General features: G+C 46.2%; 49 protein-coding genes (1 of these 49 running past the window's edge). 12 read left to right on the forward strand and 37 right to left on the reverse strand.

Translation table 11 applies throughout. From position 1 onward, the window contains the following. From RHEIN_RS08530 to rppH, 13 genes are all read right to left on the reverse strand, one after another. Positions 1–390 carry the 5' portion of an SPOR domain-containing protein gene (locus RHEIN_RS08530; protein WP_008898577.1) on the reverse strand. Its footprint begins 336 nt before the window's first position, so the window shows 390 of its 726 coding nt (coding positions 1–390); it begins with the start codon at positions 388–390; the stop codon falls past the left edge of the window. A 49-nt stretch (positions 391–439) separates the two neighbouring features. Further along, positions 440–3,772: a hypothetical protein gene (locus tag RHEIN_RS08535; RefSeq protein ID WP_008898578.1), complete on the reverse strand. Its 3,333-nt coding sequence runs from the start codon at positions 3,770–3,772 to the stop codon at positions 440–442. Positions 3,773–3,783: 11 nt separating this feature from the next. Continuing rightward, positions 3,784–4,620 carry a fimbrial biogenesis chaperone gene (locus tag RHEIN_RS08540; RefSeq protein WP_008898579.1) on the reverse strand — a complete coding sequence of 279 codons (837 nt, stop codon included), beginning with the start codon at positions 4,618–4,620 and terminating at the stop codon, positions 3,784–3,786. Between the two features lie 18 nt (positions 4,621–4,638). Further along, entirely contained in the window at positions 4,639–5,109 is a 471-nt protein-coding gene (locus RHEIN_RS08545) for a DUF4402 domain-containing protein (protein WP_008898580.1), read from the reverse strand. Between the two features lie 59 nt (positions 5,110–5,168). Then, the gene (locus RHEIN_RS08550) at positions 5,169–5,792 is read right to left on the reverse strand and encodes a hypothetical protein (RefSeq protein ID WP_008898581.1); all 624 of its coding nucleotides are present in this window, start codon (positions 5,790–5,792) and stop codon (positions 5,169–5,171) included. 442 nt (positions 5,793–6,234) lie between these two features. Continuing rightward, the gene (locus tag RHEIN_RS20370; RefSeq protein WP_008898582.1) at positions 6,235–7,647 is read right to left on the reverse strand and encodes a FlgO family outer membrane protein; all 1,413 of its coding nucleotides are present in this window, start codon (positions 7,645–7,647) and stop codon (positions 6,235–6,237) included. A gap of 25 nt (positions 7,648–7,672) precedes the next feature. Further along, the gene (locus tag RHEIN_RS08560) at positions 7,673–8,107 is read right to left on the reverse strand and encodes a hypothetical protein (RefSeq protein ID WP_008898583.1); all 435 of its coding nucleotides are present in this window, start codon (positions 8,105–8,107) and stop codon (positions 7,673–7,675) included. A gap of 1 nt (position 8,108) precedes the next feature. Further along, positions 8,109–8,849: a FlgO family outer membrane protein gene (locus RHEIN_RS20375; RefSeq protein WP_008898584.1), complete on the reverse strand. Its 741-nt coding sequence runs from the start codon at positions 8,847–8,849 to the stop codon at positions 8,109–8,111. Between the two features lie 3 nt (positions 8,850–8,852). After that, positions 8,853–9,449, reverse strand: coding sequence for a FlgO family outer membrane protein (locus RHEIN_RS08570; RefSeq protein WP_008898585.1), 597 nt, complete (start codon positions 9,447–9,449; stop codon positions 8,853–8,855). Between the two features lie 183 nt (positions 9,450–9,632). Further along, on the reverse strand, positions 9,633–10,466 hold the full coding sequence (locus RHEIN_RS08575; protein ID WP_008898586.1) for a thymidylate synthase: 834 nt from the start codon (positions 10,464–10,466) through the stop codon (positions 9,633–9,635). Then, entirely contained in the window at positions 10,463–11,311 is an 849-nt protein-coding gene (gene lgt, locus RHEIN_RS08580; protein ID WP_008898587.1) for a prolipoprotein diacylglyceryl transferase, read from the reverse strand. Before lgt ends, RHEIN_RS08575 begins: the two co-directional genes overlap by 4 nt. Before the next feature lie 96 nt (positions 11,312–11,407). Beyond that, the gene (ptsP, locus tag RHEIN_RS08585; RefSeq protein WP_008898588.1) at positions 11,408–13,675 is read right to left on the reverse strand and encodes a phosphoenolpyruvate--protein phosphotransferase; all 2,268 of its coding nucleotides are present in this window, start codon (positions 13,673–13,675) and stop codon (positions 11,408–11,410) included. A 2-nt stretch (positions 13,676–13,677) separates the two neighbouring features. Continuing rightward, positions 13,678–14,196 carry an RNA pyrophosphohydrolase gene (gene rppH / locus RHEIN_RS08590; RefSeq protein WP_008898589.1) on the reverse strand — a complete coding sequence of 173 codons (519 nt, stop codon included), beginning with the start codon at positions 14,194–14,196 and terminating at the stop codon, positions 13,678–13,680. 381 nt (positions 14,197–14,577) lie between these two features. Here rppH and mutH point away from each other — a divergent pair, with 381 nt between their 5' ends. After that, on the forward strand, positions 14,578–15,249 hold the full coding sequence (gene mutH / locus RHEIN_RS08595) for a DNA mismatch repair endonuclease MutH (RefSeq protein ID WP_008898590.1): 672 nt from the start codon (positions 14,578–14,580) through the stop codon (positions 15,247–15,249). A 130-nt stretch (positions 15,250–15,379) separates the two neighbouring features. On the opposite strand, the gene RHEIN_RS08600 is transcribed toward mutH, so the two are convergent. The 9 genes from RHEIN_RS08600 to RHEIN_RS08640 form a co-directional block, all read right to left on the reverse strand. Further along, on the reverse strand, positions 15,380–16,222 hold the full coding sequence (locus tag RHEIN_RS08600) for a substrate-binding periplasmic protein (protein WP_008898591.1): 843 nt from the start codon (positions 16,220–16,222) through the stop codon (positions 15,380–15,382). Positions 16,223–16,486: 264 nt separating this feature from the next. Further along, positions 16,487–17,863 (reverse strand): ATP-dependent RNA helicase DbpA, encoded by a 1,377-nt coding sequence (gene dbpA / locus RHEIN_RS08605; RefSeq protein ID WP_008898592.1) that lies wholly within the window; start codon positions 17,861–17,863, stop codon positions 16,487–16,489. Between the two features lie 250 nt (positions 17,864–18,113). Further along, positions 18,114–18,917 (reverse strand): acyl-CoA thioesterase, encoded by an 804-nt coding sequence (locus tag RHEIN_RS08610; RefSeq protein WP_008898593.1) that lies wholly within the window; start codon positions 18,915–18,917, stop codon positions 18,114–18,116. 65 nt (positions 18,918–18,982) lie between these two features. Then, positions 18,983–20,062, reverse strand: a complete 1,080-nt coding sequence (locus RHEIN_RS08615; protein WP_008898594.1) for a fatty acid desaturase family protein — start codon at positions 20,060–20,062, stop codon at positions 18,983–18,985. Between the two features lie 9 nt (positions 20,063–20,071). Beyond that, entirely contained in the window at positions 20,072–21,190 is a 1,119-nt protein-coding gene (locus tag RHEIN_RS08620; protein ID WP_158005475.1) for a flavin reductase family protein, read from the reverse strand. Between the two features lie 278 nt (positions 21,191–21,468). Further along, positions 21,469–22,053 carry a hypothetical protein gene (locus RHEIN_RS08625; protein WP_008898596.1) on the reverse strand — a complete coding sequence of 195 codons (585 nt, stop codon included), beginning with the start codon at positions 22,051–22,053 and terminating at the stop codon, positions 21,469–21,471. Positions 22,054–22,188: 135 nt separating this feature from the next. Then, positions 22,189–22,647 carry a GNAT family N-acetyltransferase gene (locus tag RHEIN_RS08630; RefSeq protein ID WP_008898597.1) on the reverse strand — a complete coding sequence of 153 codons (459 nt, stop codon included), beginning with the start codon at positions 22,645–22,647 and terminating at the stop codon, positions 22,189–22,191. Between the two features lie 66 nt (positions 22,648–22,713). Beyond that, on the reverse strand, positions 22,714–23,211 hold the full coding sequence (gene tpx, locus RHEIN_RS08635; RefSeq protein WP_008898598.1) for a thiol peroxidase: 498 nt from the start codon (positions 23,209–23,211) through the stop codon (positions 22,714–22,716). 23 nt (positions 23,212–23,234) lie between these two features. After that, positions 23,235–23,873, reverse strand: coding sequence for a methylamine utilization protein (locus RHEIN_RS08640; protein ID WP_008898599.1), 639 nt, complete (start codon positions 23,871–23,873; stop codon positions 23,235–23,237). 171 nt (positions 23,874–24,044) lie between these two features. Here RHEIN_RS08640 and RHEIN_RS08645 point away from each other — a divergent pair, with 171 nt between their 5' ends. Next, positions 24,045–25,292 carry a hypothetical protein gene (locus RHEIN_RS08645; protein WP_008898600.1) on the forward strand — a complete coding sequence of 416 codons (1,248 nt, stop codon included), beginning with the start codon at positions 24,045–24,047 and terminating at the stop codon, positions 25,290–25,292. 24 nt (positions 25,293–25,316) lie between these two features. Here RHEIN_RS08645 and RHEIN_RS08650 read toward each other — a convergent pair whose 3' ends face one another. Together RHEIN_RS08650 and RHEIN_RS08655 are read right to left on the reverse strand one after the other, a co-directional pair. Further along, complete coding sequence (locus tag RHEIN_RS08650) at positions 25,317–25,940, reverse strand: LysE family translocator (RefSeq protein WP_008898601.1); 624 nt, start codon at positions 25,938–25,940, stop codon at positions 25,317–25,319. Positions 25,941–26,013: 73 nt separating this feature from the next. Next, positions 26,014–26,847: a DNA ligase gene (locus RHEIN_RS08655; protein ID WP_008898602.1), complete on the reverse strand. Its 834-nt coding sequence runs from the start codon at positions 26,845–26,847 to the stop codon at positions 26,014–26,016. 258 nt (positions 26,848–27,105) lie between these two features. Between RHEIN_RS08655 and RHEIN_RS08660 the strand changes: the two genes are divergently transcribed. Continuing rightward, positions 27,106–28,377 (forward strand): DUF3422 family protein, encoded by a 1,272-nt coding sequence (locus RHEIN_RS08660; protein ID WP_008898603.1) that lies wholly within the window; start codon positions 27,106–27,108, stop codon positions 28,375–28,377. A 70-nt stretch (positions 28,378–28,447) separates the two neighbouring features. Then, entirely contained in the window at positions 28,448–29,485 is a 1,038-nt protein-coding gene (torT, locus tag RHEIN_RS08665) for a TMAO reductase system periplasmic protein TorT (protein ID WP_008898604.1), read from the forward strand. Between the two features lie 11 nt (positions 29,486–29,496). On the opposite strand, the gene upp is transcribed toward torT, so the two are convergent. Next, positions 29,497–30,150, reverse strand: coding sequence for a uracil phosphoribosyltransferase (upp, locus tag RHEIN_RS08670; protein ID WP_008898605.1), 654 nt, complete (start codon positions 30,148–30,150; stop codon positions 29,497–29,499). Between the two features lie 140 nt (positions 30,151–30,290). Between upp and RHEIN_RS08675 the strand changes: the two genes are divergently transcribed. From RHEIN_RS08675 to RHEIN_RS08690, 4 genes are all read left to right on the forward strand, one after another. After that, complete coding sequence (locus RHEIN_RS08675; protein WP_008898606.1) at positions 30,291–31,136, forward strand: zinc-dependent peptidase; 846 nt, start codon at positions 30,291–30,293, stop codon at positions 31,134–31,136. A gap of 80 nt (positions 31,137–31,216) precedes the next feature. Beyond that, positions 31,217–31,699: an FKBP-type peptidyl-prolyl cis-trans isomerase gene (locus RHEIN_RS08680; RefSeq protein ID WP_008898607.1), complete on the forward strand. Its 483-nt coding sequence runs from the start codon at positions 31,217–31,219 to the stop codon at positions 31,697–31,699. Positions 31,700–31,841: 142 nt separating this feature from the next. Then, entirely contained in the window at positions 31,842–32,684 is an 843-nt protein-coding gene (locus RHEIN_RS08685) for a hypothetical protein (RefSeq protein WP_008898608.1), read from the forward strand. Positions 32,685–32,800: 116 nt separating this feature from the next. Continuing rightward, a complete protein-coding gene (locus tag RHEIN_RS08690) occupies positions 32,801–35,866 on the forward strand; it encodes a transglycosylase domain-containing protein (protein ID WP_237704350.1) in 3,066 nt (1,021 codons plus the stop codon). 37 nt (positions 35,867–35,903) lie between these two features. Here the strand turns inward: RHEIN_RS08690 and RHEIN_RS08695 are convergent, their stop codons facing one another. The 4 genes from RHEIN_RS08695 to RHEIN_RS08710 form a co-directional block, all read right to left on the reverse strand. Beyond that, positions 35,904–38,324 (reverse strand): putative bifunctional diguanylate cyclase/phosphodiesterase, encoded by a 2,421-nt coding sequence (locus RHEIN_RS08695; protein WP_008898610.1) that lies wholly within the window; start codon positions 38,322–38,324, stop codon positions 35,904–35,906. 5 nt (positions 38,325–38,329) lie between these two features. Beyond that, entirely contained in the window at positions 38,330–39,529 is a 1,200-nt protein-coding gene (locus RHEIN_RS08700; RefSeq protein ID WP_008898611.1) for a hypothetical protein, read from the reverse strand. Next, positions 39,489–39,902, reverse strand: coding sequence for a substrate-binding domain-containing protein (locus tag RHEIN_RS08705; protein WP_008898612.1), 414 nt, complete (start codon positions 39,900–39,902; stop codon positions 39,489–39,491). The genes RHEIN_RS08700 and RHEIN_RS08705 overlap by 41 nt, the downstream gene beginning before the upstream one ends. A gap of 403 nt (positions 39,903–40,305) precedes the next feature. Beyond that, positions 40,306–41,070: a substrate-binding periplasmic protein gene (locus RHEIN_RS08710; protein WP_008898613.1), complete on the reverse strand. Its 765-nt coding sequence runs from the start codon at positions 41,068–41,070 to the stop codon at positions 40,306–40,308. 326 nt (positions 41,071–41,396) lie between these two features. On the opposite strand from RHEIN_RS08710, the gene RHEIN_RS08715 reads away from it, so the two are divergent. The 4 genes from RHEIN_RS08715 (at position 41,397) to RHEIN_RS08730 (ending at position 47,447) form a co-directional block, all read left to right on the forward strand. Beyond that, positions 41,397–43,487 carry a TonB-dependent receptor family protein gene (locus RHEIN_RS08715; protein WP_008898614.1) on the forward strand — a complete coding sequence of 697 codons (2,091 nt, stop codon included), beginning with the start codon at positions 41,397–41,399 and terminating at the stop codon, positions 43,485–43,487. 289 nt (positions 43,488–43,776) lie between these two features. Continuing rightward, complete coding sequence (locus RHEIN_RS08720; RefSeq protein ID WP_008898615.1) at positions 43,777–44,496, forward strand: nucleoside-binding outer membrane protein; 720 nt, start codon at positions 43,777–43,779, stop codon at positions 44,494–44,496. Between the two features lie 12 nt (positions 44,497–44,508). Further along, positions 44,509–46,161: a methyl-accepting chemotaxis protein gene (locus tag RHEIN_RS08725; RefSeq protein ID WP_008898616.1), complete on the forward strand. Its 1,653-nt coding sequence runs from the start codon at positions 44,509–44,511 to the stop codon at positions 46,159–46,161. A 128-nt stretch (positions 46,162–46,289) separates the two neighbouring features. Next, positions 46,290–47,447, forward strand: coding sequence for a GGDEF domain-containing protein (locus RHEIN_RS08730; protein ID WP_008898617.1), 1,158 nt, complete (start codon positions 46,290–46,292; stop codon positions 47,445–47,447). A 63-nt stretch (positions 47,448–47,510) separates the two neighbouring features. On the opposite strand, the gene RHEIN_RS08735 is transcribed toward RHEIN_RS08730, so the two are convergent. From RHEIN_RS08735 to RHEIN_RS08770, 8 genes are all read right to left on the reverse strand, one after another. After that, on the reverse strand, positions 47,511–48,632 hold the full coding sequence (locus RHEIN_RS08735) for an OmpA family protein (RefSeq protein WP_008898618.1): 1,122 nt from the start codon (positions 48,630–48,632) through the stop codon (positions 47,511–47,513). Positions 48,633–48,663: 31 nt separating this feature from the next. Continuing rightward, on the reverse strand, positions 48,664–51,681 hold the full coding sequence (locus RHEIN_RS08740; RefSeq protein WP_008898619.1) for an Ig-like domain-containing protein: 3,018 nt from the start codon (positions 51,679–51,681) through the stop codon (positions 48,664–48,666). A gap of 319 nt (positions 51,682–52,000) precedes the next feature. Continuing rightward, a complete protein-coding gene (locus RHEIN_RS20380) occupies positions 52,001–53,197 on the reverse strand; it encodes an OmpA family protein (protein ID WP_008898620.1) in 1,197 nt (398 codons plus the stop codon). A 162-nt stretch (positions 53,198–53,359) separates the two neighbouring features. Next, a complete protein-coding gene (locus tag RHEIN_RS08750) occupies positions 53,360–53,815 on the reverse strand; it encodes a GNAT family N-acetyltransferase (RefSeq protein ID WP_008898621.1) in 456 nt (151 codons plus the stop codon). A gap of 96 nt (positions 53,816–53,911) precedes the next feature. Then, positions 53,912–54,163, reverse strand: coding sequence for a GlsB/YeaQ/YmgE family stress response membrane protein (locus tag RHEIN_RS08755; RefSeq protein ID WP_008898622.1), 252 nt, complete (start codon positions 54,161–54,163; stop codon positions 53,912–53,914). Positions 54,164–54,182: 19 nt separating this feature from the next. After that, complete coding sequence (locus tag RHEIN_RS08760) at positions 54,183–54,398, reverse strand: DUF3185 family protein (RefSeq protein WP_008898623.1); 216 nt, start codon at positions 54,396–54,398, stop codon at positions 54,183–54,185. Positions 54,399–54,604: 206 nt separating this feature from the next. Continuing rightward, positions 54,605–56,074 (reverse strand): carbon starvation CstA family protein, encoded by a 1,470-nt coding sequence (locus tag RHEIN_RS08765; protein ID WP_008898624.1) that lies wholly within the window; start codon positions 56,072–56,074, stop codon positions 54,605–54,607. Positions 56,075–56,207: 133 nt separating this feature from the next. After that, complete coding sequence (locus RHEIN_RS08770; protein ID WP_008898625.1) at positions 56,208–57,566, reverse strand: M24 family metallopeptidase; 1,359 nt, start codon at positions 57,564–57,566, stop codon at positions 56,208–56,210. Positions 57,567–57,671: the final 105 nt, after the last annotated feature.

The raw sequence follows: 57,671 nt of genomic DNA on the forward strand, positions 1-57,671 counted from the left end.
TGTCAGAATTTCGTCATTGATTTGTTTTTCTGCTGGCTGAACTGCCCGTGTTTGAACCGGCACTGGCGTAGCAAGTTTTTTCTCTTCGAAGTGAACTGGGGTCATCACCTGAGTTTGAACATTATGCCCATTGTCAGCTGTTGCCAGCTGAGCCGTTGGTTCATTTTCTGTAATAGTTTCCAGAGTTGCCAGCAGGCCCTTTAACTCACCTTCAATAGCCACAAGCCGCTGAACACCGGGCTTTAGTTTTCTCCATTCAGCCAGTTCAGCTTCCATTTCTTTATTATGTGAGGTTGCAACTGGCTCTGGTTGGCTGGCACAGCCAGCGATCAGAGAACTCAACAATACCGCTATACTGCAAAGCAAAGACTTATTCATTGTAATTACCATAAAAACTTCTCCCTCTTGTTTGCGTGGTCTGCCGAAATAAGCCCTGATGCTACAGCTTGGTTTCAAACTGATTTACAGCACATGCCAGCCTTCGGCCTTTAATTCGGTTACATACTTCTTCTGCCAGATGCTGTTCTTTGAAAAAGCCTGCCCGAAGCACGTATTTGCCGGACTCTTCATCCTGCAGGTAGAATGGTCTTAACTTAGCAACATTCATACCACTTCGAACCAACAAGCCCCAGTAGGCTTTTAGTACAGTTAATGAGCCAAAGCTGCCCATATCAGCGGAATACCCACCCGCAGCTTCTTTTTGCTGCAACATGATGTCAGTACCGTTGATCACATCGCCCCCTCTGACGGCCAGGTAAACCGGATCGGACAAACGCAAATTACGACGTTTAGTAAAACTCTTGTCGATCATAACTTTGTATTGACCTGGCACTACATCAACAAACAAATAATAACCGTCATATTCTGATTGGGCTGTATCAACCACTTTGCCATTGCTATCAATCAATTGAATAACTGCATAGGCAGCGGGTTCCATATCCCCGTCCACAGAGCCTGAATACAGAGTACCTTCCAACTCACCTGTCGAGGTCACAGCAAAATCGATATGCTCGATATAGCCTTTACGTCCGGTCAGAGCCACACCAGGGATCAATGTTTTCATCGTTGGATCTTCAAAGCTGCCTCTGTCGACCACAATGTCTGTTTTTTGATTGGCAGCCAAACCTGTGAGTACCGCAATACCTTTTTCATTGGTGACCACATCTCTGCTCCCTCCCTGTAACGACATTATTTTTGCATTTTTAATAGGAGTTTCACCTTCGTCCATCACACCATTGAGGTTCTTATCTTCATAAACACGTGCGCTGACAGCACCAGCCTGAGCGACGTTGCTGCTGGAAGAGAAATAACCTGACTCCTGACCATAACCAAAACCGAAACGAGCGTTCAGACCTCCTGACCAACCATTTAAATTGTTGTAACTGGTGGTGGCTGATAAATAAACATTATCCAGACGCCAGTTCAATCCGAGGCTGGCTGAGGTTTGATCTGTCAGGGTATAACGGAAAATACTAAAGTTTGAGGTCAGATCCGGTGAAAATGGATAACTTAGACTGACACCATAAGACGTGAACTCCGAATCAGGTTTCAGGTTGTAGTTCGCAAAAAAACGGGTGAAGACTGAGTTAAAATTCTTCCTGTATTGAAAACCACCGGAGGTTACGTTGGGCAGATCAACCTCCCCTGTTAACTCTTGTTCCTGCTGCTGCTCTAAACGTTCCAGCAACTGTTGGGCGTAAGCCGCCTGATCAAAAAAGTCAGAGATAACAGGCGAAGGCTGCAGGCTAGTCACTTCTGTTTGTTTCCTCCATTCCAGCGTATTGCCAAAAGACCCTATTTTGGTATTTACGCCCAGAGAATTACGGAGAATTTCAGTAGTACCTGAAAAATCCTTATCACGCCGCCACTCATTCTGATAACTCAGTGGCATATCTGAACGACCAAATAACCGACCAGCCATACTGGCAACCAGAGAATCAGAGGCCTGATTCTGGTTTTCTATTCTGTCCCCTATTGGGTCGTTGTTCTGATAACCCAAACTCACGGCATTGCCAAGGACCTGAGTCCGCAAGCTATGAGAGCTGGTTCGCAGAGAATCTTTTACTTCGCCCAAGCTGCTGCTTAACAAAGCAGAACCAAAGATATTCAGGTTTAAACCCAGATCGTAACTCAACAGCTCCTCACCCACCTCTGGTTTGAATGAGCCCACAGCAGTGCTTAAGCTTAACCAGTCAAACAAACCATAACCGGATACCACATTTGCCTGGATCCCTTGATCAGCCTCATCAGCACCCAAATTATCTTCTTCCAGCGCAAACACCGATTTGTTTGCTTCCACCACTGAAAATTGATAGTTAAACTGCCCCTGCCCAACGCTGTTACTGTCGACATTAAAGACTTCTGTTTTAGTTTCAACCTGGCCCTGAGGTCCATAAAATACTAATTCGAAGTTGTTCTCACCGAAGTCCAGATTAATCTCATTAAATTCGTAGCGACCATTATTGATGCCAAACTGTTGGCCAATTAAGATACCGTTCCGGTACACTTCTACATCCCAGCCATCTGGTACATCTCCAGTCAAATCAACCTGACGTCCGTCGACAGAACTGACCAGAGGTGTATTACTAAATCTCAGACCTCGCCCCAAATTCCGGCTGGCGCCCCTGATACTTCCGACAGGCAAGATATCTCCAAACTCGAATTCAGTGGCTTTAAGTGGTCCTAACAAATTGTTTTTATCGGATTCACGAGAGAAGGTCAGGCGTGCACTACTGAGCAGATCATCATTGTTACCTGATAAATAGTACCGGCTGGTTAAATAAGCTAAGTCATGTGACCCTACGACTGAGTGGGTACTGGTCGTTTTAGACCCTCTGTGACTGGCGGAGATCTGTGCGTCAAATAACGGCTGTGAAAAGGCTTTATAGCCTGTTTCACGATAGGGCATCACAGAGGTGTTGTTATAGGAGAGATTTGTAACTTCCCTGCCACGTCTGGCTAATCTGAGTTCAACCGGAAGTTGTCTGCTGGTGGTTAACGTCAGTTTTAGTCTCGACTCGTCAATCACATACTTAAAACCAAACCATTCGGCAATAGCATTTAGATCAATGTAAATATCATCAGATTCAACAGAATAACTTTGCTCTGTTAAAGTCCATTGCTGACCACTGAGCGATACCTGCAGGCTGTTATCTTCGCCGACAGACATACTGAATTTATTGCTTTCGTTGTACAACCAGCCATTAGCACGTTTTAAATCAGAGGAGATTTCAATGGGCAACTCTAATAACTGAATCAGAGTGGCAAAACCAACTGTAGCAGAAGTTTTCGTTTTAAAGGCAAATACATCAGCCAGGGCTGCAACGTCATTTTTTGACGCTATTTCCAGACCCAGAATAAGTTCCTCGCCCTCAGCAAACCTGCTGCCTTCGACCAAAGCGCCAGAAAATTCGTTATCTTGATAGTAATCAGCGCTGTCAGAATTTTGACTATTATCGAAATTATCAACTCCATCCGCAGAACTGCTTGCAGTCATCTGGCCTGACTGTGAATTGGCTTCAGAATTAATGGGTTGACTTACTAATTTTGCAGAATTTAGTGTTTTGTCGTCTTTTTGTGTAGCTGCAGTGTTTTGTTCGGCTGTTTTATACTTTTTGATCAATCGTTGCAACGCCTGACGGAATTGCGGGTCCTGTAAGGCCGCTTTCCCATCAGTAGTCTGAGCAACAGAGGCGGGATGAATAGAAAGGCAGGCCACAGCAACAACCAAGGACGACTTCTGACAGAACGTATCTTTTGGCCTGAATTTCATAGATATCCTCGCTAGTTATTCATTTTTATAGCGCTCCTGTCTACCTGTACTGAAGTATCGAAAAAGGTCTGACCCTGAAAGTCTCTCATACCTTTGTACACGATCCGGAGCTTGCCATTGGTAGGTGCAAAATCTGCGCCAACCCATGCCAAAGTCGTAAAGGTCTTATTTAATTCAGGCCAAAAGGTAAAAGCTGAGGTTTTTGCTATCAAACGTTCTTTGCCGCCCGCTGGTGTCCAATAGGCTTCCATATCACCAAAAGTGGAGTATTTTCCTGAACGACTGACATTTACAACCACGCTGCTTTTGCCCGGAACTGCAGCGTCATAAATAATAGAAGCACTGTTAAAGCTGATGTTGCTATTACTTTCCCCATTTTGCACTACAACAGGTATCACAAAACTGGTAATCAAATTTAAGCTCATAGTCAAACCTGCAGTTTGCTCATCAGGTGCTCTCAGTGATGCCGGTGGAGGCAGAGCCTTAAAAATCAGGTGAGAGCGGTATTCACCTTCAGCAAGACGGGCTGGTTTGCGTAAACTTAATTTGATGGTCTGACGCTCACCAGGTCTTAATGTCACCTGACGGGGCGTAAAACGAACCATAGAGCTTGCCGTAGGGAAGTTTTTCAGCGCATCCCCTTTTAAATCTGTGTAGCCGCCCCCTTGTTTAGCTAGCTTTTCCCGCCACTCCAGACGGTAAGTATTAGTGGTTTTAGAATCATTAAGTAACGTGACTTCGGTACTGCGCTCACCCGGATTAAACTGAATACGTATAGGGTGAATCACTAAATTGGCTTCAACCCAAAAACTCATTAGTGCAATAATAACAAGGACTATTTTGCCCATTTCTGTGCTCCACTTTTATTAATATGAAAACTCGATTTCAAGGTAAATGTTATAAACCGCTTCATTGTAGTAAACACCACCCAAGCCAGAGGTTGCCAAAGTCCCGCCTATAATAAGAGTTGCCTGTCCCGCCAGATCTGTTTTCACTGACGCGGGCATATCTAAAGCTGTAATGGTGAACTGCTCTGTGCCGCCATACCCCATAGCAGAACTGACCGGAGTATTGGCTGACAAATTCATAGTGGTATAAATAGGAAAATTACTAAGTTGCAGTATGGCTGGTTCACCAGACTGCACTACCAAAATTTTGTTGGTGCTTTGTTGTGACCCGTTACGCCGCACTGTTGTTGTGCTGACAGAAGCATTAGAGGTGATTGCTATTTTGCCAAAGCTAAGTTGTTGATTAACTGTTATATCGCCATATGCAGGCCATGAATAAAAACTGAAAAAGACAACAAAAATTAATGCAGCTAAGTTGTAATTTGACATAAGGTCCACCAAAGAAAAAGGAGCCTAATCATAAGCTCCTTTTTATTTCAAACCAAAGCTTATTGGTAGGCAACTTCTACATCAATGTTACCAGTGTAAGCGATGTTATTTTCATAGTTTTGACCAGCAAAAGAGTCATCTGTATGCAAAGTCGCGCCTAACTGGAACACAGCACCACCGGTACCATCTACCTGAATAGTAGTAGTCACAGCGCCTGGAGTACCACTTGTTTTCCATGCAGTGAAATCACGCATAAAGAAAGAAGCTGCGCCAGGGGCTAAAGGAGCAGTTAATTCAACTGTTGTTGGTAAAGTTACGTCTAAAGTAGTGAAGGCAGCAACACCAGCAATAGTGAAAGTTGGGCGCTCTAAAGTGCCACCGATCGACTGAACTGCTGCGTTACCAGCACCAGTACAGAAGCCTGTAGTAGCAGCGCCACCAGTTGCAGCAATAGCAGGAGCAGCAGGACCAGCACTTAAAGTAACATAGGCGCAGTTGTTTGCAGAGTTATCTGCTACAGCGCGTAAAGTACCGAAGTTTAAAGTACCGGCAGAAGTGAAATCGATTGAGTTGTCTACAGTAACAGAAGCTGTTACTGATGCTATCTCAGCCATTGCCCCAACTGAGGTCATGGTAGCAACGGCCAGCACGGCCGCTTGTGTAATTTGATTGCGTTTCTTCATAATCATCTTTCCTATATTGATCAAATAGTTACAATGAACCCGCTCAGATAACATTTGATGTTTCACACTAAGCGTATTCATGTATCGACCGAACTTATCAAAACTTTATACAATTTTTTGTTTTATTTGTAATTTTTTCATTATTTCATTATTTGCACAAAACAAAATAAAAAAGTACCGTAAAATTAGGCTTAAACGATGTAAAACAGGGCCTGTAAAACATTAGAAAAATTTAAATTACTGAGTGAAAACTTCATTTCCAATCTGAACAAAGTGCAAAAAACGGCACAAACTGAATAAGAAAATGGTCATATAGCTGAAGCAAAGAACTGCGGTTTTAGCACCAGAATTTTGCAAAATCATTCAACAAAATAGACATAGTTCAAAAGATTGTAAACCTAGTATAGCCCCATATTAATTTTTAGCCTCTTCTCCTGCCCCGTCAAAGTTGCTGCAGTACTAAGGCTGGGATCAAAGTGCTGGCCGATGCAATGACCACATTATCTCTGGTGGAAACCACCCGGCTATGGATCTGTAAGCCCCGGCGGGTTGGCACCATAGTGCCGGTCAACACATAGTCCATACCCTGTGAATCACGCAGTTTTCTGGTATTACGTGACAAAGATAAATCTCCGGTCGGCCCTACGGTAATTTCACGTGTCAGTTTGTATTCAATAACCCTGGCGCCATAAGCAGGCAATACAGTACTGAGTTCTTCCGCTAATTGATTTCCTACCGCACTGGTTTTTTCTAACTGCTCGTCAAAAAAAACAAAACTGGCCACACCTATTTTGTTGCCGGCCAACTGCTGATTTCCAGCAAGTTTAAATGCCAGTTGAGACACATAATCACTTAAAGATTTGCGGCTCATATGAAATTGTGGCGCCATTGCATACTGCTGTAAATCTGCGCCAGCTGCTGCCAGTTCAGAAGGTAAAGTAAGGCGCTTAAAGGTTTTTACCTGCAAACCCGGAATAGGTTGGCCTGCCACAGCTTCACTGTCCAGTTGAGATACTGGAGTAGTGCTTGTCGCTGGTGCTGCTTCGGCATAGGGTGTAGTCATTGCAAACCAGCTTGGGTCACGAGCTTTAGCCGGGCCGGAATTTGCTGGCGATGAAGTTTCTGAGTCTGTGCAATTGCAATCTGCTGAAGTCTGGGTATAAGAACTCTGTGTCTGAATGCTGGTGGTGCTGCCACCATCCGGACTCTGAGCGGTCAGATCAGCACTCGGAGTTGAAGCCATCTCAGATCCTGAGTTTTCTGTATTTTGCACTGCTGAAGGTCCAAATGACTGCTGTGCAGAACCAGACTGAGCGAAGCTTTGGTGCCCGGTCAGCTCCTGTCGGTTTGCTGCAACATCAGAGACTACAGTACTTAAATCAACCAGAAGCGTATTCAACTCTTCCTGCGTACTGACCAACGACTGTAATGCCTGTAAACTTTGTTCTCTTTTTTCAGCAGTAAGCTCGTCCTGACCTAAATATTGGCTACGTGAAGGTTCATCCGCTAACTGGGACATGTCAGCCAAAGCCTGTACCAAAAATTCAAGATCAGCTTCATTACTGACAAGACGTTCCAATGCAGGTTTTTGCTGTTCCCATTCAATTTTCAAACTTTCCAGTTGCTGCTCTAATGCTCTGACCTGATTTTCAGCCTGAGCCAGTTCAGGTGACTTGACTTCATCAGACACTGCATCCGTATTGCTCAGGTTCTCTGTCGAAGCGACCGGGTCAGAATCTGTTGATCCTGACCCCATTAAAGCACAGCCCTGTAATAAGGAAATCAGCAACAGCGAAGCGAAAGCGCTACGGAAAATACACCTGTTATTTACGGAGTTTTTAGTGATTGATTTCATATTCATAGGTTCCATTTAACACAGGTTAATTACCGGGAGCTGCAGTTAAGGTGTTCAACTCAAACATCAAACGGGAAAGCTCTGATTTCAGTGTTTGCTGATTGGCGGCCATCACCTGTAAATAATCCACTGTGACTTCTTTAGTCTGGCCGGCTGCATCACCGCTCAATTGCGTTTGCTGTTGCCTGATATGCATTAAGCGGATCAATTGCTCTAAATCCGCATCATTGTTAATCAATTTCTGCAACTGAGCCCTCTGCATATGCAGCTTATGGTGTGTTTCCAGTAAGCGTTTTTTCAACACAGCGACTTTTTCAACCTGAGTTAACTCAGCTTCAACTTTCTCAGGTTCGCTGGACAGCGTCGAACAACCCGGCAACAAACTCAATACGACCAAAGCAGCTGCGCCATACAGCACAGAAGAGCGCCATAATGAATCGGTGTGTTGACGGATAGCCATGTTATTGCACTCCAGCCGCTTTTAACTGCAACAATGGCGCACTATGAGTGCCCTTCAGGCTCTGAACAACCTGTTGTGGAATAAAAGCCTGAGCCGATGCCAGTACTTTTTTGTCATTTACATTCACCATTCTGGCATTCACTATCACGCCGCCATGGTGACGTACTAAGGTACCGCCCAGCACCACACTAATAGGGTATTGTTGAGTCAGTTCAAGGAAATCACGACTGAAGGTAAAATCGCCTGTTGGCGTCACCCGGATATAATCCGTGGTTTTAAAATCTGTCACGGCCATACCAAACTGAGTGGCCTCGTGCATAAAAGCTTCAGACAGCTGGTTGCCAAGCAAATCGCCTTGCTGGTAATCACCATCCAGATAAACAAAGCTGGTCACCCCAACGCTGAAGGTCGTACTTAACACCTCCAGGTTAGCCGCTAAATCATGCATCAGGCTTTGTACATAGTGATTCACTGTCACCGAAGTTTCTGCCTTGTAACCAGGTACTGCCATGCCCGCCATACGGGCATTTTGCATAGCTGCACTGTCGTAACCACCCACATACAAAGGTGCATAAGACTGATTTTTTTTGAGCCTCGGAGCATGACCCTGATTTAACTCAACCTGATTAGCCGTTGAAGGCTTGCCTTCTGAATCCAGCTGGATCAGAGGAGTACAACCAAAGTTCAGGCTCAAAGTGGCGAGGCTGGTGAGTAGTAAAATATAACGATTTGGTGTATTCATCCGTTACGACTCCGAATTGCGATACAACTTATTATGACGCAACTGCAACTGTTCGTTTGGCCATAACACATCTACAGGAATAACACTGGAAGCTGCAGCTAACACTTGCTGGCTTTTCAGGTCGATTAATTTGGCATTGACAGTGATATGTACCTCACCCTCAGTCAGGGTGCCTGTGATCAAATAACGTGCCTGTTGGTTTTGCGCCAAATGGCTTAAATTCCGTCCTAATGAGTTTTCATAACCTGTATGTACTAAAACCGCATCATTGAGGCGTAATTCGCTTACCTGGTAGCCCAACTGAGTGGCCACAGTCTGCATACTTTCCTGCAACTGCAAAGCTGCGTTATAGCTGGAATTGCGGCTGGTATCAGGCGCCATCAATTGCACATCAGCAAAAGTGGTCACAGCTATAGCACCGGATTCCAAAGGTTGTAATTGATGAAAAAGCTGATCAGCAAGGCGTTCGGTATAAAACAATAAAGGAGGATGCTGTGCTGCTTTTGAAAGCTGTACAGGCTCGGCAATATCTTGCCCTTGTGGCAAAGAACTGCAGCTGCATAACAGCAGAACTGTGATGACTAACCCGAATATTCGCACTGTAGCCCCCGGCGTTGGTGTCGCTTGTTTATCTCTGTCTGATACACAGCAAAATTAATGCCAGAAAATTTTGACGGTTTACCTGATCCAGGCGTTCGCCAGATCACACGGCGCATGTGGACGGGAGTGGGCTAATACCGCGGTACATATAGACGGGAGGGGGCAAGCCCCTCCGCTACAGATTTATATCGCTATCGGGGCTTTAATAGCTGGGTGTGCCAAATAATTGACCAGCTCAAAATCGTCGATACTAAAAGCAAAAATATCTTTGATAGCCGGGTTTAATTTCATTTGAGGCAATGGGTGTGGTGTACGGCTTAGCTGCTCGTTCACCTGCTCCATATGATTGCTGTACAAATGGGCATCGCCAAAAGTGTGCACAAAATCGCCTGGAGTTAAATCGCAAACCTGAGCCACCATCATGGTAAGCAAGGCATAACTTGCAATATTAAAAGGCACACCCAGGAAAATGTCGGCGCTGCGCTGGTATAATTGACAGGATAATTTGCCGTCATGCACATAAAACTGAAATAAAGTATGGCAAGGCGGTAAAGCCTGTTTGCCCATAGCTGCATTGTCTTTAGGACTGAATTTGGTATCAGGTAATACAGCAGGGTTCCAACCGCTGACGATTAAACGCCGTGAATCCGGATTGGTTTTAATGTCATGGATAAGTTGACTGATCTGGTCGATAGTACGGCCATCCGGTGTTTGCCAGCTGCGCCACTGGGCCCCATAGACCGGGCCTAAATCGCCTTGTTCTGTCGCCCACTCATCCCAAATCGACACTTTATTGTCTTTCAGATACTGAATATTGGTGTCGCCTTTAAGAAACCACAACAGCTCATGAATAATGGAGCGCAAGTGACACTTTTTGGTCGTCACCAGAGGAAAGCCCTGACTTAAATCAAACCGCATCTGATAACCAAATACACTGATGGTGCCTGTGCCTGTGCGGTCCGATTTTTTATGACCATGCTCCAGCACATGGCGCATTAAGTCTAAATACTGCTTCATGCCTTGCTCTCTTTCTTCACTGCTTTTTCCGCACTGTTTTTAGTCTTGCGGTCTGATTTCGCTTCACGGCTATAGCCCCAGACAATCAATCCCAGGCCTGCTGCTATCATTGGAATACAAAGCCACTGGCCCATCGACATCCCCATAGACAATAAACCTAAATGCGCGTCCGGTTCCCGGAAGAATTCAATAATAAAACGTGCAGTACCGTAGCCCAGCAGGAATAAACCAGCGACATTACCTGCAGGTGGATTCTTGCCTTTGTACCATTGCAGTAAAATAAACAGCATGATGCCTTCAGCCACCATTTCATACAGCTGAGAAGGATGACGTGGCAACATACCGGAGTTTGGAAATAACACAGCCCAGGGTACGTCAGTAGTACGGCCCCATAACTCGCCGTTGATAAAGTTACCTAAACGGCCAAAGGCCAGACCTAAAGGCAACAGCGGCACCACAAAATCGCCAAGCTCAAGGTACTTTTTGTTGTTGCGCCAGGCAAACCAGGCCATAGCAGCCATCACACCTAACACACCACCATGGAAAGACATGCCGCCTTCCCAGGTGCGGAATAAATACAGCGGGTCGGCCATTAAATTGCTGAAACCGTAGAACAGCACATAACCAAAACGGCCACCGACTATCACACCTAAGAAACCGAAAAACATTAAATCGCTGACCTGATCACGGGTCCAGCCAGAACCTGGTTTATCGGCCTGACGGTTGGCCAGCCAGTTTGCCAGTAAAAAAGCGATCACATACATCAGGCCATACCAACGCACAGCCACAGGCCCGATACTGAAGATCACCGGGTCAATTTGCGGGAATAAAAAATAAGAGTCCACTATAAAAAATCCTGTTCTAAGCAATAAACCAGTAAGGCACCAGAGCTGATGCGCAGAGCCTGATAAGGTCAAACATTGTAACAGCCCTTGGTGCTGTTAAGCACGTAATTGGTTCAATAGCTGTTTTTGATCGAGGAAACGCTGAACTTGCAGACGAACTTGTTTTGGCGACTGGCAGGCCAGAATTTCCGGCAGCAGCAATTGCAGTTCAGACATATTGACTCTGCGCAGCAACCATTTGATTTTGGCCAGATTACTGCTGTTCATACTGAACTTGTCATAACCCATGGCGGCTAAAATCAGCACACCCGCAGGTTCACCTGCCAGCTCACCACAAATGCTCATCGGCAGCTGTAAACCCTGAGCCTGCAATGACATCTGGTGCAAAGCGCGTAATACCGCAGGATGCATCGCATCATACAAACCCGCTACTCTTGGGTTGTTGCGATCGACCGCCAATAAATACTGGGTTAAATCGTTGGTACCGACAGAGCAGAAATCAATTTTACGGGCCAGTTCAGGCAACTGATACATAATGGACGGCACTTCAATCATCACGCCCACTTTGGCTTTAGGCAGCTGCACTTCAGTACCGGCTAATTCATCTGTCAGTTCAAAAGTGGCTTGTTTAATCAGACGAAGTGATTCATCCACTTCAGCCAGATCAGAGATCATCGGCAGCAAAATATGCAAATTACCCTGACCTATATTGGCCTTGAGCATGGCGCGGATCTGCACCAAAAAGATTTCGGGATGATCCAGGGTTAAACGAATACCACGCCAGCCTAAAAAGGGGTTTTCTTCAATAATGCTGAAATACGGCAGTGCTTTATCACCGCCTACGTCCAAAGTACGCATCACTACCGCTTTGGTGGGGTGCGACGCTAATACTTTTTTATAGAGTTCTATCTGCTCCGCTTCGGTTGGAAAGCGGTTGCGCATAATAAAAGGGAATTCAGTACGGTATAAACCTATGCCGTCTGTATAAGAAGGCTGAGTACTCTCCAGCTCTATCGCCAGACCAGCATTGACCATCAGGCTAAAAGGCGCACCACAAGCGCTCTGAGCGTTTAAATGCATCTCGGATTGATAACGGGCACTCAACTGAGCATCTTCACTGATAAGCGCCTGATACTCAGCCACTATAGCTTCAGCGGGAGCCACTAAAATCTGCCCACGGTAGCCATCGACAATCAGACGTTTACTTTGCCAGTGAAACAACGGCAGCTCGTCCAGGCCCATCACAGCCGGAATACCTAAAGCCCGCGCCATAATAGCGGCGTGTGAATTCACTGAGCCTTTCAGCGAAACAATAGCCACCAGCTGAGCGCGTGGAATTTCAGCTAACATAGTGGCAGTGACGTTATCAGCCACCAGCACCACTTTTTCCGGCAACTTATGATGGCGCTGCTCAGTGTCGAGCAAATGATTCAATACCCTCTGGCCTAAATCACGGATATCTGTGCCCCGCTCTCTCAGATAAGGGTCGTCCATATCGTCAAACTGGCGGGCGAACTTTTCTACCACACGTTTCAATGCACTTTTGGCACACCAGCCTTCGTGGATTTGTTTTTCAATTTCATTGCCAAGGCTGGCGGCGTCTAATAACTGATGGTACACATCAAAAATAGCCAAAGCGTCTGGCGGCAAATGCCCGGCCATACGTTCAGCCAGACGATTAAATTCGGCTTTGGTAATTTTGACGGCTTTGTAAAAACGAGACAGTTCCTTTTCCGGATCGTCGACTTTCTTCAGCGATATCGCATCAAAATCGCTGGAGGGTTCCAATACAAAACCTTCACCTATGGCAATACCAGGAGCACCAGGTAAACCCTGTAACTGGCCTGTACTTTTTTGCTGCCTTGAATTCTGGCTGGCCGCCTGACGCATTTCAGCATGCACCAATACAGAGGCCAGCTGCACTCCTAAAGTCACTAAAAAGGATTCTTCGTCTTCACTGAATACCCGTGATTCGCCCTGCTGTATGGTTAATACACCCAGCACTTTACGGTGATGAATAATAGGGCAACCTAAAAAGGCCGAAAAACGGTCTTCGCTGACTTCAGGGGTGACTTTAAAACGGGGGTGTAAATGAGCTTGTGCCAGATTGATCGGCTCTTCACGCTGACCCACCCAACCAATTAAACCTTCGGAGAAACCAATAGAAATTTGGCCTACCGCTTCAGGATTTAAGCCATCTGTGGCCATCAACATAAAATGCTGCTGTTCATAGTCGGCTAAATAAACAGAGCAACACTCTGTTTTCAGGGCATTTTTTACGTTCGAGACTAAGCCAGCCAATGCGTTATTCAGTACCGGCTCTTGCGCCACATCCTGCACTATGCGCCTTAACTGGCTCAGCATTCCTAACCCCTTCTGATTAACTTCTCATTTTTTCCATCTCTACGAAGATACGGCAATGCAATAGGGGCAAACTCTTTCATCACCTTACGGTACACTTCCCGTTTAAAGGCGACGACCTGACGCACAGGATACCAATAACTGACCCAACGCCAGTCATCGAACTCCGGATGCGAAGTTTTTAACAGATTTACGTCTTCATCCTTACAGGTCAGGCGCAACAAAAACCATTTTTGCTTTTGCCCTATACACACCGGATTACTGTCTCGTCGAATTAAACGCTTAGGTAATTTGTACCTGAGCCAGTGTTTGGTTACAGCAATAATTTCTACATCTTCAGGCTGTAAACCAACTTCTTCGTTTAACTCGCGGTACATGGCCTGCTCCGGGGTTTCCCCGTCATCAATGCCGCCCTGTGGGTACTGCCAGGAATGTTGACCGTATCTCCTTGCCCAAAACACCTGTCCCTGGTGGTTGTATATTACAATGCCGACGTTGGCTCTAAAGCCTTCAGCGTCGATCACAAAAACCTCTAGCTTGGTTCCAGCTGTTGTTTCATCGATTCTTTCATAAAGTCACGACTTCGGCAAATTGTATTTTCTACAGAGTTATCCACAATTTAACTGATTAATTAGCACGCACTGTGCACTTCTACACAGGCTCTGTACATAAAGCTGTGCATAAGGGTGTTTTTGTTCTTGAATAACTCTGAAACGCTGGAATAACACTCAACCAAAACTAAAAAAATAACCATAAAAAACATTAAGTTAGATTGAAAAGACTGCTATTTAACCAGTGTTACAACTGTGCATAACTTGCTTTGGTTGCTTTTTGAGCAGCAAAATAAGTCAAAAAATGCTAATGTTTTGAAAGACCTGAATCACTGCCGCTTCAATGACGTTTTTATGAGCCACCCGCCGAAAAATACAGCAGAATTACTCGAACGTTGTTATCTGATCGCAGGCCTGACTTTAGGCCAACTGGCAGAACAATGCCAGTTGCAGCTGCCCGCCAATCTGCAACGGGAAAAAGGCAGTGTGGGCCAATTACTCGAACTGGTGCTTGGAGCCAGCAGTGGCAGTAAAGCTGAACCTGATTTTCCACATCTGGGCATAGAACTAAAAACCTTGCCTGTGGATCGTTTTGGTAAACCACTGGAAAGCACTTATGTCTGTGTTGCACCTTTAACTGACGTGGCTGGTTTGCACTGGCAGGACTCCTGGGTCTGTCGCAAACTCAGCAAGGTATTGTTTGTACCCATACTGGCCGAACGTACTATTCCACTGACTGAGCGGCAGATAGGTACAGCTTTTTTATGGAGCCCGGATGCAGAACAACAGGCCTTGTTGCAGCAGGATTGGGAAGAGTTGATGGAGTTGATTGTTTTAGGTGGCATCGATCAGATTAAAGGCGCGCATGGCAAAGTGTTGCAATTGCGCCCTAAAGCGGCCAACAGCAAAGCCCTTACTTCAGCTATTGGCACAGAGGGCCAACCTATTCAAACCTTGCCCAGAGGCTTTTATTTAAAGGCCAGCTTTACTGCGTCTTTGCTGGCCCGCCAGTTTGGTATTCGCTAATACCTTACTCTAAGTAATTGGAGTTGCAGTGCGGCGACAAGTGTTCGAGACCCCAGGAGCATAGTTGTCCTATGTGACTGGGGGGAGAGCCGCAGTCAACAAAACTGCGGCTTCAAGTACGACGAGTAAGTTAACTCTGGTATTTATTCAGTAGCTGTTGATAATCCCCACTGTCTTTTAATTGTTGCAGCGCCTGATTAAAAGAGCTGACTTTTTCCGGCTGCACTGTGGCTTTGCTGAACATGACATAAATAGGGCTTTCTGGCAGTTTCACCTGATGTGGCTGAATTTGTTGCTCTAATCCTTTACGCCGGATAATAGCAGCACCGACAAAACTGTCTTCGAGTACTGCATCTACCTGGTCGTCTAACAATACAGCTATATTCAGTTCGCTCATAGAAGATTCAACAAACTGCGGCCGCATATGTTCATCGCTATACAAGGCGCTGATTTGCTCACCGTAATAATAGTCGCTGATCAGCCCCACTTTATGTTTGGCAGCCACCATTTCAGCCACTGAAGCAAAGTTGTATTGATCGGCTTCGTCTTTGCGTACAAACAACTGAAACTGTTCAGCTCTGTAGGGCTCAGAAAACAGCGCAAACTCTTCCCGAGCCGGCGTTTTAGAAGCACCCAACAACAAATCAACCTTACCTTGTTTCAACTGCCCCAACAGGTCCTGCCAGGTGCCATGCTGCATCACTAAAGTACAATTCATTCGATTGGCAACGGCCTGCATAATTTCAATGTCCAGCCCGCTGGCTTGTTGTTCCAGGCCAATGTATTGATAAGGTTCCCAGGATTCAAAACCTAGTTTTAACTCGCACGCTGCGGCTTTAGGTTCTGGTTGTGTTTGAGCCACTGTTGTGACGGCTTCAGGTTTTACATCAGGAGCAGGTTTAGTTTCAGCTGGTTTACAGCCAGATAACAGCAGACAAACTACAGCGCTGCACAGGAGGTGTTGAAGATTCATAAGCGGCCTCTTTATTTTTTAGTATCTATCCGCTTTGAGCTTAGTGCATCCGGGTAATTTTTCCTCTTACATCAGATACTTTTTGTGAACAATTCATAGTGAAATGTAGGGGCCGTGGCTTGTCCCGGCCCTTCTATCTGCGCCGCAATGTTTTTGTGTATATCACACCGCGGTGTCATTAGACGGGCGGGTACAAGACCCGCCCCTACGTTTTTTCAAGGTTAATTTACATCCACGATATCACGCGACAATTTTTTGTCCTGTTCAGACAAAACGGCAGCGGAACTGACGGCCTTTGATTTTTCCTTCACTTAAACGCTTTAATGCGGTGCTGGCCACATCGTTACGTACAGCCACAAAACTCACCATAGCCAACACGTTTATTTTGCCAATCTGTTCAAAAGACAAACCCAGTTCACCTGTTAAAGCGCCTACTATATCGCCAGGCCGTACTTTGTCTTTTTTACCGCCATCAATCATCACAGTACGCATAGGCGCGCGCGCTGGTACAGCATCTTTAGCCGGATAAGCAGTTAACTCGGCCCACTGTGCTGTCAGACTCAATTGATCTTCCAGTGCGGCCAAACGGCCCATTTGTGAAGGAGTAACCAGAGTTAAAGCCAGACCTTCGCTACCAGCACGGCCAGTACGCCCTACCCTGTGTACATGCACTTCAGGGTCGTTGGATAAATCGTAGTTAATGACCAAAGGCAAAGCACTGATATCCAGCCCCCGGGCTGCCACATCAGTTGCCACCATAATCAGGCAACTTTGATTGGTAAACTGCATTAATACCCGTTCACGGTCACGTTGTTCTAAATCGCCGTGAAGTGACATTACGCTGTAACCGGCATCGGATAGTTCATCACAAATATCCTGAGTATCTTTGCGCATATTGGAGAAAATCAGCGTGGGCTTAGCGCCATGCCAGGACAATATTTGCTTTAAGGCAGTAATTTTATCCTGCGCTTCCACTTCAATAAATTTCTGTTCTATTTCAGTTTGTTCAGCGTCTTCAACAAACACCTGCACAGCATCGGCTTTTAAATGACGTTTTAAATCATTTACTTTGTCCGGGTAAGTGGCTGAAAACAACAAGGTTTGGCGATCTGCAGGCAGAGCTTTCAGAATAACGCCTATATCATCAGAGAACCCCATATCCAGCATACGGTCGGCTTCGTCCAGCACAAGGGTTTCTACATCAGACAGGTTCAGCAGATTGCGGTCGATCATCTCGAGGATACGACCCGGCGTGCCAACAATTATATGAGCACCGTGTTCTAAGGAGCCAATTTGTGGGCCAACAGAAACGCCACCCACCAGAGTAAGAACTTTAATATTGTGCTGGCTGCGGGCTAAACGACGGATTTCCTGCGCTACTTGTTCAGCCAGTTCACGGGTAGGACAAAGCACTAAAGACTGGATACGGAAACGTTTGACCGCCAGTTTATGCAGCAAGGTCAGGGCAAAAGCTACTGTCTTGCCACTGCCGGTGCGGGCTTTGGCCAGAATATCTTTGCCTTCCAACAGCGCAGGCAGGGCCTGTTGCTGAATAGGTGTCATCTGACTGTAGCCAAGGCTCTCAAGGCTTTGTAATAAATGTTCTGCTAAAGGCAGACTGGTAAAAGTGGCGTTGCTCAAAAAATGGGTACTCTCTATTTATACAGAAATTGGCACAGGAAAAAGGGCGCGCACTATAACAGAAGCCCCATCTCTGAGCGAGTATAAATTTTAAGCAACTTACCCTTCATACTTGAAGCCGCAGCTTTGTTGACTGCCAGCTTTTATAAATAAGGTCGCCCCAGTCACATAGGACTACTATGCTCCTGGGGACTCCCACACTTGTCGTCGCGCTGCAACATCAATTACTTTGGGTAAGTGCACTTGCTGTTCAGGCGAAGACTGTGACCGTCTGGCGGCTGATGGCTGCCAACTGGCCGTCCGGTTGCCATAACTTGGCTTCAATATGATGATAACCATCAGCTCCATGTTCAATGCTGGCCAGATAGGACCACCAGTTCGTCGTTGTGGCTGTTGATTCGCTTGCCTGATGTGGCTGAATAAACTCGATAGTCCAGGTTAAAGAACTGGCAGGAGCAGGCTGGTTTAATAAAGTTAAACTGACCGGAGGCCAGGCATCCACTAAAGCCAATAACTCCAATACGCCTGCTGCAGTACTGTGACCTTCAGCAAAACGTATTAAACCGCCCAGCTCTGTGCTGCTACCACCTGAAAACGGCATCACACCCCGTTTGATTTGATAATCAAAATGTCGGGTAAATTCAGGCACAGGGCCTTGTTTGGGCATCACCAGAGCTTTTTCGGTAAAAACCGGAGCTGTTTCGCTTGCGATCTTATAAGCAGAAGGCCGCTCTACGCCAAAGCTGGCGAGCAACACTAAAGCCACCTGTCCCTGCTGCGTAATTTCCACCATAGCCTGAACAACAGACTTGCCCTGACGCAATATACGCCTGAAGACTGTCGCAGGCCCTGCATTTAAAGGGGCAACAAAAGACACGGACACAGAGCGCAGCGGAATTTGTGCTGGCAGCTCTGTGACTAAATGCGCCAAAGCTAAAGCCGACGCCATACCACCAAACACAGCACGACCCTGACCCCACTGCTCTGGTACTTCAATCTGAAGCTCATCTGGCTGTCCGGCTTTAAACTGCTGCATTACATCGGCAAATACCATGATTCTGTCCTTTTTTTACTTTAGTGGCACAGCCACTTTTTATGCCCTGGCGGCGTAGCCGCCTTTTATGCTGCAGTAGCTTTGCCACCTGGAAAAGAATATCTGATAATTCGCCCAACTACCGTAGCGTACTGGCGTAAAAAACTGCCGCTGTTATAAGCAATGCCGTATTTTTTCGCAATAGCCTGCACTTGGGGAGCTACCGTCAGATAATGCAAAGCAGGCATATCCGGAAATAAGTGATGTTCAATCTGGCAGCTTAAATGGCCGGTTAAAATATGAAACCAGCGTGGCCCGGTAAAATTAGACGAGCCCAGAATTTGCCGGTAATACCAATGCCCACGGCTTTCACCCTCGCATTGCTGCTGGGTAAAAGTGTGAACATCAGCGGTAAAATGACCACAAAAAATCACAGTGGAAGTCCATAAATTACGGATAATATTCGCAAGCAAATTGCCAGCTAACACCCATAACCACATAGGCCCGGCAATCAAAGGAAAAAACACATAATCTTTAAACAGCTGCCGTGCACCTTTGCCGAAAAAAGCTTTTTTCAGATCGCTGTGGCTGACACTGTTGATGCGGTCAGGCTTCTTTTTACCAAAAAATACCCGTTCACCTGCCAGCTCGTGGTAAGACACCCCCCACTGAAATAACGTACTTAAAACCAGATAAGTGACAAACTGCCATAAATTACGTAGCCGCCAGCGGAAATCATTACTCAGGCGCAATAAGCCATAACCAAAGTCACGGTCCTTACCGATGATATTGGTGTAGGTGTGATGCTCAAAGTTATGAGTGCGTTTCCAGGAACCTGCGTCACAGGCGATATCCCACTCAAAACGCTGTGAGTGCAGCACAGGGTCATTCATCCAGTCGTATTGCCCATGCAAAACGTTATGACCTATTTCCATATTGTCCAAAATTTTTGCCAACGCTAAAAGCGCCACACCTAAAACCCACAACCATGGTGTAAGAAAACCCAGCACCATCAGAATGCGGCCAGAAATGGCGCTTAATCGTTGAGTCAGCAGCATACGACGAATATAACGGGCTTCTTTATCACCCAATTGGCTCATGACACCTGCTTTTACCTGGTCCAGTTCAGAGGCCAGTTCTGCCAGTTGCAGTTCATTTAATCTCATTATGTCACCCTATAACTCTATTTGCAGATCGCTGTGCGCTGCGCTGATACACAACTGAATTTGTTCAGGGCCATCACCTGAGATTTGCCCGGTGCGTAAATTCAGCACCTGGCCTGATTTTTTCTGACACACACACTGATAACAAACCCCTATCCGGCAACCAAAACGAGGACTAAGTCCTTGTTGCTCTGCGGCCTGCAACAAAGGCACACCAGCAGCAACGTCCACGCTAATCACTTTGCCCTGCTGTATCATCAAAGCTTGTTTAACCGGACCTTCAGATCCCCCCCGCGCTAAGCCAAACAACTCGGTATGAATGGCAGTTGCAGACACGCCCTGCTGTATCAGGTCATCAATGAATTGACGACTCATAGCCTCTGGGCCACAAAAATAGTACAGAGCTTTTTGCAAAGAAAAATTGGTGTGGGTTTGTAACCTTTGGACTAAGTTCAGTCGGCCTGTCATTGCTGTTTCAATCAGCTGTACCTTAAATAAAGGCTGTTTTGCAGCCAGCTGGTTCAGTTCAGTTAAAAACGCAGCCTGTACCGCAGTTTTTACGCAATAAAACAACACAATGGGCGAAGTCCAGCAGCGTAAACTGCTTAGCATGGACCAGAGTGGTGTAATACCAGAGCCTGCAGCGACCATCACTATGCTCTGTTCAAGCGCCGAATTAGCTTTAGGTTCAAGTACAAAATCTCCCATAGCGTCACTGATACTCAAATGGGGTAATGCGGCAATGCCAGCAGCCAAAGCTTGGGTAAACTCACCTTGTGGCTGAATACGACAACTGATGCGGATTTGCTTTTGCTGTGTAAACAAAGCTGCAGAAGAGCTGATACTGAAACTGCGGCTGATATAGCGGCCCTGATGCATCATAGTCACTAACAGATGTTGCCCGGCAGTAAAACCAGACCAGGAAGCAGCAGGCTCTAACCAGACACTCAGCATCTGATCGGTTTCCCAGCGAAAATCAACAATACGGGCACTGTGATAATCCGGATGCACCCCAGGCTTATTCCAACGCAGCAGAGGATGCAGGTAATAACTCAGCTTCGGCTGATTGGCCAGCATTAAACTAAATTGGCGATAGAGGCTTTGGCCCCATAAAGAGATCGTTTTGTTCACACTGGTCCTTCCACTTATTTTCAGCGCACAGTTGTACACTAAAAATAAGTAAAACTCCACTTCCAAGTCCTGAAAACACATTAAAAAAACATCAATTCACTGAATTAAAACAAATTTATTAGTTATTAAAATGAGTATAAAAAACGGATTTGAGTGAACAGATGTAATCTTTATTCATTTAAAAAGGAAAATAGAAGGAAGCTGGAACACAAGCCGTCAGTCTTCAGACAAAACGGCTTTTACAGCAACACCAGAGTGAGGTATGAAAACTCAGGCTTTTAGTGCGGCCAGTTGCTACCAGCATCGCAGTTTTCAACCCACAGCACATTGTTACGGGAATCGTTATTGATATATACCTGATTCACTGCAGACTGAGGATAAACCAGCCCATCCCCGCAATCCGCACTTTGGCCAGGCCCTACTACAATTTTACTGCCGACTTTTAAGGTACAACTGCTCATTTGGTTGAGTACACTCCAGCTGGGACAAATAGCATTGGCTTCTCTGTACTGATCCGTTGGGCCTTGCGGCAAACTAAAAGACCACCAGCGACCATACAATGTATAACTTTTAGCCTGATCCCAAACCCGATACACAGTGACAGGAGCTGTAGCTACAAACACCTGCCCCTTACAAAGCTGGCCTTTGTCAGGCTGCCCTAATGCGGATTGCAACAGCTCCGGATCTGAGATGGCTTCTAAGCCAACAGCAGGTGCCTGAATGCTGCCCACACATTCTGTTGTCTGATCAGTAGTGTGAACTGTTTGTGTTGGTTCTGGTGGTGTGGAGGAAGGTAAAGTGCTGCAACCTGCCAGCAATGAGGCCGCTAGCAGTATCCATAACTGTGGTGAATAAAAATGCATAAAGCAAACTCCTTGTTTTTGTGAATTCTGAGTAGCAAGCCTGAATGGATGTACACCAATCAGGCACAAGGAGCTTAGCCCAAAAAATGAGATTATCACCAGAACTATTTTGGGGACGGATAAATAATCTAAGAATTACAGCGTTTTTTCCATAAAAACGCTCAGAGGATCCAACTGATAAGACGCAAAAGGCGCTCTGTACTGGTAACCCAACTTTTCGTACAACCCCAGAGCTTCAGGCTGGGAAATACCGGTTTCAAGCCGTGCCAGCGGGACCTTTTGCTCAAGAAGATAAGCTTCCAGCGCTTGCATAAGCAGTTTCGACACACCACGGCCTCTGTAGGCGTCCAGTACATAAACCCGCTTAATTTCACCATAAAGACCATCATCAGACATTATTTTAACAGCACCACAGCCTGCTAATTCGTCATCCAGATAAGCTCCTAAAAACAATACATTAGGCAAAGCCAGCGCATTTGAGCTTTCCATATGATTACTTTCAGCAGGGTATAAAGACGCCATATAAGCGTCAGATAAAGCTAATAGATGTGCAGCCGCGGCAGATAAGGGATCAAGAGGTTTAATAAGCATCATAAAATTCTATTGAAGGTATTGGGTATAAATAACGGGATCAGAGTCAGAAACTCTGATCCCATCACTTTAATTTAATACAGCCAATGCGCCTTCATACGAAGGTTCATCTGCAGTTTCAGCCACTTGCTCTGTATATAACACAGTGCCATCAGTGCCTATCACTACAACAGCACGGGACAATAAACCGGTCAGAGGTCCAGTAGAAAATTCCACGCCATAATCTTTGCCAAATGAGCTGCGGAAACTTGAACCGTTTTTCACTTGCTCTAAACCTTCAGCACCACAAAAACGCGCCTGAGCAAAAGGTAAATCAGCAGAAATACAGACAACTGCTGTGTTGCTTAAACCAGATAAAGCTTTGTTAAAAGTACGGACAGAGGTCGCACAAGTTGGCGTATCCACACTTGGGAAAATGTTCAGTACCACACGCTGACCAGCAAAATCTGCCAGTTTTAAATCAGCTAAACCTGCACCAGTTAAAGTGAAATCAGGGGCTTTGCTGCCCACTGCCGGCAAATCACCTATGGTCTGAATTGGATTACCTTTTAACGTTACTGTGGCCATAAATCGGCTCCTTGATGAATAATTTAAGGGGTATAGGAAGCACCAAAACCTTTTTTCGGTTTCTTTGGTTTCTCCTGAGCGGTAATAGCCAACTGATAATTCATCAGCTGACCATCTTGAATTTGTACCTGCTGAGTCACCCAATCGGCATTTTGCCATGGATGCCAGAGCTTTAACTGATAATTACCATCCGGCACACCGGTAAAGTTCGCCTGCCCTTTATCATCTGTTACCTGCAGAAACGGACTGTCACCAACATAAATATAAGCCTGCATATAGTCATGAATATTACAACCCAACGCAATAATTCCAGCCTGATCGACGACCACAGGGGCTTCAGGTTTATTGGCATAGAGTTTTAGCTCAAACACCTTGGCTGGAGAAAACGAATAGACATGATGGCGGGTTTTATCCAGATTAGGAAAATCAACAGAGGTGCCTGTCTGATAAGCGGAAACAAAAGGAATAAATGTCAGGTCCTGTTGCTTCACTTCAGCTTTTTTTTGCGCAAACTGAAGGTTAGCAGGATCCAGCAGCTCTACAACCGCATCTTCAAGAGGTTGGCCCTGCTGATCAGTCACAGTAATTTGAACTGCAGCCGCAGATCCAAGGCTACAACACAACAATAGACAAGCAGAAAAAAAACGGGCTAAAGTAGTCATTCACTAGTTCTCCGGGGCCAGAGCAGACAAAAGTCTGATTAAACTAAAGCAGTTTAATCCTCTTGTCATCTTATGCCAGCTAAAGCGGCTGAAACTTTGTTGTGCTGGCTGTTTTTATCAGAAGCTGCAAACTGCTATTCTCAAGGCAGAATACTAAATAAGGAACACAGGATGTCCACTGCCCGTTTTGCTCACTTTTCTATCAAGCTGCTCCCTGCATTATTTTTGAGTACTGCAGCAACGGCTTCTGAACAGCTAAGCCTGCAAGGTCGTGGCGAATTTTACCTGAATAAACAAAATGATACAGCCCATTATTTAAAACCATGGTGGCAACAAGGCACAGGTCAGTTTGGCAGTCACTCCGAAGCAGGGGTTGGCCCTGCGTATCTGGTGGCCCAGCTGGAAACCGATTCCGACTTTTCAGCCACAGTGCATGCCCAGTGGCACAGAGCACCTGAAGCTGGTTTTGGTATCACTGAGGCCTGGATCAACTGGAGCCCTTTACCTGTTTCCGGCTACAGAGTGCGCGGCAGAGCCGGGATTTTTTACCCTGCTATGTCGTTGGAAAACACCGACTTAGCCTGGACTTCACCTTATACAAATTCGTTTTCCGCCATTAACAGCTGGATAGCGGAAGAAATTAAAACCAGAGCTGTTGAACTATCTGTCAGCAGGCCCGGGCGTTTTTTTAAATCAGACCATAGTGTTCAGTGGGTAGGCGCTTTGTTTCAGGGCAATGATCCGGCGGGTTCCATTTTAACCTGGCGTGGTTTTGCCTTGCATAACCTGCAAACCAGCATTGGTGAGCGGGTTCACTTTGCCAATTACCCCAGCATAGCTGCGGGTGGAGAAATTGAACTGCAACCAGCCTGGGTTGAACCTAACCGCGAACTGGATCATAAAACCGGCTATTACACAGGACTGCACTGGCTGCATAAAGATCAAACCGAAATGCGGTTGTATTGGTACGACAACAGAGGCGAACCTACGACCTTTAAAGATGGGCAATATGCCTGGGATACCCGTTTCCTCAGCCTCGCTTTTCAACATCAACTGACAGAAGAATGGCGATTGCTGGCGCAGTATCTGAAAGGCGACACAGCTATGGGTGAACAGACAGTAGTTGCAGACTATCAAAGCAATTACCTGATGCTGAATTATCAGTTGGAACAACACAGCATCAGCGCCCGCTACGATCATTTTGAAGTGACAGATAAAGATCAAAGCTTAACCGATGACAACAACGGTAAAGGCCACAGCTGGACTTTTAACTGGACCTATCAGTGGACAGAACATCTGAATCTGGCGCTGGAACACAGCACTTTAAGCAGTTTCCAACCAAACAGAACCCAATGGGTGGGCTGGCAGGCGCATGCAAAACAGCGTTCCAGCAGTCTGATTTTGGGCTATCGCTGGTAAGTAACACTGTATACGAAGCTGTTGTTAACCCAACAGCATCCAAAGCGCTACAGCAAACATTAAACTGGCAGCAATACGGTTAAGCCACTGCACTTTATTTTGTTGCTGGAAAAATGCGCCTAACGCTTTACCACCACTTGCGTACAGCAGCATAGACAGAAACTCCATTAAAATAATAAGAAAGACCAATACCAGCAGTTGAGGCCAGAACGCCAATTGGCTATCGATAAAAGGCGGTAACAAGGCCATATGAAAAGCCCAGCCTTTAGGGTTAGACACAGCAGTAACAAACCCCTGACTAAATAAAGTGCGTCGTGGCAATAACTCCCGGCTAATACCAGCTTGTGGAATAGCTAATTTGCCTTTGGCCCACCACATTTGCCAGCCGATATAAGCCAAAAATAAAGCACCAGCAATTTTAAACCACTGAAAAACAGTCGGAAATTGCAGCATTATTGCTGCAACTCCACAAACAGCCAAAATGGCAACCAAAGCCACACCTAACATTTCGCCCCACATCATCCATAAAGTACGGCGCACGCCCTGCGTCATTCCAAGCGTCATCGCCAAGGTCATACACATACCAGGTGTGACTGAAACAAATAAAAAAGTCGGAATAAAAGCGCCCATCAAGGCCAGATTTACCATAGCTACCTCATCAGCTGAAGATGGCTATTCTGGCGCTGAACACTGGTGTCGGCAAGTAGCGCCGACTGGCTTTTTACTGCTCTGGTCGCTCGCGAACAAAAACGGCAAAACGAGGTGTGCCTTTATGCGTCAGACCATGGTACTGAAAAGTCACCAGCCGCCCTATTTCCGGCGGATTTTTTCGCTCTTCCACACTAAAACCTGAGCCCAACTTAAAACGCCTGCCATCTGGCAATTCCACCAATAACGCACCTAACATGCCACTGAACTGGCCTTTGCCCGGTAAATGCGCCACTACCCTGGCTTCGGCGTCTTCCGCAAGTTTTAATTTCTGCAAATGACTGACCCGCCCGCTTTGATAAAACGCATCAGCGCGATGCAACATCAATCCTTCGCCGCCTGCGGCCACCACTTGATGCAACCACTCATTCAGTTCAGCCTTGGTTTGCAATTGTTTCTGCTCCAGCAACTCTACAAAAGCATTCTCTGGTAGTTGCTGCCGTAAAAACTGCAGACGCTCTGTAAAAGTGCCCTGCTGTGTTGGCGCATCAAATACCATCAGCCGGATATTTTGCCAGTCTGCACTGCCAGCATCGTGCTGCAACGCCTGCATCACTTGCTGAAACTTGCCCCTGCCCGCCCATAACTCAGCATCCAACGCAAAGTCAGGCAATTGTTTCACTAAATGATCCGGCAACTTTATCCACTGCCCACTGCGACTACGCAGCTGCTTGCCATCCCAAAAGGCTCTGACACCATCAAGCTTTTCGCTGATCCAAAACGCAGAGATGGCTTGGTGCTGCTGATAAGACTGAGCCAGTTGTAACTGGGGTAAGCTGCTTAAAGCAAAAGCCGGTGCCGTTGTCAGCATGGCCGTACAACACAGCGATAAATACAAAATTCGCATTTGTTTATCCTCTTTGTTGTGTTTCCATTTTAACTGTAGCCCTGTTTTATTTGAAAATAAAATGTTAACTAAAATGCACTTTTTTAGTGCCCTCTTGTGCACTAAGAGAACATCAAGCTGTTGTTTTTTATAATAAACCCGGTCCGAAAATAATAAATTTACCAATAAAATCAATTAATTGACATCTGGCTGTCATGCATGGGTATAGATACTGCTTCTGTTTTGTGGCTGGTTTATCCATTCGTTTGGGAGTCTGTTATGGTTCAGCTTTATTTACGCCAACACCCGCAACGCGATTTGCTGGAACAAGAATTACAGCAACGCTTTTTTCCGGCTCTGGACTCACCCTGTCAGCTTTGTCAGTTTGTGCTGACGCTGTCGGGCACCTCACGCAGTGCTGAATATCAGGCCATGCAGCAACTGGCGCAGCAACATGGCAAAGATCTCGAACTCCATGAGCAAGACTGCAACCTGCAGCTTGGCAGCAGTTGGCTGCGCTGGGAGCGGCACAACGAATTTTCTACTTACACTTTCATCCGGCCCGGTGCTGCGTCCAGTCTGTTTTGTGATCCAGAGGATTTAGTGCCGGATCCACACTGGTTTGCCAGCTTACCCGGCCAGTTATTCCGGGTGGTGCAGATGAGCATAGTGCAACCCGCTCAACTGATAGCAAAAGACCCGGCAGAGCTTTTTGTCAGTGAACACCTAATCAGCAGTATGGTATTTAACGGCAAAGCTCGGATCTGGACAGATTTTCGTAAACACAATGAAGGTGCTGGCCGTATGCTGGTGCTGGACAAAGGATTAAGCCGCAGTGCTTTGGGTGCTTTGGTACAGCAGCTGTTTGATTTGGGCAACTACCGTAAACTGGCCCTGCTGGCCTGGCCTTATTGCAAGCTGGCATTGCATCAGTTGCCGCAACAGGAGCAGCAACTGGCGGTGATCACTTCCCGTATCGAGCAAAAACAAGGCAATGATGAACAACTGCTGGATGAACTGATCCAACTGGCGGCTCAGACAGAACATCAGATCTCGGAAAACAGCAGCAGATTACAGGCCAGTCATGCTTACTACCAACTGACGCTGGACAGATTAAAAAGTCTGGATGAAGAACCCGTTGAAGGGCTGATGTCGTTGCAGCATTTTACCGAACGACGTTTAACTCCGGCTTGGCGTACCGCTCAATCTGTATTAAAACGCCAGCAACAACTGGCAGAACGTCTGGGGCGCTCCACTGAGTTACTGCGCACTCAAATCAATTTAAAACTGGCATGGCAAAATCAGACCTTGTTGTCCTCTATGGACAAAAGAGCCCACTTGCAGCTGAAATTACAAAGTGCGGTCGAACGTTTGTCTGTGGTCGCCATCAGCTACTATTCGCTGCAACTCTTAACCAAAGCTCAGGAAGCTATAGTGCATTGGATCCCTCAGTGGCCAGCCAAAACTATTGAATCTGTCAGTATTCCGGTGGTGGTCTCTATGGTGCTTTGGTATTTCTGGCATTTGCGGAAAAAACTGGCAGAACACTAATACTAAAAAAAGACAAATCGTATCACAGTGAAATCTTCTATAGTTTGAAGCAGATATAACAGGAGGTTCCATGTTCAAAGCGTTTTTGCGGATCAGCCTGGTGCTCTGTTCAGCACTTAGTACCTCTTTATCTGCAGAGCAAAACTGGTTTCCGGTTGAAGTAAAAGCCGACGGTCAAGCACTGGAGTACCAACCACTACAAAGTGTCAGTAAAGCATGGCGGCTCTGTGCTTTATTGCCCCATGGTAAAGATCATTACTGGTGGGGCGTGTCCTGGGGCTTAGCGGAAGAAGCTAAACGTCAGGGAGTACAACTCGGAATTTATGAAGCAGGAGGTTATGAGAACCTGCCACGTCAACGTCAACAATTGCTGGATTGCGTCAGCAATAAAGCTGACGCGCTGATCATTGGCGCTATTTCCAGCGAAGGTTTAAATGATTTAATTTTGCAGCTAAAAGATGCTGGTATTCCTGTTATTGATTTAATTAACGGCATCAATAGTGATGCAATATCTGCCCGCTCGTCTGTATCTTTTGCTGATATGGCAACTAAAAGCATGCTTTATCTGCGTCAGCATAACCAACAACAGGCCATGCGGTTGGCCTGGTTTCCCGGACCAGCCCAGGCGGCATGGGTACAGGACGCAGAGCGGGGATTAAAGCAAACAGTGCAAGGCTCAGAGGTGAAACTTTTACATGGTGGTTATGGCGCTACCGACAATTTTTCGCAGGCCACTTTAGTTCGGCAACTATTTAGCCGTGAACAACCCCATTATGTGCTGGCAAATGCAGTGGCTGCTGCCGTTACTCAAAGTTTTCTTTCGACCGAACAGCAGGCCACAACTCATGTCATGGCCTATTACGCCAACCCTGAAGTGATGAGGCTGTTGCAGGCAGGTCAACTGCTGGCAGCAGCTACAGATTCACCTGTGATCCAGGCCCGTATCAGTATAGATTTGGCTTTACGTATTCTGGAAAAACAAGCTTACGCCAAACAAGTCAGCCCGCAAATACGGATTTTGGATCAGCACAACATAAAGCTATTGTCTTTGCAGCAGATCATAGCGCCAAAACAGCAATGGATGATCCGCCAGCCTTTAAGCCCTTAGTCTTTTCAGCATCAGAGTTTGGGGCCAAAACATAAATCTCCGGCATCACCCAAACCCGGCACTATATAGGCCTGTTCATTCAATTGCTGATCCAAAGCACCTAACCATAAATAACTGTTTTCGGGTAAATGCTGCTGCAAAGCCGCTACGCCTTCAGGTGCAGCGATGGCCGCTGCTACATGCACAGAACGGGGAGTGGCCTGACTTGCAATCAGTTGCCAGACTTTAAGCAAAGAGCAGCCTGTAGCCAGCATAGGGTCTATCAAAATTAAATCACGGCCTGTTAAATCAGGCAAAGCGGCATAATTCATCCGGATTTCAAGTTGTTCAGCGCTTTCGCCTTCTACCCGATAAGCACCAATAAAGCCGCTGTCAGCGTCGTCAAAGGCATTAGCAAAACCCTGATAAAATGCCAGGCCAGCTCTTAACACAGTCACTAGCACAGGAGGCTGCTGTGGCACTGGGATTTCGGTTTTCCCCAGTACGGTTTCTACTTCAACCTTTTGTACCGGCAGAGTTTTTGCCAGTTCTGCTGCCAGTAAAAAACCTAAACGCTCTAAGTTAAACTTAAAACGCAGCCGGTCTTTTTGAATAGCCGGGTCACGCAGTTGTAACAAGATCGGGTGCACTAAACCCGGAGATAAATTCAGCTGAAATAGGTTCATAAAAAAGCTCGGTCACTGAGTATGATTCAAAGGGTATAGTTTTTTTCCGTCAGGACGCAACCTGTTCTGAACAGATGACCTTGATTTTATCCATAGCGGCGCCATAACAGCATTATCAGGGTTTATTTGGAGCACTTATTGTGCCTTTGTTGCTGTTAACTTTACTGACCTTAGTGGTGTTGGCTGCGGTGTTTTTGCCTTCAGCCTGGCGGCGCCATCGCCGGAAAAAAATTCAGCAGCAGCCTTTTCCTGCGGCCTGGCGTCACATTCTCAAGCAGCGTATGCCCTACTTCCGCGCTTTGCCTGCCGATTTGCAGTTGCAACTGAAAAAGCTTATTCAGGTTTTTGTTGCCGAAAAACAATTTGTCGGTTGTGCAGGTTTAACTGTGACTGACGAAATGAAAGTCACTATAGCGGCGCAAGCCTGTTTGCTGCTACTGAATAAACCTGCTCATTATTATCCAAAACTGCAGCAAATCCTGATTTACCCCGCAGCTTTTGTGGTGCCAGCTCAACAATCTGATGCTGCGGGTGTAGTCAGTGAAAGTGCACAGGTTCGTTTGGGTGAGTCCTGGCAAACTGGCCAGATTGTGTTGTCATGGGTGGATACGTTGCACTCTGCCGCCATCTGCAACGATGGCCATAATCTGGTGATCCATGAATTTGCTCATCAGCTCGATCAACTCAAAGGTCAGGCCACAGGTGCGCCTTTGCTCAGAAGTGCAGAAGCTTATCAAGAGTGGTCACAGGTATTATCCCGAGAGTTTGAGCAGTTGCAGCGCCAGTTGGCTCAGGGTTTACCTACCTTGTTTGACTCTTATGCTGCCACTAATCCAGCCGAATTTTTTGCGGTGATCTCTGAAGTGTTTTTTGAACAACCTGATTTATTTGCCGCTCAACATCCGGCTTTGTATCAGCAATTAAAATCTTTTTATGCGCTGGATCCATTGGGCTGGGTGCACACTCACCCTGTAAATCAGCATTAACCTCAGAAAAAAGTCGACCCTAGAAGGGCATTGCGCAATAATAACCGCCATTTTTTTAGCAAGCAGCGGATACACAGACAATGCAAATCACCAAAGATACAGTGGTTCAGTTTCATTACACCTTATCAGATGAAACTGGTGTGTTAGAAAATTCCAGAAGCCAAGACCCGGTTTTATACCTGCAAGGTCATGGTAACCTGATTGAAGGTCTGGAAAAATCAATGGAAGGTCATCAGGCCGGTGATCAATTTACCGTCACTTTAGCCCCGGCCGATGCTTATGGCGAGATCGCTGCCGACTCCATTCAAAGCGTTCAGGTGAAACACCTGATGGGCGCAAAAAAATGGAAACCGGGTATGGTGGCCGTGGTCAATACAGAACAAGGTCAACGTCAGGTTACTGTAGTCAAAGTGGGCATGTTTAAAGCTGAAGTGGATACCAACCACCCATTAGCAGGCAAAACCTTAAGTTTTGATATTAATGTGATTGATGTGCGTGCTGCATCTGCAGAAGAAATCGAACATGGTCATGCACATGGCGTAGGTGGCCACCACCACCACTAAGTCGTAGTCAGGCTTTTATTTCAGCCGGACTTTTTGGTTCAGCAGCTCTGTTGCAACTGCTGAACTGAATTAAACCTTGTCCTTGAGCTGCGCATTGGTTAGATTAATAGAATGTTAAGGAAAATCCAGAGGCATTGTTCTGATGCGATATGTTTTAGCCCTTGTGGTACTGCTGTTTAGCGGACACGGTCTGGGCAGTCCATCAAAACCACTGCTAAGCTGGGCAATTAACACTGGCCCTCCTTTTCATATAGTAGGTGGATCTTTTAACCAACAAGGCCTATGCGACCAATTACTCACCAGTATCCAAACTCATCTGCCCGACATCAACCATCAGAATGTACTGATGCCACAACCCCGTATTCATCAGGCACTGAATAACAGAGAAGCTTTATGCTTTCCTTGCATGATCCACAGAGCCCAGCCGACTAAAACTGCGGTGTTCAGCAATCCCACTCATTGGTACAGACCTCAGGGAGTCATTACCCGTCAGGCGCTGGCCGATCATTTGACTCAGCAGTTTGGTTCCCCTCTGGTATTGGCGAAACTTCTGGCCGCAAAAACCTTTAAACTTGGACTAGCGGCAGGCCGCAGATATGGTGATATAGAACCCTTACTGGAACCTTATCGTAAAAATGAGTTAATACGCTCAGGCGACAATGGACCCATTGCGTTACTGAACATGATCCAGAGTGGTCGTATTGATTTCACTCTGGACTACGACATTATTCTGACCTACCTGAATAAAACAGCACCACAACAGGCCAAAGGTCTGGTTTATGTACCTATTGTCGAGTTACCTGCGCCTATTGCCGGAGCTGTGGGTTGCAGCAATAGCGAATGGGGCAAACAACAAGTGGAGCTGATCAATACTGTGATACCTAAAGTTCAGACCGATCCAGCCTTCCGCCATAGTCTTCATTTATGGTTTGATGGCAAGGTTTTGAAAGCGCCTTCAGAGCCGAAAATCAAGACAGAGCGGTAAATGGAGATAAATCAGTATGTTTGATCGAAAAACTTCAACAAAATTCAGCTGCAAAGCCTGCTTATACCAGTTAAAATCGGACGAAATGGCAGCTGCCTGAACTCATGGATAAGAACTTGTCATCCCCACCAGATTTTAATCAAATGCAATTTGATAACTACCGTGACGAAAGACCGTCAGAGCAAGCCGCACCCGCCATTCAGCAGACGCGTCGTCGTAGCCTGATCCCCTGGTTATTTATTTTGCTGTTGATCTCTGGCGCAGCACTGGTGACTTACGAGCTGTATACAGCCCATTACCAATCCACTGAAATCAGTGCTTATGCAAAAAAGCTGACTTATCAGCTGCAATCTGGCCCGACAGAACAAGTGTCCTACCCTATAGCAGGGCCTTTTGATCAACGTTTAGGCTATTCAAAGTTAGCTAAATTTATTCCAGCTTTAACTGAACGTAATTTTGTGGTGGAGCAACAAGCCGCTTTTTCACCTGAACTGTTGTTTTACACTCAGTTAGGTTTTTTTCCGCCTTACCGCGAAAAAGCTCAAGGTGGTTTGTTAATTGGCGACTGCCGGAATGAAGAGTTGTTTTCTTTTTCTCATCCACAACGAGTGTATAAACACCCGGCTGATGTTCCTGCCGTAGTGCGTGACAGCCTGCTGTTTATTGAAAACCGAAAACTGTTAACCTCCCCTGCCCGCGCTAACCCGGCTGTCGACTGGCCCCGTTTTATGATGGCCGCAGTATCTCAGGTGACTAAAGTTTTAAATTTAGAAGGCCAATCTGCCGGTGGCAGTACACTCGCCACTCAAATTGAAAAATACCGTCACTCGCCTCAGGGTTTAACTCAAAGTTTTACCGACAAGTTTTTGCAGATGGTATCGGGTTCAGTGCGGGCTTATCGGTATGGCGCCGACACCTCGTTAACACGGCATGAAGTAGTGCTGGATTACTTAAACTCAGTGCCTCTTTCATCAGCCCCGGGTTTTGGTGAAGTGCATGGTGTGGGTGATGCGTTATGGGCCTGGTTTGGTACCGACTTTAGTCGTTTTAATCAGGTATTAAATGCTGAACCTACAGAGCAAAACAAAAGCTTAAGGGGTCTGGCTTTGCGTCAGGTGATGGCACTGATGATAGCCCAGCGTCGCCCTTCGTATTATTTATTGCAAGGTCATGATGATTTAGAACAACTGACCAACAGCCATTTGCGGGTGCTGGCCAATGCAAAGGTGATAGATAAAGATCTGGCCGATTCAGCCATGTCGCAACGTTTATTGTTTAAAGGGGGTAAAGCTCCGGGCATTAAACAGGATGCTCAAACACTCAAAGGCATTAACGTAGCCCGTGGCCGTTTAGGTACCCTGCTGAATCAACAGTTATACGATTTAGACAGGCTGGATTTAACCGCCAAAGTGTCCTTGCATCATGAACTGCAACAAAAAGTCAGTCATTACCTGAATAGTCTGGCCTCCCCTGTAGTCGCCGAAAAGGTAGGCTTGTTAGGTGAAAAACTATTAAGCGCCACTAACACTGACAAAGTGACCTACAGCTTTACCTTATTTGAAAAAACGCCTGGCGGTAACAGAGTAAGGGTGCAAACCGATAATACTGACCAGCCTTTTGACTTAAACGAAGGCAGTAAACTGGAGCTGGGCTCCACGGCTAAACTGCGTGTGCTGACCACTTATCTGGAAATAGTGGCCGAGCTGCATGATTCTTTTATTGATGAGTTGCCAGAAAATCTGCTGAACCTGGAGATAGCCCCCAACGATCATTTAACCCGCTGGGCTGCCACTTATATGGCGCATACGGCCGATCGTGATTTATCAAAAATGCTGGATGCCGCTTTACAACGCACTTATTCAGCCTCTCCTGCCGAACGCTTTTTTACCGGTGGTGGTTTGCAGGTGTTTAACAACTTCCAGAAAAAGGAAGACAGCAGAGTTCCGACTGTGCTGGAGTCGTTAAAAGAATCCATCAACCTGCCTTTTGTCCGTATTATGCGTGACATCGTCTCCTACAGTAGTAGTTACCAGACGGCAGGCAGTACTTCGTTATTACTGAAAAACGACAAAGACCCACGTCGTGAAGAGTATTTACGTCGTTTTGCCGACAAAGAAGGCAGCTCTTTCCTGCAACGATTCTGGCGTAAGTACCAGAAAAAAACCGAAGAAGACCGTTTAAACGCCTTTTTTGAAGGTTTAAAACAAACGCCGGATCGTTTAGCTGCAGTGCACCGCTATTTATTGCCTGAGTCTGACTTTGCAAAATTCAGCGCCTTCTTGCAGCAACGTTTGCCGGAAGAAAACCTGACAGTCAAAGACATTGATGAGCTGTATAACAAATACGGTCCTGGTAAATTCAGTCTGATGGATCAGGGCTATATAGCCCGTGTCCACCCGCTGGAGTTGTGGCTGCTAAGTTTTATGCAACAAAACCCGCAGGCCACTTTTACTGAAGCTGTGAATGCTTCAGCAGAGCAACGTCAGCAGGTGTACCGCTGGTTGTTCAGAACATCGAACCGCAGTGCCAGGGATACCCGTATTCGCATTATGCTGGAGGTAGAAGCCTTTCTGGACATTCACCAGCGCTGGAAAAAACTGGGTTATGCTTTTGATCACCTGGTGCCGTCACTGGGCACGGCTTTAGGCAGCTCAGGCGACAGGCCAGCATCATTGGCAGAGCTGATTGGTATTATTCAGAACGACGGTATGTTACTGCCGACTGTAAGAGTGGATCAGCTGCATTTTGCCGCTAATACACCTTATGAAGTGAAGCTCAAGTACCAGCCGAATGAAGCCCAACGCGTGATGAAACCTGAAGTTGCCAGAGCTCTGCGTTTTGCTTTGTCGCAAGTGGCAGATGGTGGTACGGCCCGTCGTTTACAAGGGTCATTCACTAAAGCGGATGGTTCGCCTTTAGTCATAGGTGGTAAAACAGGCACAGGGGACAACAAAATGGCAACCCAGGTGATCCGTGGCCGCACTGTGCAGTCCACCACCATCAACCGCACTGCAACTTTTGTGTTTTATCTGGGAGAGAATCATTTCGGCACTTTAACTGCTTTTGTTCCGGGTAAAGGCGCTGAAGATTTCAGTTTCACTTCAGCCTTACCGCTGCAGGTACTCAAAGGCATGGCGCCTATACTGAGCCCTTATATCCAGCAAGGTCAACTGTGCCGCTAATCGCGGTGTAGAGCTTCAGTAAAGTCGGGGTGCAGAGTCAAAGACTCTGACCCCGCCATAATCCTTTAGGGAAATGTTCTTCCAAAAAACCTGCCAGTTCGGGTTGTGGTATGGGTCTGGCGATCAGGTAACCTTGTGCTATATCACAACCTTGCTGACGCAACAGCTCCAGTTGCTCACGCGTTTCCACTCCTTCGGCCACCACCTGAAGCTGCAGCTTTTGCACCATGGCAATAGTTGAAGCAATGATTTGAAAATCTGCGGCGTTCTCCAGCATTCCTGACAAAAAACTTTTATCAATTTTGATGCAATCCATCGGCATTTTTTTCAGATAACTCAAAGACGAATAGCCTGTACCAAAATCGTCGATGGCAAAATGAATGCCCATGGCTTTAATTTGCGACATGATGTTCAGCATAGTTTCTATGCTCTGCACCAAAGTACGCTCTGTCAGTTCCAGTTCAAAATAAGAGCCCTGCAACTCGTATTTGTCCAGCAGCCGTTTTAGTGTGGGGATCAATTCAGGGTCAACAAACTGTTCAGCCGACAAGTTAATAGCAATACGGAAATGATGCCAGCCACTGTGCAATAAGCTCAGACATTGCTGCATACATTGTTCGATGATCCAATAGCCCAGTGGCACTATTTGTCTGGATTGCTCCAAAACGGGAATAAATTCATCTGGTGGTACCATACCCCTGACCGGATGACGCCAGCGGATCAGCGCTTCAAAACCATACAAAGCCCCGGTAGCTATGATCATTTGGGGCTGAAAACTAATGCTGAACTGGTTCAGTAACAAAGCTTCCTTTAAATCCTGCTCCAACAGCACTCGCTGCTGCACCCGCTGATACATATCCAGATTATAAGCCTGAGCCCCGTTACCACCATTGAGTTTCACTTCATGCATAGCTAAATCAGCCTGACGTATCAAATCGTCAGCATCTGTCGGCGTAGCCATGCTCATGGTTAAACCTATGCTGGCCGTCATGACAAAGCTTTGCTGATCAATGGTCAAAGGCTGCTGAATACGCTGCAAAATCTGACTGGCTAAACGAAAAGGCGCATCCACATCTGTCAGTTGAGGCAGCACAAAAACAAACTCATCGCCACCAAAACGACAAAGCAAATCGTTGGCGCCACAACAGTCTTTGAACCGCAACGCGACCAGTTTGAGTAACTTATCGCCCTGTGCATGACCCAGGCCGTCGTTAATGCGTTTAAAGTCATCCAGATCAACAAAAAGTACAGCCAGAAACTTTTTATCAGCCGCCTGACTGCTCAGCATACGGTCAAGTTGATACTGCAACATATTGCGGTTTGGCAATGTAGTCAGTAAATCGTACATCGCCACTTTTTCCAGCTCACTGGTATGCTGCTCTACTTTATGATTCAGTTGCTCCAGTTCAACACTTAACTCATCGGCAGCCTGACGTAATAAATCCACTTCATCCGGCCAGGTGCTGGCGTCAAACTGGCTTTGCTGACGAAAACCCGCATATTGTTTTTGCGATAACAAAGGCAAAGCCTGACTGAGCTTTTTTAACCTCAGGCTGATGCGGCGCATGATCAGGTACACGAGCAGCACCATACCACCAAATAAAAAAGCTGAAGTAATGAGCAACTGACGGCGATAGCCATCATTAGTGGCAACAAAATCACTGATATTGTCCACCACTGTCAGGTACACACCTTTACTCTGCATTTCAAAAGCAGAGATCAGGTACTGCTGGCCATTGTAGTGCAACTCCAGCCCTTCACTTAAGGCCAAATCCGCTTCAAGATCAGAGACTTTCTGCAACAAGGCATTCACTAGCTGTGGGTTGGAACTGGATATCAGCTCACGGTCAATTTTCCCTTTAGCAGTTCTGCCGACACGGATCAAAGCCACATCGGAGTTTAAGCTTTGATGCAACGCAGATAAAATGTCGACCAGCGTTGTGGTGACTGTCATTACTGCCACTTCACCAGAGCTGTTCAGTACAGGCAAACTAAGCTGTTTGACACAAAACTGTACACATAAATTGATAGTAGATGGACTTTGTTTTTTCAGTACCTCTTGCACCAGAGTGGGGGAAAAATAAGGGGTCTGTTGACCACTACTAAACAGCAGCTTCATCTCACTATTATGCAACCAGATTTGCTCTATATTCAGATGCAACTGCATATTGGCGCTTTGTTCGGCCAAACGCTGAATAAAAGCGGAAAAATCAGCTTGTTGGCTTAGCTGCACCAGATCAGAAAAACTCTCCAACCACACCCGCAGTTGCTGCTCTATCATGGTATTTTGTTGCAAATATTGCTGCCGTGCCGACTCCCGTTTTACCTGCTGCTGCCGATCAAACTCTTCACTCATCCGCATCAGGCCCAGGCTGGTTTGCAGTACTGTCATACAAAGCAGCGCGCTGATGGTCGCCAGCAAAATTTTCCAGGGTAAACTAAACACAAAAGGCCGCATAACGTTTAAAACCAATACATCAGTTGCATGGCCCACATTTGCCAGTATTCTGATTTGTTATTCTGGACGTCAGGCATTACAGGGTAAGCCAAACGTGCCGTACCTTTCACCCAATGGTGTTCCATAGTCAAACGCAGATTGTCTTTAAAATCATAAGTCAATCCGAAAGTTACATCATCCTGATACCCAAAATAAGCTGGCACCATCCCGCCTGTGCTTTGTGAAAACTTAACCCCACTTCGATCATCTTTGTCCAAATCAAAGCTATCCACACTCAACAAAGCCCAGGTACGAGGCATCAGATTGTAGCGGCCCTGAACATACCAGCCCTGGCTAAAACTATTGCGTTTAAAACCCGGCACATAAAAATCACTGATATCCAGCCGTTCCTGCACCCACTCACCACTCAGCTCCCAGTATTCAGCTGCGTAACGGCCATTCAGCATCACTCGCTGTACCGTCATGCCACCATCACTGTATAAATCCAGTTCGGCTTTTTTGTAGCTAAAATCTGAGTCAAGTAATGAAACACCTAACTGCCAGGCGGATTGATCAGGTCGCCAAAACAGACTAGCCTGATGCACATAATCCTGCTTAGCGTCGCCCTGAGCCAGGGTACTTAACAGGATCTGGCTTTGCTCTTTACTTAAGTTAGTCGCTCCCCAGCTCCAGTTCAGTTCAATTTCCCCTATGCGGGTATCGTGAGTGGTTTTTAACGCCAGACCATCACTGCCCACGGCAATATCGCGGAAGGAATCAAAATACACAGATTGTGGCAGCACTATGGCATTGCGGGTAAAAGGCACATCACGGGTTGCAGAATACAACCAATGCTGGTTCTTAAAGCGGCCAACAAACATATTCAGTCGCCAGTCAAAATCGCTGTACAGAGTCCAGTCCAGAAACAAATAATCCAGGCGGGTGCCTTTGGTATAACGACGGCCGCCGTCCAGATACACCACCTGCCCTGCCAGTCGCAGTTTATCCGACAAAGCCCATGACATATTTACACCTATGTCCGTTAACTCAGCCGAAATACTGTCATCCAGATTAACAAAATTAGTTTCTGGCGCCTGAATAAGCCCCTGTGAAATAAAACCATGCCATTGCAGTTCATCTGCCGGCAACTGCAATGAACAGCCCAGCAGCAGTAAAAGACACAGCTTACTGCGTAACATGAATGACTTTAAGCTTGGATAGTTCATCTGAATTCTCAATATAACCTATAGCACCTTCGGTATTTGCGACCACTTCACGCATTTGTTGCTCTGAAGCCAGCACCACTGGGGCCGAACCTAAACCTGAATACGTAATTTTTTGCCAGATCCTGTCCAGCTGATAGGGAAACATTTGTAGTTTTTCTTTGGCAAAACTCTGGTGGATCGGATTTTTTGCAGACAATACAAAAACCCTGATGGTTGTACCATCAGGCCAGTTTTGTTGCCGCATCGAATAAATGGCGCGCAGCTGAGTGACAGTCAACTGGTCCATAGCTACAGCAGGATGAGTTACGACTTCGGTAGCAAAGGCAGAACATGCCCAAAGCGCAAAGCCAGCAACGGCAAACTTGATATTCACGTCTATGTGATTCCTCACTATATACCCAGATCGTTGCACAACCTTTGGGTACAGGTAGTAAATGGCGGCAAGGGAGTTTGTGAAAAGTGCAGCCATGAAGTCTGGATTGTACGCGCTCAGTATAGTAGCAGTCGTTGAAATTGTATTGTGGTGAAGAAAAAAAGTAGTGTTTTCAGTGAAATGACTATAGTTCAGGCCATTTATTTCAACAGATAGCTGCCAGTAAGTTACAAAACAAGAGTTTATTAAAGTAAACAAACTAAGATTAAAAAAGGGTCCGTGAAGGACCCTGAAATCACCAGGAACAGTGATGCATGCAACAAGTTTAAGCCCGTTCAGCATGCAGCTTTCGCTTTGCAAAAATGTGACAGCAGGGCGAAGCTTTGATGAAAGTGAAGATAAATCAGGGTTTTACCATAGCGTGCTGAATTTGGTATTTGGCTAACAACAGCTGCCACTCCTGATCGACAGGCATCTGCTGGATCACCTGCTGTAAAAACTGATGCAACTGAGGATCGGTTTTACTGACCATAAAGCCGCGTTGGATCAGATCATGAGGTGTGTTGGCGACATAAAAATGCCGGGCTTGTTCTCCATGGCTAAATTTATAAGACAAAGTGGAAGAGCTGATAATAGTAAAATCACCACGCCCTAACCTGAGCATATCCAGCACATAATCTTCCTGTAAGGTATCTACCCGCTCCAGAATGCCGGACGCAACAATCTCATCTATACCTTTGTATTTATAGCCTTGTGAACCAATAAAGGTTTTACCTGTTAAATCAGCCAGGTCCTGATCCCGCACTGGTTTTCTGGCATCAGAGACAAACATATCTTTGTCATGCAGAAAAGGAGCGGTAAACAGCATTTTATCAGCAAGAGGCTTAAACCAGGCTGGCTGAATCCCAACCACTACATCGACAAAAGATTCTGCCAGTAACACATCCAATCGTTTTCTTGGCATTAACTCAGTTTTAAACTGGTACTTGTCTGTCTTGTGGTTTAAATAAGAAGCCAAATCAAAATACAAACCCCTTTGCTCCCCCCAATCAATCACATAAGGGGCTTTCAGATGATAAGTCAGCAATAACACCTGCTGTTTTGGCGCTGCATGGCTATTCGTTATAAAACTAAAACTCAGTAACAAAAGACAAAATCTAAACCACATAACCACAGATCCAAAAGAGCACTGGCTTGAGATTAGTTAATTTTCAGACCCTAAGCCAGCAAGAAAGCGCTATCAGAACCAATTAAATCATTTTTTACTAAAAAACTAAAAGCCAGTGCCAACAAGGCCTGTAGTACTATATCAGTCCACCATCAAAAATAAGAATGATTCCTGATACCTAACACAATTGACAATAATTGTTATTCATAGTTAAACTCCCGCTCGAAAAATTGCCAGCCCCCTTTACTGCGACGCAATTGTGGTAAATCTGTTTTTTCTGATCACTTTGGTGATTTGAACGCTGAACTTTATATAAGGAACCCAAGATGTCTGCGATGTTTTTCACACACAACTTTCGTCCGTCACGCATAGCTTTGGCTGTTGCTGTAGCCGCCACTGGTTATGCCAGCAGCAGCAATGCAGAAGACACTGCTACGGCAAAAAAATCTGTGATGCCTGCTATGGAAGTGGTGAAAGTAGTAGGTCAAAAAGAAGACCATCGTTTTGAAGCAACAGGTTCAGTCAATCTGGTGGAACTGGAAGAAATTCAGCGGGTTCAACCTCTGTCAACAGAAGATGTATTACGCCGCATCCCTGGCATTAATATTAAAAGTGAAGAAGAAACCTCTGTCATCGCTAACTTTGGCATCCGTGGTTTATCCGCCAGCGAATCCAAATCGTTACTACTCGAAGATGGCGTACCAGTAGCTCCTGGTTTATTTATCGGTAACGACCGCTACTTTAACCCTCGTATTCAGCGGGTAGAACGGGTTGAAGTACTAAAAGGCTCATCTTCATTACGTTATGGCCCTTCTACTATAGGTGGTGTGGTCAATTATCAGACCAAAACACCGGATGATGGTGTTGAACTGTCGGCCCGGGCCGGTTCTTTTAATATGAAAGAAGTGGGTATTGAAGCAGGCAATAAAAATGCCGCTGGTGATGCTTTTGCCGGTATAGTCGCAACTCATGCAACCAGCGATGGTTTTATGGACAAAGGCTATACCATGAACGATGTGATGGCCAAAGCTGGTGTTGAATTTGCTAACAACCAGAAATTAGGCGTTAAGCTGTCATGGTACGAAAATGACGTCAATATGTCTTACCGTGGTTTATTGTTAAATGATTACAAGGCTGGCGCTGACTATAATCCGGCTCCGGATGATGACTTTCTGGCCGACCGCGTGGCTTTTGATATCAACCACGAATGGCAACTGAGCGACACTGCAACTTTAAACACATTGGTGTACTGGAGTGATGTCACCCGTGATTACTGGCGTTATGCGGTAGATACCAACGCATCAGTTGCTGCAGGTCGTTGGGTGTACACTGACGCACTGACAGGCAACAACAGATCCTTTGAGCGCACGGGGGCAGAAAGCCGTTTAACGCTTGAGCAGCCGTTGTTTGGCCTTGAAGCCAGCACTGAGTTTGGTTTGCGTTTAATGCACGAAAAATCAAATGATTTGCGTATCACCACTACCCGCGCCGCTGACCGCACCGGCACTATTGCAGGCCACTTACAGGACAGCGCTGACAGCGTTGCCGGTTATGTGCAAAGCCGTATAGTGCTGAGCGAAAAACTGGCATTAACACCAGGCCTGCGTATTGAATCTTATCAGCAAGAACGCTTGAATTTGCAAAGCAACGCCCTTGCCAAAACGTCAAATACCGAATATTTACCTGGCGTTGGTTTAACTTATGAGTTAACTGATGCGGCACAGCTATACGCTGGTGTATACCGCGCTTTTTCCCCGGCTTCTAACAGTTTGGCCTTGGATGGTTTGACCGATCAGCAATTGGATGGCGAACGTTCTGTCAATTATGAAGTAGGTGTTCGTGGTGTAGCGGGCTCCACCAGTTACGAAGTGGCTGCTTTTATTATGGATTTCAGCAATCAGGTGGTCAGCGGAAACAGTAATACAGGCACCCCCTCCTCTAATGCTGGTGAAACCAGCCACTATGGTATCGAATTTAGTGTAAGCCAGCCTCTGATGGCAGGTTTAAACCTGGATGCCAACGCCACATGGGTACCTGAGTCTGAGTTTGAAGCAGGCACAAATCAAGGCAATCGTATTCCTTATGCGCCAAAAATACTGGCTAATTTAGGCCTGAACTATCAGTTGGAACAATTAAACTTGTCGCTGAACCTGCACCACCGTGGTGAGCAATTTGGTAATGAAGCCAATACGATTGCCATTGAACATCCAACTGGCAAACCAAACGATATTTGGGGTGGTTTATTACCTGCTTATACAGTAGTGGATTTACTAAGCCAGTATCAGGTGAGTGATAACTTAAGTATCTCTGGTTCGGTAAAAAACCTGACTGATAAACGTTATATCAGCGGTCTTCGTCAGGGTATTTATGTAGGCCCGGAACGTTCTTTTGAAATTGGTGCCCGTTACCGTTTCTGATAGGCCCTTGTCATAAAGTCAGCGACCCCGAGGCTACAGCATGATTCAACATAACATGTTGTAGCCTCAACTCTTTCTGAGGTTTGGTTACTCTTATTGATCAATTGACTCACCTTCACCCGACACTTTAACTACTGTACAAACATGCATGAAAGAAACGAGTCTCGCCAGTACCTGATGACATGAAAAACAAGGCATGGATATTATGTAATAAAATCCAGCGCTTAATTGATCTTCTGCAATTTGCTGCCAGTATTAAAACACCCTGCCCTGTTGTCATAAGTTCTTTATGAAAAAAACTCTGCTACTGGCTACACTATTTTGCTCCATCCAGGCTCATTCCGCAGTGCTTTGGCAAGATTTCAGAGTCAGCTACTTAACGGGGAACAATTACCGCTTAGGTGACAATAACCGCGATATCTATACCTTCGAACATGCAGCGGCTACCAGTTGGGGCGACAGCTTTTTTTTCCTCGATCACATCAGGCCTGATACCGGTGATTTAACCAATTATGCCGAATGGGCCCCCCGCTGGAGTTTCAGCAAATTGGGGCTGGCAGAAGTGAAATGGGGTTTGATCAGTGATATGACTTTTGCGACTACAGTCGAAATGTCCAGTCAGGCCACTCATCTGCTGTATGGTGTTGGCTTTAATCTGGAGGTCCCTGCTTTTCGCTATTTTCAGGTGAATCTGTACCGACGCAACAATGAAAAACGCAGCGACAACTGGCAAACCACCATCACCTGGGGTTTGCCCTTTGAACTGGCTAATCAGGAATTTCTCTACGACGGTTTTCTCGACTGGGCCAGCGCTACAGAGGAGCACAACGCCAATCTGAATATGACCTCGCAATTGAAATGGCTGCTAAGTAAACCGTTGAATATTGAAGACAAAATCTATCTTGGTTTTGAATATGTGTTCTGGCTGAACAAATTTGGTGTCAAAGACCAGCCCAACTTACGCAGCAACGAATACAACCTGAACCTGCTGCTAAAGTGGCATTTTTAACAAGAGGCCCATATGAACTCTGTTTCTTTAAGAACCAAACTGATTTTATTAGCTTTTTTCCCTGTGTTTATTCTGGCACTGGTGTTGATCAGCAAAGCCTATTTTTCTGCTCAGCAGGAAGCACAAAGCAGAGTGATGCACTTGCGCGATTCTTTATATGCAGAACGTAAACAGCAACTGGATACCTTGCTGGAAATGGCCAGCACAGCTATTAGTTCAGCAGCGGATGACAACAGCAAAAAAGCCATTTTGCGTAGCCTGCGTTATGAAAATGGCAAAAACTATTTTTTTGTCTATGACCTTCAGGGGACCCAGATGGTCAGTGCTGATCAGCCGGAACGTGAAGGCAAAAACTTTCTCGACAGCAAATCCCCTGAAGGCCGTTTTTTAGTGAAAGAATACATAGAAGCAGCCAGAAAAGGCGGTGGTTATATTAACTACAACTGGCCTAAACCCGGCAGCACAGTAGCAGCACCTAAACTGGCTAAAGCTATACTGCAGGGTGAGTGGGTGCTGGCGACCGGTTTTTATATTGACGATTTGGAGCAGATGATCCAAAAGCAACGTGAAGTGACAGAACAACAAATTTACGCTGATTTACTGTCGGATGCGCTGATCACTCTGGTGCTGGTGGCTTTGGTTATTTTTATTGGTACTTTATTTGCCAAAGCTATTTTAAAACCTCTGCTGAGCGTCGTTCAGGCCATGCAGGATATAGGTACTGGTGAAGCCGATTTAACCAAACGACTGGATGCCTCCATAGGCCATGAATTGGGCGCTTTAGCTCAGGCTTTTAATCAGTTCTCCGGCAAAGTAGCCACTTTGGTCGGCCAGGTACAAAGCTCGATGCGAAGCCTGGGCCAGTCGGCAGAACACTTAGCTGCCTTAATGCAAAAAACAGAAGCTGGTGTTGCGCAGCAGCATAGCGAAAGTGATCAGGTGGCAACTGCGATCAACGAAATGTCAGCCACAGCAGAAGATGTGGCAAAAAGTGCCAGTCAGGCTGCCCAGGCCGCCAATCATGCCGAAACTCAGGTGCATGAAGCTAACGCCAAGTTACACAGGGCCATAGCTGTGATCGGTGGTCTGGAGCAACAAGTGCAAGTGGGTGTTTCTGTCATAGATAAAGTAGGAGATGATTCCAGAAACATTGGCGCTGTATTGGATGTGATCCGATCTATTGCTGACCAAACCAACTTATTGGCCTTAAATGCTGCTATCGAAGCTGCGCGGGCTGGTGAACATGGCCGGGGTTTTGCGGTAGTTGCTGATGAAGTACGAACTCTGGCAGCCAGAACCTCCAAAAGCACAGATGAAATTAATCAAATGATAGTGTCCTTACAACAAGGTGCAGAGCAGGCAGTTCAGGCCATCAATGAAATCAAACACCATAGCCAGAATACAGTGCAGCAGGCACAGCAAGTTGATGCCGCACTGCAGGAAATCCAGCATTCAGTGTCTACGATCAATGATATGAACAATCAGATTGCCAGCGCTGCAGAAGAACAAACCACAGTGTCAGAGATGATTAACCGAAATGTGCATCAAATTGTGGTGATAGCACAGGAAACATCAAGTGATACCTCCCAATCTGCCGCTATCAGTAAAGAATTGATGCATTTATCCGATCAACTGAATGCAGAAGTGTGCCGCTATAAAATCTGAACCTGAGCCAGTGCCTGTCGCACTACAGGCACTGTTTTCGCAGTTCGCCATGACTTGCATTTAAACCTGCTCTTTGGCAGCATAATGAACCACTTAGCATCCGGCCTCAGGTCAAAGAGTTTTTGGGTATGGAACCCACCACAGTTTTTATTCTTGGAAGTCTGATGATGTTAGCCAACGGCGGTGTGCTGGGCCTGATGCATCAGGATTTGCCCGAGTCATTGCGACCCGCAGCCGTCAGCTGGCGTATAGCCACCTTGTTGCATGCCTGTGGTTGTTTGCTTTTTGCTGCTCAACAATTTATTCCTATCGCTTTGGCGTTGCCTCTGGCCAATGGTCTGGTGATGTTTGGTTTTACCGGATATTGGTATAGTTTACGTCAGTTTTATGCTCAGCCTTCCTCCTTCTGGCTGATGCTCCCCGCTTGTATCGGCACGGCCGGAGTACTGTGGTTTGCCACTGTGATGCCGGATACGGGTGTCCGGATTTTGATAGTGTCAGCTGTGTGGTTGCTTATTCTGCCCGGCTCGGTAAAGGTTTTACTGTCAGAACAACGCCATGATCAGGCCATCAGTCGAAAAGTTATGGCGGCCATATTCAGTTTTGTCTGCGCTTTTGTGCTGTTCCGCGCTGGTTATTTTGTCTGGACTGAAGTGCACGCAGATTTTCGGGTGATTGATCAACAGCATTGGCTTAACCTGGTCTCTCCTATGGTGATCGCTATTTTGCCAGTCATAGGCACCACCACCTTCCTGCTGATGTGTTCTGAACGTATTCGTAGGCAATGGGAAAAAGCCGCCGCGACGGATTATTTAACAGGCCTGGCGAACCGCAGAACACTGACAGAACAAGGTTTGTTGTGGTTCGAACAGGCAAAAAAAACACAAAGACCATTAGCTGTGGCTGTGATTGATATCGATCATTTCAAAACTGTCAATGACCGTTTTGGTCATGACACAGGCGATCTTGCTCTGCAGTATGTGGCAGCGCAGTTAGTAGCCCATTGCCGCAGTACAGAACTGCCAGCTCGTCAGGGCGGAGAAGAATTTGTGGTGTTATTGCAGAATGTTTCTGGCGATGAGATGCGGGCCGCAGCCGAGCGTTTACGTCAGGGAATAGCGGCAGAAGCTTTTATAGCAGCTGATCTGGTATTGCCATTAACGGTTTCTATAGGGGTTGCTTTGCAAGATCCTGCGGACAGCAGTTTCAGTCATTTGATGCAAAGAGCAGATAAGGCTTTGTATCAGGCAAAAGCGGCAGGAAGAAATCAGGTCATTGCCGGCTGACAGAACACGGGCTTTCAACAACAGTGATAAAAAAGCAGCCGTTTAAGGCTGCTTTTACTTTAGTTACTCAACGATAATTTCAAACAAACCACGCATATTAGCTTTTGCTGCATCAGAGCGTAGAACTGACGGGTTCGCTTCATATTCCGCAGGGTTTCTTTGACCAAAACCTATGGTTTTAAAGCGATTGGCATCCACACCTTCAGCTATCAAAAAAGCTTTGATGGACTGGGCACGACGCTCACTTAATGCCTGGTTATATTCAGCGCTGCCGCTGGCTGAGGTATAACCTGCAATACGTACGCGCGCCTGAGGATTGGCTTTTAACGTCTGAACATGCTGGCGTAAAATGACTTTGGTTTCGTCATTTAATTCGGCAGTGTCAAAATTAAAATGCACATCTTCCAGCACCAGCACTTCAGGCTCTTTCACCACAGTTTGTGCCACTACAGCTGCTTGTGCTTTTTGCGCAGGAGCCGGTGCTGCTTGCGGTTCTGATTGGGTGGTTGAGCCAAAACGGTAGACTAACCCCAGCGAGTACAAATCCAGATCACCTTTGTTACCGATGAGATCATCCATGCGGTAACGTTCGGCTTCCAGTCGCACTGTAAAAGCCGGAGATATGTCATATTGCAAACCTACACCCAACTTATGTTTGGTGTAGCTGTCATCATGGTTATAAGCTGCAGTGTTAATTAAACCATTGCTGCTGTAACGGGTTTTTGAATCGTTTTGAGTCAGGCCAATACGGGCTATAGCCGAAAAACGTTCTGTCAAAGGCAGGGTACCGACCAGATCCAGATTCCAGCCTTTCAGCCCTGTTTCACCTCTGAAATCAGTCACTGGCAAGGTATTCGCCAGAAAACTAAAATCGTTCAAATCAAAATAACCGCCTTCCACTGCCAGATAAGTACCAAACTGGTAACCCAGATAAACTTTGTAGCCCTGGTTGCCGCTGTCTTCGTCCATTGAACTGACATCGAAGCCATTGGTTTCCAGACTGGTCTGAAGCCTTTCTGTATCAATACTGGCCTTAGACTTCCCTATATTGGCCCCGACATACCAACCATTTTTGTCATAGCTGGAGTGGTCCTGAGCCTGAACATTGGCCGACATCAGCATAGGCAAGCTGCTGGCGAGAACCAGCATCACTTTTGTGCCCTTTAACTCTGTTAAATTTTTCATTTATTAATCCTTATCTCCGACTGACAAGCCTCTATTGAGGCTTGGTCACTGCATTGGCATCTAAAGTGACTTGCTCAGTCACAGAGAACAAACGACCTGTGATGGCCGTGCCTGTACCCAGATTGATTTGTTGCCAGGCAAATACATTGCCGGCAAAGCTGGTATTGCTACCAAATACAGTGACACCACCAGTCCGCCAAAACACATTGCGGGCCTGAGCCCCCCCGGTCAGAACAATGTTCCCACCCGGAGCACCTGTGGTAAAAGTGCCTGTAATCACAAAGATAAAGACCGAATCCGGATCACCCTGTGCATCCAGCGTCAGGTTGCCCTGCTGGATAATGACATTACCTGCAGTGCGATAAACGCCACGAGTCATGACCCGACCACCCAATTCGGCAGGCAAGGCCTGAGTTGCAGCTGCAGGATTAGGATCAGCGGCTAAAAATGTTGCAGCTACGCCTAAATCAGTGCGAACCTGGTTAATAAAGGCCACCATAGATGCATAAGGCACAGGCACTACATAAGGTGGGGTTACATCATCAGGTGCATAAGACACGCCATTGGTCAGTTGAGTAAACTGCCCTGCGACTGGGCCCGGAGTAAAACCAGCGTAAGCTGTACGGGCTAAATCAAGAATGGCCATATCACCATCAGCAACAGCAGAACCTGCTGTAGTGGTAATAGCCTGGCTGGCTATCATGACAAAACGTTGCAGTTCACCCATAGCCGGAGCCTGAGGATTATTTGCTAAAGCCGCTGTGACAGTCAGCACAGCGCTATCCTGTGTCGTGCCCAAAGTGGCAGTGATAGTGCTGATGCCTGCAGCCATAGCTGTTGCCAGACCACTGTTCAGTTGACCATTGGCATTCATCACGGCTACGCCAACATTACTGGACGTCCATACCACAGTGCTGCTGATATTGATCCTGCTACCGTCTGTGTAAACGCCTGTGGCAGTGAAGCGTTCAGTTTCATTCACTACAGCTGATGCGTTCTCTGGCGTCACTTCAATAGCCGTCAGAGCAGCGGCTGTGACCGTCAGAGTGGTGCTGCCGTCTAACCCGGCAAAACTGGCACGGATTAACGAGGTACCAGCAGACAAGCCGGTCGCAAGGCCACTGTTTGCAGCCAGACTGGCGTTCATGCTGGCCACGGCAATAGTGCCTGATGTCCAGTTAGCAACAGCAGTCAGATCTGCTGTACTGCCGTCGCTGTAAGTTCCGGTTGCATTAAACTGACGGGTTAAACCATCCACCACACTTGGGTTAACTGGCGTCACACTGATACTACTTAAGCTTGCGTTTGTGACTGTCAGTGTTGCTGCACCAGAGATGCTACCCAGAGTTGCGCTAATTTGCACCACACCTGCGGCCTGCCCTGTCGCTAAACCACTGGCTGAGTTGCCATTGGCATTCATAGTAGCAGTCTGCGTATTGGCCGAAGCCCACACCACAGACTGGCTGATAGTCAGTGTTGAACCATCAGAATAAATACCTGTGGCCACAAACTGACGATTCAGACCCATTGCAACAGATGAGATCACCGGAGTCACACTAATAGAACTTAAAGTCGCAGCAGTCACAATCAGAGTCGCTTCTGCTGATACAGCCGCCTGAGTAGCGCGAATTTGCACTGTGCCTGAACTTAGTCCTGCCACTAAACCGCTGTTGCTCTGCATATTGGCATTAGGCAAAGCAATAGCGTTGTCGGATGAGCTCCAGGTGACCAAAGACGTCAGATCTTCTGAGGAACCGTCTGAATAAACACCTGTTGCTGTAAACTGTCTGTTTTGGCCTGCAACCACACTACTCAGTGCAGGAGTAATAACCAGACTAGTTAATGTGGCACTATTCACAGTTAAACTGGCGCTGCCAGATACTAAGCCTAAAGTAGCAGTGATTTGCACTGTGCCAGCAGCCTGACCTGTAGCCAAACCACTATTCACAGCACCATTAGCGTTCATAGTCGCTATCTGAGTATCAGCGGAGGCCCAAACCACAGAGCGGCTGACATCAAAGGAGCTGCCATCTGCATAGTTAGCTGTAGCAACAAACTGACGCGATAAACCCGTTGTTACAGTGGAAATAAGGGGAGTTACCACAATGCTGCTTAACGTTGCAGCATTAACCGTTAGCGTGGTTTCAGCAGACACTGTGCCTAAGGTTGCGCTGATTTGAGTGGCACCAGCAGCAAGTCCTGAAGCTAAACCATGATTTGCACCTGAAGTAGAATCAATAGTCGCAGTGGCCTGAGCACTGGAATCCCAACTGACTAAAGCGCTGATATCCTGTGAGGTACCATCTGAATAAACACCTGTTGCACTGAACTGCCGACTGACGCCAACAAACAAATTAGCGTTTACCGGAGTCAGCTGTATAGACATCAGTATCGCATCAGTCACCGTCAGACGGGTTGAGGCAGACAAAGCACCCAGAGTAGCGCTGATTTCTGTATTACCAGGAGCCACAGCTGTAGCTAAACCACTTGAAGCCGTTTGACTCGGGTTCATCACAGCTATAGATGTATCACTGGATAACCAGTTCACAACACTACTGATGTTTTCCGTAGTGCCGTCGGAATAAACCCCTGTTGCAATAAATTGAGTGGTTAAACCATCGGCTACACTGGCGTCCAGCGGGCTGATACTGATACTGGTTAAAACTGCACTGGTAACAGTTAACTGAGTATTGGCCGATTTGCCGGCAAAAGAGGCCGCAATAACAGAGGTACCAGGCTGCAGTGCAGTCGCCAGTCCCTGACTGTTTATAGTTGAGACAGCAACAGTAGCTGAGCTCCAGATCACTTTGTCACTGATATCCAGCGAAGTGCCATTTGCATAGACTCCAAGGACGGTAAATTGCTGAGTTAAGCCCGCAGCCAGAGTAGGATTTTCCGGGGATATTAAAATGGACTGGAGCCCGTCTACAGGCTCAAGTCCAAGAATGGGGTCTTTATCGCTATTACAACCAGCAATAAATAACAGCACAAGCAGGCTTAATAGCCACCTGTAGCAGATGTTAAGCTGCATTTTTTGATTTCCAACCATGATGACTATCCTTTCTTTTAGTTAACGCTGATGCGTAAAACACTTTTCAGCTGGATAGCTTTTCTCATAGCAAACCAAGCCCGTCTGTGTGCTATCGCACAGATAGATTCTTATATTTGAAGTATCCGGAACAACCTGCTGAACCGGCCTGTGGTCAGATCTAAAAAGTTATTTAAAAACAGAGGTTTTTAGAGCAAATACTACTTAAAGTAAAAGTGTTCCCCCTCTTTATCGAACTGCCGGTTAATCAGTTTGGGCGGGGCTGTAAAATAAAAAAAGCAGCCGATTTAAGGCTGCTTTTTATTAGAATGAATTCACTTTACTCAACAATAATTTCAAACAAACCACGCATATTGGCTTTCGCTGCATCTGAGCGTAAAACTGCCGGATTCGCTTCATATTCCGCAGGATTTCTTTGACCAAAACCTATGGTTTTAAATCTGTTGGCATCTACACCTTCGAGGATCAAAAAAGCTTTAATGGACTGAGCCCGACGCTCACTTAATGCCTGATTGTATTCAGCTGTGCCGCTGGCAGAAGTGTAACCCGCAATACGCACCTTGGCTTGTGGGTTAGCTTTTAATGTCTGAACATGCTCGCGCAAAATCGTTTTTGTTTCGTCATTTAACTCTGAAGTATCAAAATTAAAATGAACGTCTTCCAGTTCCAGTACTGTAGGTTCAGATGCCACTGCAGTTGGTGCTACAGCAACAGCTTCAGCACGTCGAACAGGTTCTGGAGCAGGAGTCGCTGCATAAGTAGGTTCAGTTTCACCAAAACGAAGCATTAACCCTAAAGAATACATATCAATATTACCGCTGTGAGCAATTAAATCGTCTAAACGATAACGCTCAGCTTCTAAGCGTACACTCAGAATAGGTGAAATGTTGTATTGCAGACCCAGACCGTATTTGTTTTTTGTATAGCTGCCATCTTCATTGTAACCAGTGACATCAACCAAACCATTACTGCTGTAACTATTTGAAGTGTCATTTTGGGTGACACCAATACGGGCAAAACCAGAGAAATCCTCTGTGAAAGGCATAATACCGACCAAATCAAGATTCCAGCCCAACAGCTTGGTTTTTCCGCGGAAGTCGGTCACTGGTGTTGTGTTTGCCAGGGCATGAAAACCACCAATATTAAAGTAGCCGCCTTCTACAGCCAGATAAGGGTTAAACTTATAGCCGACAAAAATTTTGTAACCTTCACTGCGACTGTCTTCCGACACAGAATTCACATTAAAGCCCTGGTTTTCTAAGTCAGTGCGTATAGTGTCCTGCTCTATTCCGGCAATAGATTTACCTACGTTCATACCCACAGACCAGCCATTTTCTTTAAAATTGCTGTAATCCATTGCATGAGCGGCAGGTAGCATAAGTACAGTTAAAACGCTCAAAACCAAAGGCTTAAAACGAAAAAATGGGGTATTTGTTTGTGTCGTAGATGACAAATTCAGAGCAGTACTTTGCTGTCCTATAACTTGCTCATTCCTTGTAGCCTGATAGCTGTTCATAGTTTTTATATTCCTGTAGTTAAAGCTGAGGTGTTCATTACATTCAGCTATACAGGTTTTCTCATAACGAAGAACAGGCGTCTGTGTGCCAGCGTACCGATAGATTAATACAAAATAAAAAGCTATTTATTCGGCTGTTTAGTGTGCAAACAACAATATAACTTATAACTGCAGCCGCATAAAAACGGAGTTAGGATCCTCCTTATACTGTGCAAAAGGACCACAAGCTTCAAAACCAAAACTGCGATATAAAAAACGGGCTGGGGCGAAATAATCCATAGCACCTGTCTCCAGATACAACTGCTGATAACCACGGTTTTTCGCTTCGTTGATCACATGCTGCAACAACAACTTCCCTATGCCCTGACCGCGAAAAGCATTGGCACTTCGCATCGACTTAATTTCGCCCTGCCCTGAGTCCAGTTGTTTCAACGCCACACAACCCGCCAGTTGCTGCTGTTGCCATAAAGTCCAGAAACTGATGTCTCTGGCTTTTAAACCCGCCAGATCCAGCGCATGTTTACTTTCTGGCGGTGATACTGCATTCATGTCTGTTAAATGCTCTTGCAGCAACGCCGCTATTTCAGAGCCAGTCAGGTCATCAAGTTGGATATGCATAGGAAGTTAACGTAAAAAGCTGTATTTGTTTAAAAATATATAGAATTTGACGCAGAAGAACCAGAGGAAAACCGGGGTAAAAAGAAACAACGAGCCTCAGGCTCGTCGGATCAGACTCGCAATAAAAAGCAACACCACAGCACCGGCTGTAGCTGTCACTATAGAACCCACTAAACCACTGATGCCGATCCCCAGAGCTGCAAATAAGAAGCCACCTATTACAGCACCAATTATGCCCACTATAATATTACCCAGCAGGCCAAAACCACTACCTTTCATGATGAGGCCACCAAGCCAGCCTGCTGTGGCGCCAATGGCAAGAAATACTAATAATCCGGTTAAGCTCATAGTGAGTCCTTTAGGTTGTTTAGCGCTTCAGAGTTAAAAAAAGACCGGCCACAAAACTGATGGCACCACCTATATAAAACTGCATGACTTTGTCGGTTTCGGCACCAGTCACTACTTCTGTCAGCTGCGATTGCACCGAATCTGACAGTTGAAAGCCCCAATACGCCAAACCAACGCCCAGTACCAGCAAAACTAAACCAACCAGTTTTAATAACGAATTTGTTCCATTAGCCATAGGTAATCCCTCTGTATTTGATGAAAAAACAACGGGCTAACCACTAAAAATATGCTGCGGCAAAGCCCTGCCTGAGCACAGTATTAGCTGTGCCAGCCTGAACCTTAGCTGAAGTTAGTGTTTCAATTGATAAAATCAGAACTTAACCAAAGGGAGAAAACAACTGAAGCAGTGAACCCGGTTACCCGGGTTCACTATGAGCCTGACTAACTATTTGATCTGATCAATCTTTGTTTGTTGTGTGCCATCACCAGTCCAATCAAACCTATGACCGCCACTATCACCCCTATAGGTTTGCTGTACTCGACCGGTAAGTTCAGACCAATACCTGCTGTTGCTATATAAGCCACAGTCATGCTGGTGCCAATCACGGCCGGAATGCTGGCAATCCAGTGTAAAGTACCTCGGTCAAATAAATACTTGGTAGCCAGCCACAATACGCTGGTGGATAACAACATATTAGAGAACGCAAAATAACGCCAAATCAAGGAGAAATCTAACAGCGTCATAAAGTAAGCTATGGTCAGAATGGGCACAGACAACAGCATTCTGTTACGCAGGCTTTGCGGAATACTAAAAGCATCCACTATGGTCAGACGTAAAGAGCGGAAGGCGGTATCCCCTGAGGTAATTGGAAATACTGCAACAGCCAGAATGGCCATCACACCACCAAAAACACCAAGATAACCTGTGGCTATATGATTCACCACTAAGCCTGGTCCACCCTGAGCCAGCATAGCTTTTAACTCCACATAACCGCCCGGAAAAGCCGCAATACCAGCCAAAGCCCAGACACAAGCTACTATGCCTTCACACATCATGGCACCGTAATACACAGGCCTGACGTATTTTTCATTGGTTAAACAGCGGGCAATAATAGGGGCCTGAGTGGAGTGAAAACCACTGATAGCACCACAGGTAATAGTTAAAAACAGCAAAGGCCAGATTGGGACGCCATCAGGATTTGGCGTTAAAAAATCATGTTCATGGTGGCCATCAAAATAAGCAAAAATATCAGCAACCTGCGGTAAGTTAGGTGCATCCAGTAATAACGCGCCCGCTATTAAGGTGGTCATGACGATCATCAGTACACCAAAAGCCGGATATAACTTGGTAATGATTTTGTCGATGGGCAGCAAAGTCGCTAAAAAGTAGTAGGCTAAAATAACCAGCACCCAAAAGGTATTGCCTGCTAAAAAAGTACCTTCAAAGTAGGATAAATTACTTAAAAGCCCGGCCGGACTCATAATAAATACCACGCCAACAAAAAACAGCAGCATGGCGGTAAAGACCAGCATCACGCCTTTAAAAACCACGTTGTAATAATGGCCTGCTATTTCAGGTAAACTTTTACCGTCTTCTTTGATACTCATTACACCGGAAAAGTAGTCGTGCACTGCACCACCGATAATATTACCTATAACAATCCACACCAAAGCTACAGGACCATACACAGCGCCGAGTATAGGTCCAAAGATGGGCCCAACCCCTGCCACATTTAAAAACTGAATTAAAAAGGCTTTTACCGGACTGATAGCAACGTAATCCACACCCTCGCTAAAACGTTCTTGGGGTGTAACAGCATTTGGATTGATACCCGCCTGTTTTTCAACAAAGGGACTATAGAATTTGTAGCCAAGAATAAGTATGGCAATACTGACAAAAAAGATAAGCATAGGGACAGGTTCCTTTTAATCTTACAGGCGTGTTGGCGGCCGTCAGCGCGGCGCTCTGGTATAGGCAGTTTTTACCATAACATGAGCGCAGTCAGTTGGACATTAGCCGATAGTCGATAGACCAGCGGCTTGACTAACGCACCAGATGCCATTTGGTTTGACGCCCGGCCAGATAAATCACCTGCTTGCCATCAAAATAAGCGCTTTGTTCCAGCTTAATTTGTACATACTGCCCATTCCACTCAGGCACTTGCTGTTTGATATTGCCTTCAATGGCATAAGCTGTATTGGCATACAAAGGCCAGTTTCCACCTTCAGAACTCGGCCCCTGATTGTCCCACATGCCAATAGTTGGACCAGGTGCATGGCCAACAAAGCCTAAAGGATGAGTGTAAGTACTGCTGATCATGCCCTGTTTTTTGCTCTCTTTGATGGTAGCGGCAAGAATTTCGTTACCAGTGCGGCCCGTTTTAAACTGACGGGTTAAGTTATCCTGCCACTGATTGCCTGTGGCCAGCGCTTTGATAAGACCTGCGGGTGCATCCTGTTCATCGGCTTTGAGTACATAAGCCATTTCCTGGGTGTCAGTGCAGAGTTTCAGGTAACAAATGCCCACATCTGTGTGCAGCACATCTCCTCTGTGGATCACCCTGCTTTTACCACAAAAAGGTGAATCCGCTTTACAGTCATCGCCCGGACGCTGGCTATTCACATCAGGCATAAACCATATGGGCAAACCTAAAGCTTCAAAACGCTGACGAATATACCAGGCCACATCTTCTGTGCTGGTCACACCCGGAGTAATAACTTTGGTGCTGAAAGCTTCGGCAATAACGGCACGGGCCAAACTGACAATATGAGGGTAAAGCTCTAATTCTGAGGCCGTGCGTTGCTCCATCCAGCGCACTACTAAAGGCTCTGCACTGACTAAACGGCTGGCGTAGTCTGTTGGTAACACATCCAGCAACAACTGATGCATGGCTTTGGTTAAACCATCAGCCACAGCCCAGTCTGCAGATACGTTGATGCCGATACGTTTTGGATTGCGTTCTGTAATAACCTTAGCTAAGGCCTGCCACTGCTCTGTTAAATCACCGCCTGACCAGGCTGAGGTATAAGGTGCGCCAAAGGGATAACGGTTGACAGACAACAGTTCGACAGAACCATCGGCTTTACGATAAAACACCAGCATGGTGGTGCGTCGGGCAGCAAAAGTGGGCTGTGGCACCAAGGTAAAATACACAGGGTCTTCGCTGTATTCGCGGTTGATCACCAGCCACATATCCAGTTGGGTTTCGGCCATCAGCTGTGGTAACAACTGTTCCAGCCGTTCAGTCAGAATGCGATTTTCAATACCCACCCGTTCACGCGACGTCAAAACAGAAAAGTCATTCGCCGACTGCAACTGCCGGCCTTGTGTAAACTCAGTAGCAAAAGCAGTAGAAATAGTTACCAAGGCAGCTAATACCAGAGCTGTAATTTTGTTTTTCATGCCCATTATCCTGTTCATCAAAACGCCTTTTATCGAAAAGCCTGTGTATAAAAAGTCTTATTAAAGAATAATTTATAATGCATTGCTCAGTTACCCAGCTACAAA

The organism is Rheinheimera sp. A13L (assembly GCF_000217935.1).
GTDB lineage: Bacteria > Pseudomonadota > Gammaproteobacteria > Enterobacterales > Alteromonadaceae > Pararheinheimera.

Excerpts from the sequence above, each read along its gene's own strand:
- RHEIN_RS08725 (WP_008898616.1), top strand. The coding sequence starts at position 44,509 with ATGAACTCTGTTTCTTTAAGAACCAAACTGATTTTATTAGCTTTTTTC.
- RHEIN_RS08575 (WP_008898586.1), bottom strand. The coding sequence starts at position 10,466 with ATGAAGCAGTATTTAGACTTAATGCGCCATGTGCTGGAGCATGGTCAT.
- RHEIN_RS08715 (WP_008898614.1), top strand. The coding sequence starts at position 41,397 with ATGTCTGCGATGTTTTTCACACACAACTTTCGTCCGTCACGCATAGCT.
- RHEIN_RS08695 (WP_008898610.1), bottom strand. The coding sequence starts at position 38,324 with ATGCGGCCTTTTGTGTTTAGTTTACCCTGGAAAATTTTGCTGGCGACC.
- RHEIN_RS08610 (WP_008898593.1), bottom strand. The coding sequence starts at position 18,917 with ATGGTATTTGCCGATGTAATGCAGCAGTTTAAAGCCGGACAGCCAGAT.
- RHEIN_RS08655 (WP_008898602.1), bottom strand. The coding sequence starts at position 26,847 with ATGCGAATTTTGTATTTATCGCTGTGTTGTACGGCCATGCTGACAACG.
- torT (WP_008898604.1), top strand. The coding sequence starts at position 28,448 with ATGTTCAAAGCGTTTTTGCGGATCAGCCTGGTGCTCTGTTCAGCACTT.
- RHEIN_RS08680 (WP_008898607.1), top strand. The coding sequence starts at position 31,217 with ATGCAAATCACCAAAGATACAGTGGTTCAGTTTCATTACACCTTATCA.
- upp (WP_008898605.1), bottom strand. The coding sequence starts at position 30,150 with ATGAACCTATTTCAGCTGAATTTATCTCCGGGTTTAGTGCACCCGATC.
- RHEIN_RS08560 (WP_008898583.1), bottom strand. The coding sequence starts at position 8,107 with ATGGCTATCCGTCAACACACCGATTCATTATGGCGCTCTTCTGTGCTG.
- RHEIN_RS08545 (WP_008898580.1), bottom strand. The coding sequence starts at position 5,109 with ATGTCAAATTACAACTTAGCTGCATTAATTTTTGTTGTCTTTTTCAGT.
- RHEIN_RS08625 (WP_008898596.1), bottom strand. The coding sequence starts at position 22,053 with ATGCATTTTTATTCACCACAGTTATGGATACTGCTAGCGGCCTCATTG.
- RHEIN_RS08700 (WP_008898611.1), bottom strand. The coding sequence starts at position 39,529 with ATGAACTATCCAAGCTTAAAGTCATTCATGTTACGCAGTAAGCTGTGT.
- RHEIN_RS08550 (WP_008898581.1), bottom strand. The coding sequence starts at position 5,792 with ATGAAGAAACGCAATCAAATTACACAAGCGGCCGTGCTGGCCGTTGCT.
- RHEIN_RS08650 (WP_008898601.1), bottom strand. The coding sequence starts at position 25,940 with ATGGTAAATCTGGCCTTGATGGGCGCTTTTATTCCGACTTTTTTATTT.
- RHEIN_RS08765 (WP_008898624.1), bottom strand. The coding sequence starts at position 56,074 with ATGCTTATCTTTTTTGTCAGTATTGCCATACTTATTCTTGGCTACAAA.
- RHEIN_RS08730 (WP_008898617.1), top strand. The coding sequence starts at position 46,290 with ATGGAACCCACCACAGTTTTTATTCTTGGAAGTCTGATGATGTTAGCC.
- RHEIN_RS08640 (WP_008898599.1), bottom strand. The coding sequence starts at position 23,873 with ATGACTACTTTAGCCCGTTTTTTTTCTGCTTGTCTATTGTTGTGTTGT.
- RHEIN_RS08740 (WP_008898619.1), bottom strand. The coding sequence starts at position 51,681 with ATGGTTGGAAATCAAAAAATGCAGCTTAACATCTGCTACAGGTGGCTA.
- RHEIN_RS08750 (WP_008898621.1), bottom strand. The coding sequence starts at position 53,815 with ATGCATATCCAACTTGATGACCTGACTGGCTCTGAAATAGCGGCGTTG.
- tpx (WP_008898598.1), bottom strand. The coding sequence starts at position 23,211 with ATGGCCACAGTAACGTTAAAAGGTAATCCAATTCAGACCATAGGTGAT.
- RHEIN_RS08645 (WP_008898600.1), top strand. The coding sequence starts at position 24,045 with ATGTCCACTGCCCGTTTTGCTCACTTTTCTATCAAGCTGCTCCCTGCA.
- RHEIN_RS08540 (WP_008898579.1), bottom strand. The coding sequence starts at position 4,620 with ATGGGCAAAATAGTCCTTGTTATTATTGCACTAATGAGTTTTTGGGTT.
- RHEIN_RS08755 (WP_008898622.1), bottom strand. The coding sequence starts at position 54,163 with ATGAGCTTAACCGGATTATTAGTATTTCTTGCCATTGGCGCCACAGCA.
- RHEIN_RS08535 (WP_008898578.1), bottom strand. The coding sequence starts at position 3,772 with ATGAAATTCAGGCCAAAAGATACGTTCTGTCAGAAGTCGTCCTTGGTT.
- RHEIN_RS08735 (WP_008898618.1), bottom strand. The coding sequence starts at position 48,632 with ATGAAAAATTTAACAGAGTTAAAGGGCACAAAAGTGATGCTGGTTCTC.
- RHEIN_RS08710 (WP_008898613.1), bottom strand. The coding sequence starts at position 41,070 with ATGTGGTTTAGATTTTGTCTTTTGTTACTGAGTTTTAGTTTTATAACG.
- mutH (WP_008898590.1), top strand. The coding sequence starts at position 14,578 with ATGAGCCACCCGCCGAAAAATACAGCAGAATTACTCGAACGTTGTTAT.
- RHEIN_RS20375 (WP_008898584.1), bottom strand. The coding sequence starts at position 8,849 with ATGAATACACCAAATCGTTATATTTTACTACTCACCAGCCTCGCCACT.
- RHEIN_RS08630 (WP_008898597.1), bottom strand. The coding sequence starts at position 22,647 with ATGATGCTTATTAAACCTCTTGATCCCTTATCTGCCGCGGCTGCACAT.
- RHEIN_RS20380 (WP_008898620.1), bottom strand. The coding sequence starts at position 53,197 with ATGAACAGCTATCAGGCTACAAGGAATGAGCAAGTTATAGGACAGCAA.
- RHEIN_RS08615 (WP_008898594.1), bottom strand. The coding sequence starts at position 20,062 with ATGAGATTAAATGAACTGCAACTGGCAGAACTGGCCTCTGAACTGGAC.
- RHEIN_RS08760 (WP_008898623.1), bottom strand. The coding sequence starts at position 54,398 with ATGGCTAATGGAACAAATTCGTTATTAAAACTGGTTGGTTTAGTTTTG.
- RHEIN_RS08660 (WP_008898603.1), top strand. The coding sequence starts at position 27,106 with ATGGTTCAGCTTTATTTACGCCAACACCCGCAACGCGATTTGCTGGAA.
- RHEIN_RS20370 (WP_008898582.1), bottom strand. The coding sequence starts at position 7,647 with ATGAAATCAATCACTAAAAACTCCGTAAATAACAGGTGTATTTTCCGT.
- RHEIN_RS08685 (WP_008898608.1), top strand. The coding sequence starts at position 31,842 with ATGCGATATGTTTTAGCCCTTGTGGTACTGCTGTTTAGCGGACACGGT.
- RHEIN_RS08720 (WP_008898615.1), top strand. The coding sequence starts at position 43,777 with ATGAAAAAAACTCTGCTACTGGCTACACTATTTTGCTCCATCCAGGCT.
- RHEIN_RS08770 (WP_008898625.1), bottom strand. The coding sequence starts at position 57,566 with ATGAAAAACAAAATTACAGCTCTGGTATTAGCTGCCTTGGTAACTATT.
- RHEIN_RS08600 (WP_008898591.1), bottom strand. The coding sequence starts at position 16,222 with ATGAATCTTCAACACCTCCTGTGCAGCGCTGTAGTTTGTCTGCTGTTA.
- ptsP (WP_008898588.1), bottom strand. The coding sequence starts at position 13,675 with ATGCTGAGCCAGTTAAGGCGCATAGTGCAGGATGTGGCGCAAGAGCCG.